This is a genomic window from Bacteroidetes bacterium SB0662_bin_6 (genome assembly GCA_009839485.1).
GTDB lineage: Bacteria > Bacteroidota > Rhodothermia > Rhodothermales > VXPQ01 > VXPQ01.
The window spans coordinates 1-57,671 of the sequence record VXPQ01000058.1; the positions used below are offsets into that span (position 1 = coordinate 1).

The following is a 57,671-nucleotide window of genomic DNA, read 5'->3' on the forward strand; positions in this document are numbered from 1 at the left end:
CACACTGCGCTCGCGGCGCCTGGCCTGGCAGAAAAACAGGCCCCGCAGAGCGCCGATGCATAGTGTCAACAGGCCCTAATTCCGGACCACAGAGGCGGCTTCCCGGAAACCCTCCATGTGCGATACGGTACACAAAAAACCCGATCGCTGCGGTTCCCGGTGGCATGCACGAAAAATCCTCTGAACTCCTGAAGCGCATTCGTGGGCGCCTGCACGCCACGGCCCGGCGCATGACGCTGGCCGATTTTCTGTTCGGGTGCGTCCTGACCACCGGCGCCATCGCAGGGTTGTGGCTTGTCGCCACCCTGATCGAAGCGGGGTGGCGGCTCGATGTGGCCCCCCGAACAGTACTTTTCCGGATTGTCGGGCTGGCGTCGCTCGGGCTATTGGCCTGGTTCCTGATACGCCCCCTGTTGAAAATAGCGGGACTTCTGCGTGACCGGGGCCCGGAGGCGATTGCCCGCGAGATTGGCCGCCGGATGCCGCGCATCGGAGACCGCCTCGTGAACCTGCTGGACCTTTCGGAAGGCCGCCACAGCGATACGCCCCAGCCCCTGCTTGATCAGGCCGTGCATATGCTGGGAACGGACGTCGAGTCGATCCCTTTCGAAACCGTCGCGGATTTTTCCAGAGCGAAGCGCACCATACGATTTGCCGCCGTTCCTGTCCTCTTGCTACTGTCCCTTCTTGCCGCGGCTCCCGGAACATTCATGGGCGCCTCCGCCCGCCTGCTTGCACCAGGAATGCACTTTGACCGGCCGGCTCCGTTCCAGTTCTACGTAACACCGGGTTCCGTCGAAATAGCGCGGGGTTCCACATTGGCTATAGAGATTCGTACCGAAGGTGAAGAACAACCCGCTGCACTCGAAATATCCATCAACCGCGAAAGCGAAGACCACATCGAGCGTATCCGCCTGAGCGAGGATTCGAGCGGCGTCTTCCGACATGAACTCGCGAACATCCGGCGGTCCCTTCGCTATCGTGTCGCTGCGGCGCCCGTCACAAGCGCCTGGTACAGGGTATCCGTTACCGATTATCCACTGGTCCGCAGCCTCCAGGTCACATTGCGTCCCCCGGCTTATTCTGGCCTCCCCGTCCGGCGGCTCGATCCCAATGTGGGCGATGTAGCGGGATTGCCCGGCACACTGGTGGAACTCGATATCACCCTCGGCGGCTCCGGGATCACCAACGCCGGCATTGCATTCGACGACGGCGTCTACATGCCTCTCGAGTCGGACGGCCAACGCGCGGTGGGAAAATTCACGGTATCCCGGAAGGGTTCATACCGGATTCTGCTTGAAAACACCCGAGGCGCCCGCAACAGAGCCCCCATCGAGTACGCCATCGATGCAGAGGAAGATGCCGCGCCGTCTATCCTGCTCGTGCGCCCGGAGGCTGATGACTTGCTTGACGAAACGCTCCAGCGGACGCTTGAAGGCAGCATCAGCGACGACTTCGGATTCCATGATCTGACGCTCTTCTACCGCCTTGCAGAAAGTCGTTTTGCCGAGCCGTCCGAGACGTTCGAACAAATAACGTTGCCCGCCCCGGATCCGCGAATGCCGGACCAGCAAATCGTGTACGACTGGCATATCGGCGCCACGACGTCCCTCGATCCCGTGCCGGGAGACGTCATCGAATACTTTGTACGCGTGCGGGACAACGATGCCTGGGCAGGATACAAGGCCGCCCAAACCCCTGCACGTCTGCTCCGGATGCCCTCGCTCGCCGAACGGTACGAATCCTTGCGTGAGGATCAGGAAGACGTTGAATCCCGGCTTCAGGACATACTGGACCAGGCTACGCAGCTGGACGAACGGTTTGACGAGTTACGCGACGAGGTGCGCCGTAAACAAAATGCGGACTGGGAAGACCAGCGTCAGATCGAACAGATTGAGCAACAGCAGCAGCACATGGAGGAACAGGTAAACGACCTGGCCGAGCAGGTCGAATCCATGAACCGCACCGCCGAGCAAAACAATCTGCTAAGTGAAGAAACACTCTCCCTGTATCGGGAAATGCAGCAGGTAATTGAAGAGATCGATTCGCCTGAATTGCGGCAAGCGCTTCAGCAACTTCAGGAATCCATCGCCAATATGGACCTCGCACAGGTACAGGAAGCGATAGAGCGCTTTGAATTCAGCGAAACGCAGTACCGGCAGCGGCTCGAACGAACCCTGGATTTATTCAAAAATCTGCGCGCCCAGCAAAGTCTGGAAGAGGCGGCGCGAAGGGCTGAGGAACTGGCCCGCCAGCAAGCGCGCATGCAGGAAGAAACAACCGAATTACTGCAACAGCAGGAAACGGAAAACCGAACTGAAAATCCGGATATTTCCCCGGACTTCCCCCCTGAAACTCCGACCGGAACGTCCGAAGACGACCAAACGCCGGAAGAGATTTCCGATCAGGAACGACTCGCGCAACGTCAGGAAAGCTCCTGGGAAGAAATGGAACAGCTTGAGGAACTGATGGAAGAAGCGCAGGAGCGGATCAAAGAAATGCAACGCGGCCCGGCTCGTGACATGCAACAACTGAACCGGTCGGTCAGGGAGCAGGATATGCAACAGCAACTGATGGAGAATGCCGACCAACTGCGTTCCGACCAGTTGAACAAGGCGCAATCCGGCCAGCAACGCATGCAGCAATGGTTCCGGCAACTCCGGAACGATCTTGTCAACATGCAACAAAGCATGCAGGGCGCGCAGCGACAAATAAACACAACCGGGCTGCGCCGGGCGCTCGGGGATGTCCTCACGCTCTCGCACGAACAGGAATCGCTCCGGAAAAACCTGCTTGAGCGCGCCTCGGATCAGTCGTCACTTCGTGAGGATGCCCGCCTTCAGGATGCGCTGTCGGCAGGGCTTGCGACCGTCATCGACTCCCTGCGCAGCCTTGAAAAAAACATTCCCCAACTCAGCCGGGAAGTACAACGGCTTTCCGGGCAGGCGCTCCTTGACATGGAACGGGCCACGAGCGCCATGACGGAGCGGGCTGGCAGAGAAGCCGGTAGCTACCAGACAGCCTCCATGATGCATCTGAACGAACTGGCCCTGCTACTCGCCGGCGTACTCGACCAACTCATGAACCAGCAGGGGTCCGGTGGGGGCAGCAGTATGCAGCAGGTCATCCGGCAGATGCAGCAAATGGCGCAGCAGCAGCAGCAACTGAACCAGCAAATCCAGCAGTTTCTGAACGACCTGCAGGGAAATCGCCTCGGAGCCAATATGGAGCAGCGGCTCCGGCAAATGCGTGCGCAGCAGCAAGCCATAAGGGAGCAACTCAGCCAGGTGCGCCGCAACCCGGAAGCCCGCGGCAGGTTACTGGGGGATCTGGACAAAATCGCCGAGGATATGGAAGAAACGCTTCGGGAATTGCAGGCGCGGCAGGTAGCCCCGCAAATGATCGAGCGGCAACAACGGATTCTGCAACGTCTGCTCGATGCCCAGCGCTCCATGCAGGAACGGGGCCGCGAACGACGGCGCGAATCGCGGGAGGGAAGAAACATTCTGCGTGAGGGGCCGACCGATGCACCCCGCGACGAAATCGGGGAAAAGCTTCATCGCGATCTCATCCGCGCACTCGAAAGCGGCTACGCACCCGATTTCGAGGAACGGATCAGGCGTTACTTCGAAGTCCTTCAACGCCAACAACAGGAACAGGAATAGGCAACGCGGCGCCGGAAGAAATCGCTCGTATCCTTACTTGGAGAATTCATTCGTTTTTAGTATATTTGTTGGCTACGTCTAACTTCATTTGATCGTTACAAATCCGGGCATGACCAATCCAATGAGGATTCTCTTCGTATCCGATGAAGTAAATCCTTTCTCGCAATCTTCAAGCACAGCGACCATCGTCCGACACCTCCCCGAGCAACTCCACAACGAGGGAGGATACGAAATGCGCATCATGATGCCCCGATACGGCATCGTCAGCGAACGCAGGAACCGTCTTCACGAAGTAATCCGGCTTTCGGGAACGCGCATCCAAATGGGCAACCGCACGGAAACACTCAAAGTGAAAGTGGCTTCCATCCCGGGGATACGCCTGCAGGTCTACTTCATGGACAATGATTATTATTTCAAACGGAAAGGCATCTATCAAACCGTCCAGAACGATCAGCTTTTTGAAGACAATCTGGAGCGGGCATTGTTTTTTGGACGGGCATCGCTCGAAACGATCCGGAAACTGGGATGGGCCCCGGATATTATCCATGCTTTCGGATGGATGAGCGGTTTTGTCCCTATGTTGTTGCAAACCGAATATGCCGGCGACGATATTTTCGGGGACACGCAAAGCGTGTTCACCCCGCATCCGGTTTCTTTCGATGCCGCAATCTGCGAAGCATTTGCCGAGGCCGAGGGCCTGACCGATACATTGCCTCTTTCCGGTAAGGACCTAAACCACGTCGGCAACATGTTCGCCGACGCCACCATCTCCCTCCCGCAGATTGAAGAAAAGGCGGCGAGCGCATTATCCTTCGCCGACACGCCGGGAGAACAGTTCGAAATGGCCCGATCGGTCTATGAACAATTGCTGAGCAAGGTAGCAGCCTGAATACCTGAAAGGCTCGCTTGCATTGTGTACACACGGGGAACCCGTGGTGATTTTACGCATACGCGTTTTTTGTCCCCTCACAATAAAATCCGGTCGATGACGTTCCTCATGCCACCGGATACCTTCTCCCAAAATCGAGCCTGCGTGAAGACGGCCCTGCCTACTCTGCTCGTATTCGTATGTATGGGCTTCCTGCTGGCAGCCTGCGACGATCCCGCAAACGTCGGCGGCAACCTGCTCGGCGCGGCCGGGGGAGACCCTGTCAACACGGTCGAGCCTCTTTCATCCCTGCGGGCTGTGGAGTTGAAACAATCCCCCGATAGTCCTCCACGTGTGCTTGCAGGCATGGTGGACGATCCTGTACTCGGGCAATACGAAGTACAGGGATATTTCGACATTACGGCCGTCACATCGGATGATTTTCGGGCCGGTAACGTCGAGGCAGTCGAATTGCGTCTGCGGCGCACCTATGTATACGGTGATTCAACCAGCGAACTGCGAGCCGTGCTGAGGGAAATCAATGAAGATTGGGGCACGGACGATATATCGATCGGCACCTCCTTTGCTACCGGGCCGATCCTCACGGAATTCACCTTTTCGGCCACGGATACGCTGGTTGTCGTTCCGCTGCCTGATTCCTGGGTTGCGGAGCGAGACCCTGTGCTCCGGGACCCCGATGTCGGTACTCTTTTCCATGGCTTCCGCATCGACCCGGTCGAAGGAAACGCGGTGGTCGGATTCGGCCCGATGGGTACAACACTGTTTGCAACCACCGGTTCGGACTCTCTTTTTTATCCGATTGGGAAAACCTACCCTTACGCTGAACGTTCGGCGTCCGTGGATATTCCCGAAAACCGGTTCCTCATGCAGGCAGGCATTGGACCTGTCCCCGAATTTTCGCTATCCGCATCGAGCGACATCTATACGTCCGGCGAACCGTTTTCCGTGAACCGGGCTACGCTCACGCTGTGGGCCGATACCCTGAGCTTCCGGCAAAACACGCCGACGCATTTCGAGCGTCCTCTTCTCCGAACGCTGGACCTCTACGCGCGAGTATCCGGCGACAGCGCCTATACCCTGATAGGTCGAAGTACGATGGACGACCAGGGCCGGTTTGTATTCGAGGGTACTGCGCTCGTGCGTAACATCGAGGAGTATATCACGGAAGACATAGAGTTCGAAATCCGGATGCCTGACCCGGAAACGCTGCCCACCGCATTATCCTCGGACCAGGCAAGCTATTACTATTATCACAGCTCCCTGAATCCCATGCTCTTTTATGATGCCGGCGACGGCGATAAGGCGCCTGCCGGGTTCATCACGCTCACCCCGATCTATTGACCGTACTCCGTCGAGCCAGGATGCCATCTCTTCGTTTTCCCCGCATCGGATCCGGATCTGCCCGTTTTGGCAGACCCCTCGAGGTATGCGCTGTCCTGTACCTCGTCACGGCGATGCTTGCCGTATCGCCCGGGTTGGCGCAGGATGCCCGCGACGGATCTCTGTATTCCCGTTTCGGCATCGGCACATTACAACTTCATGCAGGGGGACAGGGCACGGGAATCGGCCACGCCGGATTTGGCCTTCATTCGCTGCAATATGTGAATCCGAACAACCCGGGAGCCTGGGCCGATCAGGTGCTTACCCGAATTTCAGCAGGATTCGCCTACCAGAGCCTTGTGACTTCTAATGAAAACAAGGAGACCAGTCGACTTGCATCAGGCCACTTGGGCGGCATACAGTTAGGTTTTCCCCTCATCGAACGGAAACTGGGGATAGCATTGGGGTTCGCTCCCTTTTCGCGGGTGAGCTACAATGTAGCGAATGAAGGTACGCTTCTCTCCGGAGACCCGGTCCGGCCCGACACGGTGGGGTATCGCGTGAATTTTTTCGGATCGGGAGGAATACAGCAGGTTACAGGGGGGCTCGGATACAGGTTCAGCCCGAATTTCAGTGCCGGCGCCTCACTCAACGCCCTGTTTGGCCTCATCGATGACGGGCGAGAGACCATTTTCCTGGAAGGATCTTCCGGGCCCTTGTTTCTGGATACAAATCTTGAGACCTCAACAAGGTTAAACGGTTTGTCGGCTACGTTCGGAGCATTGTTCAGCGTACAAAACGTGTTTGCCGAAGAAGATTATATCAGTGTCGGCGGAGCCTTTACGCTCCCGACCACATTGTCGGCCAAACGGGTTACCGCCCTGGGGCAAAACCTCGACCGGGACACGTTGGGAACCACGATTTCCGGAAAAATCGACATGCCCTGGCAATTGGGCCTGGGCGTTGCGTATTATCCTGACAACCGGTGGACGGTATCGGCCGGCGGGAAATTCGCACCATGGACCAACCTGCGGAGCACGATCCCCTTGCCCGGATATGACTCGGGAACGGCACAGGGGTTATCAGACGTAGTGCAGTTCGGGACCGGCGTTGAATTCCTGCCTGCAGGTAGCGATCTTCTTGCAGCGTGGCCGGCGCGCATTGCCTATCGCTTCGGAATTTCCTGGGACCGGGCTTATATTTCCCCTGACCGGAATATGAACATCGAAACCACTTCGATTTCAGCAGGATTTGGTTTACCGACCCTGATACCGGGTGCGCGCCTGGATATAAATATGCAGGTGGGCATACGCGGCGCTGCGAATGCTGATCTCGTGCGCGATGTGTTCTACCGGCTCTCCATGTCGGTAAATATAGGCGAACGATGGTTCCAGACCCCGAGACTACGTTAAAGATACTCTGATCAAAACCACTTCGCTCAGCCCCTGAACTTTGCGGACTTAATCAGAGTATCCTTTAACATCAAAAGGTGTAACTTTATTGGCAGGCGATCCCCCTTCACAAGACAAGCTTTAATCATGCGGCGCATCGTAAAGCATATCTCCCTGTGTAGCCAAGGGCTCATTGCATCCGTAATCCTTGCGGTTGCATGCACCACCGGACCAGTGCAGCCTGTCCTCGCGCAATCCGACGAGGCAAACGCAGTAAGCGACCAGGACAAAGGCGTGCACTACAGCCTCTACTACGAGGATTTCAAAAACAGGAATTATCTGAGCGCCCTGCCGAACCTGCAATGGATCCTCCGGAACGCACCCGATTACCCACGGAATGACGACCGGAATTTCGAGCGAACCGTGGAACTCTACACAGCGCTGGCCACGGACTCGCCGAGTGAAGAGGGCAAACAAGCGCATCTCGACTCGGCGTACGTATGGTTCGATCGATCCATCGCAAACATGCGAGAAGGAGACATTGAATTCGACGAAGCCCAATGGCTGCTCCGAAAAGGGCGCTTCCTGCAAGAACACAGTCAATCGCTGAGCAGCGAGGCGCCTACATTCGCCTCGGTCTACAACGAAGTCTACACCATGATAGGGTGTAATATCGATGCATACTATGTACGTATTATCATCGACGACGCCGCCCGGAATGGCGACAAGCAGCGCGCCGTGAACCTGACGGACGAAGCCGAAACATGCTATCCCGACAATACGGATGTCGCTGCGTACCTCACGGAGATACGCAACGCCCTGTTCAGCACCCCGGAAGAACGCCTTGAGTTTCTCCAGACACGACTGGAAAACACCCCGGATAACATAGAGGTGGCCGCAGAACTCTTCGACATCTATCTCGAACTGGGCTACCGTGACGAGGCTGCAGAACTCGGCGACCGTCTGCTCGAAATGGATCCATCGCCCCTGACGTACCGCCGCCTTGGTCAACTTCATCTCCAGGATGGAAATGCAACCCGGGCGCTGTCCTATTATGAGCAGGCCCTCGAACTCCTCGGCGACGACGCCGACGTCACGGTCCGGCGGGATATTTTGTACAATCTGGGAATCGCCCGGCAACAGGACGGCGCCGTTTCCCAGGCACGATCCTTTTTCCGGCAGGCCATCCAGGTGGATGCAAATTTCGGGCAGGCATACATCGCCATCGGCGACCTGTACGCCGCCGCCGTATCGAATTGCGGCACATTCGAGCGGGAAGACCGGGCCGTTTACTGGCTGGCGGTGGATTATTATCAGCAGGCCCGGGCAAGGGACTCGAGTGTATCAGCGCAGGCGAATCAGAAAATCGCCACCTACCGGCGCAGTTTTCCGGATCAGGAAGCACTCTTTTTCCAAAACTGGGAGCCAGGGCAACCCTATCGCGTGGATTACGGCTGTTACTCGTGGATCAACGAAACGACCACCGTGCGCGCCCCGTAGCGCCTCGCGTTCGGCCCCCCTTCCCCCTTTCCTGTCACACACTTAACGGCCCGCGCCCGCGGCCCGTTCGTAGTATTCTGTAATTCTTGTCAACATTATGCAGATAGAACACATCACTGCCCGGCAGATTCTCGACAGCCGTGGTAATCCAACCGTCGAAGTCGATGTCATCACATCGGATGGGTTTCGTGGACGCGCCGCCGTCCCGAGCGGAGCATCCACGGGAGAACACGAAGCCGTGGAACTACGGGATGGGGACAACGGCGTCTATATGGGCAAAGGCGTACTGGACGCTGTCCGGAACGTGAACGAAATAATCGCCCCGGAATTGACCGGGCAGGATGTGCTGGACCAGGTTTCTGTGGACAATACGCTGATCGACCTTGACGGCACCGAAAACAAGGGGCGGCTTGGAGCCAATGCCCTGCTCGGCGTATCGCTTGCGGTCGCCAAGGCCGCCGCGGAGAATCTTGGTCTTCCCCTCTACCGATATATCGGCGGGACCAATGCCTCTACGCTTCCTGTACCGATGATGAACATCATCAACGGAGGGCATCATGCGGATAACAGCGTGGATATGCAGGAATTCATGATCATGCCGATCGGGGCAAGTTCCTTCAGCGAAGCACTCCGCGTCGGCGCCGAGATTTTCCATACGCTGCGAAGGGTGCTTAAGGAAAAGGGATACAATACAGCGGTGGGGGACGAAGGCGGCTTTGCCCCTGACCTGCGTTCCAACGACGAAGCCGTGGAGGTCATCCTCGAAGCCATTTCGCAGGCCGGATACGAAGCGGGGCGGGATGTCTATCTGGCCCTGGATCCGGCCACCTCCGAAATGTACCGGGACGGGTATTATCTTTTCTGGAAGAGCGATCCGAATACAAAGCGATCCGCCTCGGACATGATCGACTTCTGGGAAAACTGGGTTAATCAGTATCCTATCCTCTCCATCGAGGACGGTCTGGCCGAAGATGACTGGGACGGCTGGAAAGAACTTACGGACCGTCTCGGGAGCCGGATCCAACTCGTCGGGGACGATCTATTTGTGACGAATACTGATCGGTTGCAACAAGGCATCAGCGACGGAGCAGCCAACTCCATACTGATCAAACTGAATCAGATCGGCACACTGACGGAAACGCTTCAGGCCATCGAGCTCGCGCACACCCATGGATATACGGCGGTGATCAGCCATCGCTCCGGCGAAACCGAAGATGCGACCATTGCGGATCTTGCCGTAGCCACGAATGCCGGTCAGATCAAGACCGGTTCCGCAAGCCGCAGCGACCGCATCGCAAAATACAATCAATTACTGCGCATTGAGGAGTTGCTCGAGTCCGCAGCTTCTTTTCCCGGCATCGGCGCGCTCCGTCTCGGCGCCATAGAACAATAGCTGTATGAAGAAGAAATCCTTCAACCGGTCGCCAAACCGAAGCGGAGCGGACATGCCGTCCTCCCGGTTATCTCTGTCTACGGACACGAAACGGCGCCTGGGTAAAATAATCCTGTGGGCTATTGTAGCAGCCGCCCTCGGCTCGTTCGTATTCCTTGACAGCCACAGCCTCCTCAAACGTATGACGTGGCGCAACGAATACACGGAAGTGCGCCAGGAAAACGAAAGGCTGCGTGCCGACATCGAACAACTCGAAAAAGAAGTTAGCGAAGGTCTCTCCGACGAAGCAGTGGAAAAAATCGCGCGTGAGGAATATGGCATGCACCGTCCCGGCGAAACGGTGTACCCTGTCGAAGAGCGCACCCACGCCAAAACGGATGCGCCGGAAAGTCGGCAACATGAAACCATGAACGAATCTCCGGACCACGCATCCGAACGCCAGCGCACTGCAAACGATTGACCCTTCCGGCACGCATTTTTCATAGATCTCCCGGAATGACCCGGCGCCTGCATCAAAAGACCTCGGCATGAATCAGCTCGCAATAGGGATCGATCTTGGAGGAACCATGATCAAGGCGGCCCTTGTCCGGCGTGATGAGGGATTCGTCGTCGAGAAAGCGCGCGACACCGAGGCAGTCCACGGCCCCGATCATGTACTGGACCGTATTGCGGACCTTATCCGTTCTGTCGCGGCCGAGGCCCCGGATGCGGCAATCAGCGGCATCGGCATCGGAGCGCCGGGGGCAATCAACTGGGAGCGTACGTCGGTCGTACAACCGCCCAACCTGCCTGGATGGGGGGTCGTCAATCTCCGGGAAGCGCTGCAGGCGCGTCTGGGCGACGATTTCCCCGTATTCGTAGAAAACGACGCCAATCTGGCCGGGCTTGGTTCCGCACACTACGGTAGAGGACGCCCCTACCCTTCTTTCATCATGGTCACGCTGGGTACAGGGGTGGGCGGCGCCATCATTTACGACCGGAAGATATTCCGTGGAACCACCGGGGCCGCTGCGGAAATCGGGCATATGACGATCAATTTCGCAGGGGACATCGACCGATACGGCATCGCAGGTTCGATCGAGGCATACCTGGGGCAGAAGTACCTGTCCCGTTACGGACGCCACAAGTTGCTCACCCGGCACGAAAGCATCATTCACCAGATGGCGGGGCAGGATCTGCAGAACCTAACCCCCCTCATGCTCTACGAAGCAGCGTGCAGTGGGGACGAACCCGCCCGGGAAATCCTGAGATGGGCGGGCCACAAACTGGGCGTCGTGCTCGGGGCATCCATCAACCTTCTGGACATTCGTAAGGTAGTGGTAGGCGGCGGGCTTTCGGCCGCAGGGGATTTCATCATTGACGCAGCCCGGAAAAGCATTCGGGAATACGTCATCCCGGATCACCGGGACGAGATCGAAATCGTGCGAGAAACCCTCGGCAACGAAGCGGGTATGCTCGGAGCCGCCCATCTGGTCTTTCAGTCTCTCGACGAAGAAGCGGTCAGGTCGCCCGCATAATCCCGGACATCCGGTAGCCGCCTGAACCCGGAAGGGCTTGCATGTCCACCATCCGCCCTGTTTCATGATCGGGGTTCGCCGACCATTTCTTGCTGCGCTGCTTTTCCTCGCGGGCAATGCCCTGCCCATCCCCTGCCTGGCCCAGAATGCAGACGCCCCTATCCGGTTTTCCGCGAAAGATTCGCTGGTGATATCCTTCAGCGAGGAGAACGATATAGGGAGATTGTACAATTATGCAGAAATTGCATACAAAGAGGCCGAACTATACGCATTTCGCATAGATATTCTTTTTGACCAGGATGAATTGCATGCATCCGGCTTCGAAAGCGATACCGGCGCGGTTGGCACTCCATCATTTACACAAGGATCGGAAGCCTTCGAGGGAGATCATATCTCCTTTAATGCGGCCACGGAGCGAGGAAGGGTAACTGGCGCCCGCACTACTCTCGATGAGGGATTCATACGGGCCAGTGTAGTAAAAGTCGGGGAAGACAGTACCCTGTATGTGGCGGAAGGGGCCTATACGACGTGCGAATGCCTGGACGATCCTTCGTACTCGCTGCGGTCGAGCAAAATGAAAATCGTTGATCAGGAGTGGATCTACACGGGGCCTATTCGCCTCTATCTGTTCAATATTCCCACCCCGCTGTGGCTGCCGTTTGGTTTTGTGCCTGCCCGCGAAGGCCGGCGCAGCGGTCCCCTGCCCCCCCGCTACGGGGAGGACGAACGAGGATTTTATCTGCGCAACTGGGGATGGTACCAGGCGATCAACGAATATATGGACGCCCGGGTTGAATTCGGCCTATGGACCCGAGGCAGTTTCCAGGTCACGCCGCAATTCCGTTACGCAAAGCGATACCGCTATTCCGGGCAGATTCTCGTGGACTACCTGAAAAACCGGAACGGGGAGCGAGGCGATCCCGATTTTTCGGAATTCGGCACCGGGCGGCTGCGCTGGACCCATAATCAGGAACTGAACCCGACCACCAGGCTTCGCGCGAATGTCGATTTGTCTTCCTCAAGCTACCTGCGCACCTCTTCGGAACGGTACGACGATCGTGTCCGGCAAACGGTCCAGTCGAGCGCAGGGTTCAGTAAAACCTGGCGTAGAGCAGGACGCAATCTGGCCCTGAACCTTAGCCACCACCAAAATCTCGAAAACGGTAATGTCCGTGTAGTGTTGCCCAGCCTCACATTCCGCCAGAGTGCCCGCAAGCCGTTTGAGCGGGAGAACAGACCGGGGGGAGGGCGCTGGTATGAACGTATCACGTACGATTACAGCCTGAATACGGACAACCGGTACAACTTTGTCCCGAACGACACGACAGACATCGCATGGTACGAAGCACTGATCTCTCCCTCAAAATACCGGGAGGCGACCGGCGGGTCGGAACCCTTCGCCTTTAAAGCAGCACACCGGGTCAACATTGGAGCCGGACTTCCGGCGCTTTCCCGGACCTTTCCCGTGCACCTCGTCCCGAATATCAATTACACGGAGGACTGGTTTATCCAGACGGAACGCCGGCAGGTGGACGAAACAGGCCGGGTCACGGTCGAAAAGGCCCCGGATTTCCTTGCCCTGCGGCAATTTTCGACCGGGGTTTCCATGAATACGACATTCTACGGGATTTTTCCTTTGCGGATTGGCCCCCTCGATGGGCTGCGCCATACCGTCCGCCCCAGCATGAGCTTCAATTACCGTCCCGATTTTTATGCGGATGCCTGGGGCTATACAGCCTCGTATACCGATGCGAACGGAGAACGTCAACGATATGCGCTCGTCCCCGGCGTACAGCGCTTCGGACAACAAAGCATGAGTTTTTCGGTCGATAATGTATTCGAGACACGCCATGTCTCCACCGACTCCACCGGAACAGAACACAGGAATGTGGTCCGGCTGTTAAACGCGGGGTTAGCAACCGGCTACAACTTTGCCGCCGACTCGATGAAACTGGGGGATCTGCGCATGAACGCACGTACCCGGATCGCCGGCAATCTCAGCCTGAACATGGGCGCCACATTCTCTCCGTATGCCCTGAATACCGAAGGTACCCGGGTAGTCAATCGGTTCCTCTTCTCCGACCGGCCCTGGCTCCCCGTACGACCCACCTTGTTCAGGGTAAGCCTGAACACTTCGTTTCAAAGCGAACGAACCGGTCCGGAACGCCCCTTCAACAGGTTGCGCTCCCGTGATCTGCCCGCCGGTGCAGGTATGCCGGGAGGAGCGCTATTCACCGGAAACGACACGTTCCGGTCTCCATATTCGGGTACGTTAGACAGTTATGCCGACTTTGCCATCCCGTGGTCACTGCGCCTCGACTTGAGTTATAATTATTCCAAACTGTTCAGCGACTCGAGAAGAACCGCAGCGCTGAACGCCCAGTTCGATTTCAACCTGACACCGGACTGGAAAATACAGGGGCGCTCCGGATACGATTTCGAAGCGAAAAAACTCATCTATACCAGCGTGTCCGTTTTTCGCGATTTCGACTGCTGGGAAATGGCGATCAATTGGGTGCCCTTCGGGCCGTACCAGTCTTACAGCTTCGACCTGCACGTAAAAAGCGGGCAATTACGCGATCTTCTTCGCCTCCGGCAACCACGCTCCGACATAAGAGGGCGATTCGGAAGGCTGCGGAACTGAGGTGCTCCGGGATACTCCGATGAAGTCCGCTTCGATCAGAGTATCCCTGCTATTCCTGGCCCGGCCGGCCGGTTTCCTCCCGGTCGTCGAGGACCCACCGCGCCGACGAGGGCCGCAGGGTTACGACTTCCGAAAAGGTCTCCTGCGGATCCAGCCACGCCCGCAAGAGATGTCCGTCCATCTCCACCCACCACTCGGTCAGGGTGCCCAGGAACTGCCGGCTTACAAGCCGCGCCTCGATACCCTCCGGAGACACCTCGAAATGCTCCGGCCGGATAGACAAAACGCATCCCGGCGGCGGCTTCTCCTGCGGCGCCAGCCGCGCCGAAAGGCGGCGATCCCTCACGATATTGCTCCCCCCAAGAAACTCGGCCACATACGCCGTCTGCGGCTCCCGGTACAAGCGCTCGGGATCGCCCGATTGCACCAGGCGCCCCGCTCTCATGACCCCGATTCGATCCGACAACGCCAGGGCCTCCTGCTGGTCATGGGTGACATAGATACTGGTAATGCCCAAGCGATGCTGAAGCACCTTCAATTCCCGTCGAGTTTGCTCGCGGAGCGCAATGTCGAGGTTGGAAAGAGGCTCGTCGAACAGCAGTACATCCGGCTCCACGGCTACGGCGCGCGCCAGAGCCACCCGTTGCTGTTGCCCGCCGGAAAGCTCCGTAACAGGCCGGTCTGTCAACGCGTCCATCTCCACTCGCCGGAGTGCTTCGCGCACGCGCTCCCGGCGGCGAGCCAGTGGCACTTTGCGTACACGCAACCCGTACGCCACATTCTCTCCAACGGTCATATTGGGGAAAAGCGCGTAGTTCTGGAACACCATAGCGGTGGGCCGGCGACGCGGGGGCATGCTGGTCATATCGCGGCCGGCAATGCGCACCGTGCCCGCATCAGGCCGCTCGAAACCGCCTATTACACGCAATAAGGTGGTCTTGCCGCACCCGGAAGGACCAAGCAACGAGAAGAATTCGCCCGCCCTTACTTCCAGCGATACGTTATCCACCGCCACCGTAGTGCCGTACCGCTTCGTAACGCCTTCAAGCGTCACGGCCGATTCAACCATCCGATCTGTCTGATTCACCGCACCGATGCGTACTGATTAGGGTCTGTTAACACTATGCAGCAAAACCGGAAAACGGCGCAATTCACGCCGTCCCGTGGAGTGCGTGCGTAACCCTTGCAGCAGCCTCCTTCAGCAACACCGCCGTCTCCAGTTCGAGACCGCTCTCCTGTAGAATTTTCTGCCCTTCTTCCGCATTCGTACCCTGAAGGCGCACGATAAGCGGCACCGTAATGTTCACATTCGCCGCGGCCTCCACAATGCCTGCCGCCACCCGGTCACACCGTACGATGCCGCCGAAAATATTCACGAGCACTGCTTTGACATTGGGGTCTTTCAGGATGATCCGAAAGCCCTGCTCCACGGTTTCCACGCCGGCGGCGCCGCCCACATCAAGAAAGTTGGCCGGTTCTCCCCCGGCCAATTTGATCATGTCCATGGTAGCCATGGCAAGGCCGGCGCCATTGACCATACACCCTACATCGCCGTCGAGGCGAATATAGTTGAGGCGATGCTCGGCCGCCTCTACCTCGAGCGGATCCTCTTCGTGCAAATCGCGCAGTGCAGCAAGATCCGCATGGCGATACAGTGCATTGTCGTCGAGATTTATTTTGGCGTCGATGGCCAGCAGGTCTCCACTCCCTGTCCGCACAAGGGGGTTGATCTCCGCCAGCGAGGCGTCTATGCCGGTATACGCTTCATACAGGGCGGCAATAAACCGGACGCCCTGCTTGAAAGCCGCTCCTTCAAGCCCCAATGCGAACGCTGCGGCCCGCGCCTGAAACGGTTGCAGGCCGGTCATGGGATCCACCCACACCTTGCTTATCTTGTCGGGGGTTTCTTCCGCAACCTTCTCGATTTCAACGCCCCCCTCGGTAGAAACCATAATCACGTTCATGCTCCGCTGTCTGTCAAGCGTCACACCTGCATAATATTCCTTCGCGATATCGGCAGCTGCGGTGATCAATACCGCCCGCACCCGCTGTCCCTCAGGCCCGGTTTGCGGGGTAACCAGTTGCATCCCAAGAATAGCTTCCGCCTGCTCACGCACCTCTTCAATCCCTTTGGCCAGTTTGACTCCTCCTCCCTTTCCCCGTCCGCCTGCATGTATCTGGGCCTTTACGACAAACAGGGATACGCCCTCTTTTTGCAGCGCCTCCGCAGCAGCCACTGCTTCCTCGACAGTGTACGCTACGCTCCCCGGCGATACGGCAACGCCGTATCCTTCGAGGATATCCTTGGCCTGATATTCGTGCAGTTTCATGGTGTGTATACCCTAAATTGAAATACGCAGCACAGCACGGCAGTTAGCAAGGTACGGCACACGTTCGAAGAATCCATCCCGCCTCTGCAAAGTACCTGTGGATGCTCTGATCAATTCCCGTGAACCGATTCGACCGTCATATTGTTTTCCGGCTTCTGAGCGGTTTTGCGGCGCTCATCGCGGCGCTCATCGTGTTCTTCATTGTCCTGCATTACGTTGAATTCATTGACGATTTCCTGGATCGCGGCGCTACGATGCGTGAGGTTTTTCTTGTTTATTATCCCAATTACATCCCGGAAATCGCCCGACTTACGGCGCCGCTGGCGCTTTTTCTGTCCTGCGTGTACCTGACCGGGCGCCTGTCCCAAAGCCTGCAACTCTCCACACTTCAGACCAGCGGCGTTTCGCTCTACCGGTTGCTGGTTCCATATCTCGCCACGGGCATCGCCGTGACCGCGTGCATGTTCTGGTTCAACGGTTGGGTAGTGCCCGAAACCAACCGCACCGTGCTCGAATTCGAGTTGCGCTTCCTGAAAGATGCTCCCCGGGTCATAGAAACGAACAACATCCATCGGCAACACAGCCCGGGGTCATACATCTCCGTGGGATATTACGATCGACGCAACGAGACCGCCCATCGAATCTCCCTGCAGCATTTCAATGAAGCGAACCGTCTTGTACAGCGCATTGACGGGGTACGTATGAGCTGGATCGATTCCCTGTCGATCTGGCAGATTCACCAACCCGTCGTACGCACGTTTTCGAAGGACGTCGAGACGCGGCAGGTGCTGACCCGAATCGACACAACTCTGACGATTCTCCCGCGCGACCTCGCCCGCACCGAGCGTGATGTGGAATCCATGACGATTCCCGACGCGGCAAGATACATTCGTGACATCGAGCGTTCCGGCGCCGGTGGGCTCGGACGTACGCAAGTCGGATATTACGCCAAATTCGCCTGGCCTTTCGCGAACCTTATTCTCGTCCTGATCGGCATGCCGCTCGCAGCAACTCGGCGGCAAGGCGGGCAAGCCATGCAGATTGGCATCGGACTCTTTGTCGCCTTCCTGTACCTTACCGTGCAGAAGATCACAGAGCCGCTGGGGTATACCGGGGTGCTACCTCCTTCCGTAGCGGTATGGCTGCCGCACGCATTGTTCCTTGCCGCGGCTATTTTCCTGCTGGTGCGGGTGCGGAAATAAGCCGCCTTCGTTACGCCTGTCCGGCCATACCGCCAAACCGGATGGACTGCCCGGGCTGCTCCCGCTCCTCGATCTCGCCGTGCATCGCCTCGTACTTTTCGATGTTGTCGTGCAACGCCCGCAACAACCTGCGCGCATGATGCGGGGTTACGATGACCCGGTTCTTTACGCGCGCCGTCGGAACGCCTGGCATCACCCGGATGAAATCCAGAATGAATTCTTCGGGAGAATGAGAAATCATCACCAGATTCGCATAGACACCCTCCGCCGTCTTTTCATCCAGTTCTATGTTGAGTTGATTGTCCGCCTTCTGGTTATCTGTGTCGTTCATTGCAAACCTCCGATGAATATCGATGCTTTTCGTCGTATGCCGCCCTACCCTGTCAGACAGCACGCCTGGAAATCCACGCGTGCTTCGGGTCATCTCTGAAAACCCATACGCGCTGGGGACCGGCCATTACATTAAGGTAATAGAGATCGTACCCATGAGGGGCGCCCACAGGATGGTAACCACGGGGCACCATCACGCAGTCGCCGTCGTGTACCGAGACAGTTTCGTCCAGCGATCGATCGTCGGTATAAACACGCTGAAATGCGAACCCCTGTTTCGGGCGGAGCCGGTGGTAATACGTCTCCTCAAGCAAGGACTCCTCCGGCAGCGCGTCTACATCGTGTTTATGCGGCGGGTAGCTGGACCAGTGTCCAGCGGGAGTAATCACTTCCACCACCAGCAGGCTATGCGCCGGCGCTGACTCCGGGAGAATGTCCTGTACGTGCCGCGTATTCGTTCCCGACCCGCGAATCTCGACCGGGTGTTCACCCGGCGCAATCAGCCGGGGTTCGTAATCGCCGCCGCCGGGCGCCGTGCATAACGCCACCTCCAGATCGGTCTCCGGCGTGATCGAGAATGCGGTCTTATGAGGAACATACACGGCGGTGGGCGGACCATCGAATACGTCACTGCGCCCCCCAAGCTCCGTGAACGATTTTTCTCCCGCAACGACCGTCGCCTTTCCGGACAAGAGGACGATACAGGTTTCCTGCTCGTTTGCCTCTATATCCAGGGTTTGCCCGGGCAGCAAATTATACACCGCAAATCCCACGTATTCCCAACCAGCGGATTGGGGGGTGACGCTTAGCACCTGTCCGTCCGCGTTTCGTTCACCCGTTGATACTACTAACTTGCTCATTGTCGTTTGCTCCGTGTTACTGAGATACCGCTCGGACGGATGCGCGCAGGGCCGCCAATCCGGCTTCGGCATACTGTCTTGGGTCTGCTTTCCCGGGATCTTGTTCGGCCTCCACCACCACCCAGCCCCGATACCCGATTTCGTTCAACGCACTGGTCACAGGGTCGAACGAAATCACGCCGTCCCCGGGAACCGTGAACATCCCCTCGATCACGCCGGTCAGGAAGCTGGCATTCTTCGCACGGATATCCGCCAGAACCGCCGGACGGACGTCCTTGTAATGCACATGCGCAACCCGTTGCGGGAATGCAAAGACTATTTCCACCGGATCGATAGCGCCCACGTATGCGTGACCGGTATCCAGCACGATACCGACTGAATTCGAAGTCTCGGCGAAAAAGCGCCGAAGTTCCGATGCCGTCTCAACCACAGTGCCTGTGTGATGATGATAGGCGAAGCGCAATCCTTGCTTCCGGATATAGTCCGCCACTTCGCTTAAACGTTGTCCGAAAAGCGGCCAGGTTTCGTCATTCAGGACCGGCTTATCCTGCATGCCCTTATCGATGTCAGAATGAATCGTGTTGCTGCATTCCGCATAGATGAACACCTCGCAATGCAGCGCTTTCAACAACGCAAGGTGATCCTGGAGGCTGGCAATTTCCGACTCGGCATCGTCCTGCAGAATGTTGCCCGAATACCAGCCGCCAATCAGGGCAAGTCCGTATTGGTCGAGAATCGGCCGAAGTTCCGTCGCATTACGTGGAAATTTATTGCCCAACTCAATACCATCGAAGCCGAGTTCCGCCGTATCGGTAAGGCAGGTCTCAAGTGGCGTTTCGCCGCCCAACCACAGCAAGTCATCATTCGACCATGCAATGGGATTGACGCCAAACCGTATTTCCATACCGCTACCCATCCACGCGCTGTTTCCTTGTGGCGGTGTCATAAGCTGCGCGGGCAGTGATGACCGTCTTCAGATCGGATACCGCGGGGACCGCCACATCCCACCAGGCGCCGCCAATATCGCCGCTTCCGTCACGTCCGACAGCAACGGAAATTACCGTCGAGCGTTCGGACGCCCGTGCGTCCTGCAACGATGAGCCAAGCGCGTCGATGGAATCCACGTGCACCGCATCGGCGCCCATACTTTCCGCATGAGCCACGAAATCGATGGCCGGCAGCACTTCGTGCACCGTGTCTTCGAACATATTATTGAAGCTGGGCGAGCCGGCGCTGCGCTGCAGATTGTCGATGCAGCCATAGCCCTGGTTGTCAAACAGGACGACGATGATCTTATGGCCCATCATTACTGCTGTGGCCAGTTCGGAATTCATCATCATGTAGCTGCCATCCCCGACGACGACAAGTACTTCGCGGTCAGGCAGGGCCATTTTTACGCCGAGGCCGCCCGCGATCTCATACCCCATGCAGGAATACGCATACTCGACGTGGTATCCACCAGGCTTCGGCGTACGCCATAATTTGTGAAGTTCACCGGGCAGCGAGCCTGCTGCACAAACCACCACCGAGTCCTCGTCTGCGACCCTGTCGATGGCCCCCAGTACCTGCGCATAGGAGAAGGGCGGACCGCCGGGGGCGGTAAGCGCACCGTGAACAACGGCCCGCCATTCATCGGCCCTTTGCATGGACAGCGACCGCCAGGTGTCATCGACTGCGTACCCGTGCAGAGCAGATTGAAGGCTTGACAGCAAACGCTTCGCATCGGAAAAAATCGGTATCGCGCCGTGCTTGCTGGCGTCCAGCGGATTCACATTGACCTGCACCAGTTCCCGATCCGGATTGCTGAACAGGGATCTCGACGCAGTGGTGAAGTCCTGCAGCCTTGTGCCGATGCCGATGATCAGGTCGGCTTCCGCCGCCGCTGCATTGGCCGCGGACGATCCGGTCACGCCAATCGCACCCAGATTGAGCGGGTTTTCCCAATGCAATGCGCCTTTGCCGGCCTGCGTTTCGGTGCATGGGATACCGACCGCGTCAATGAAAGAGGCTAATGCATCGCTTGCCTTGCTGTAGAGCACGCCGCCGCCGGAAATGATCAATGGGCGCTTCGACGATCTCACGCGCTGTGCGAGGTCGTGGACTTCTGACATCGCTGCGTCAGGCACCTGCACTTTCCATATCCGTTTTTCAAAAAACGCTTCCGGATAATCATAGGCCTCCGCCTGCACGTCCTGGCATAACGCAAGCGTGACCGGGCCGCAGCGGGATGCATTCATAAATGTGGTCATCGCCCGGGGCAGCGCGGTGATAATCTGTTCGGGTCGCGTGATCCGGTCAAAGTATCTGGATACGGGACGAAAACAGTCATTCGCACTCACCGTGCCGTCGCTAAAACTTTCGATTTGCTGCAGTACAGGGTCCGGCCGCCGATTGGCAAAAACATCCCCGGGCAAAAAAAGCACCGGCAGGCGGTTGGCATGCGCAAGCGCTGCAGCCGTGACCAGATTCGTGGCGCCGGGTCCAATGGATGTCGTGCAGGCCATTGCTCCCCGACGCATCAACGCCTTTGCGTACGCGATGGCGGCCAGCGCCATGCCCTGCTCGTTGTGGGCGCGGTAGGTCGGCAGGGTATTCTTGCTTGCGAAAAGGGCTTCGCCTATCGCCGCCACATTGCCATGGCCGAAAATGGCCCAGACTCCGGCAAAATACGGGCGGATATCCCCATCGTCATCGATGTATTGATTGGCGAGATACCGCACCAGTGCTTGTGACATTGTCAACCGCATAGATGTGTCTCCCGATGGTTCAAGATGCTCGATTTCAGGCGCTTGTCGGCGCGTGAATCAATGTACGAAAATTCTCATGGAGCCGTGGGCTACCGAACGTACCGCACTTGAATAGTTCTTTTTTCTTTCAGCGCCTGCGCCGCAGCATCGGCGAGCTCCAGCGCCCGCAAGCCATCCAGGACGGTGGTCCGCGGCGTCTCATTACCCATTATTACGGAGACAAAGTGCCTCATCTCCATGCGATATGCCTCCGCATAACGATCATGAAAGAAGTGCTTGTTCCTGGAGCCGGTGCTTCCCTCATCCCCGGAAATGAGCAACTGTGTTTCCGGTTGATTTTCAACGCGCGCGGTCCGCAAGGAACCGTGTACCTCGACACGCTGGTCATATCCATACGAGGTGCGTCGACTGTTACTGATACTGCATAGTCGGCCGCCGGGCGTCCGAAGGGTGATCAAGGCGGTATCGATGTCACCGGCTTCGCCAATCGCAGGATCCACGATGCTGCTGCCACTGGCGCTGACTTCGTCGGGCTCTTCTCCCAACAGCCAGCGGGCCACATCGAAATCATGAATCGCCATGTCACGAAACAGACCCCCGCTGGCCCGAATGTAGTCCAGCGATGGAGGCGAAGGATCCCGACTGATGATCTGGATAGACTCGACATTGCCTAACACCCCATCTCTTACCAATGCGTGCAGTCGTACAAAGTCAGGGTCATAGCGCCGGTTGAAGCCGATGACGAAAGGAATATCATTCTTTGTCACCGCGTCGACGCAAGCCTGGGCGCGGGTTGTCGAAAGATCCAGAGGCTTCTCACAAAAAATCGGGATGCCAAGACCGGCAATGCGTTCGATGAGGTCCGCATGGGTATGCGTGGCGCTGGCAATCACGACGCCGGCAAGCTCCTTGTCGTCCAGCGCCTCATTCAGAGATACGGCTTTGGCTCCGGTCACGCCGGACAATTCTGCGGCTGCCTCCCCGTCCGGATCCACGATATACCGCAACGCTATGCGATGGTCCGCACGGACATTTGCCCCGTGAATCCGTCCAATGCGACCGGCCCCAATCAACGCAATCGGTAACCTCATCCTGTATTCACACGATGTGAGAGATGGTTCGAAAGAACCGGCAGTCCTTTAGGGCCCCGATCAGGTTGTTTTTTTATGACGGCGCCAGGGCCCCGAGCGGGTCGTTTTTCATGACGGCGCTAAAGCGCCGAGCGGGTTGTTTCCTTATGACGGCGCCAAGGCGCCGATCAGGTCGCTTTTGGTGATGATCTGATACGTTTCTCCCGGTTCCGCCTTCACGAGCACGGCTCCGCCGCCCCGCTCAAGGTACATGGAAAGATGCTCAAGGCCAAGTGAACGCGGAACCACAGGGAAAGGAGCATCCATGATGCCTTCTACAGGCTGGTCTCGCGTTTCCGGATCCTTGATGAGGCGATCGATAATCACGCTTTCGGTAAGGCTTCCAATAAGCTCATCGTTTTGCATCACGGGCATCTGTGAGATGCCGCGCTCGGCCATGACCCCGATTACCGAACCAAGGGTGTCTTCAGGCAGGGCAAACGCCAACTCGTCGTTACCATTCCGGGCGTCCAGAACCCGATCGACGGTAACCTCCGGCATACTTGACAGAAAACCGTGGTTGCGCATCCAATTGTCATTGAATGTCTTCGAAAGATACCGGAAGCCCGAATCGGGCAAAAGCAACACGAACACATCGTCGCTGGAAAGCTGCCCGGCGTGCGCTTCGATCCACGACAGGGCGCCTGCAAGCGCCATACCGGAAGACTGTCCGCAAAACAGGCCTTCTTCCGCGGCAAGCCGCCGCGCCATCTGCATCGCTTCTCTATCCGTTACCTGCACAAAATCGTCCAGCACGTCGAAATCCATGTTTGCCGCCAGCAGGTCCTCTCCGACCCCTTCGGTCAGATAGGGATAAATGTCGCCCGGATCAACCTTCCCGGTATGAAAATACCCATGATAGATCGAGCCATACGGATCCACGCCTATAACCTGCACGTTCGGATTCCGCTCTTTCAGATAGCGCGATACGCCGGAAAGCGTTCCGCCCGTGCCTGCCCCGCCTACATAATGGGTGATCCGCCCATCCGTGCCTTCCCATATCTCGGGCCCGGTCGTTTCGTAATGGGCGGCTCGATTTGCGGGGTTGTCATACTGGTTCAGGTATACCGCACCAGGAATTTCTTCGGCAAGACGCTGCGCGACGGAATAGTAGGACCTTGGATCCTCCGGGGCTACGTTGGTAGGACATACAATCACCTCGGCGCCCAACGCCCGCAAAACATCCAGTTTTTCCTGACTCTGTTTGTCGGTGGTCGTAAAAATGCACCGGTACCCGCGCGTCACGGCAGTCATGGCCAACGCAGCGCCCGTATTGCCGCTCGTGCCTTCGACGATGGTGCCCCCCGGCCCTAACAGACCGTTCTGCTCGGCCTCTTCGATCATGGCCACGCCGATACGATCCTTAACGGATCCGCCCGGATTGAAATATTCCAGCTTGGCCAGCACCGTACAAGGACAGTCCGCCGTAATGCTGCGAAGCTGTACGAGAGGTGTCTTGCCTATTGTGCCGGTGATATTTTCGTGCCACATAATGCTGCTTTCCGATGGTACTGTCTTGCGCGTGTGGTACGCATAAGATCCCGTTTTGCTCGCTTCTTGCATGCCCCCTATTGTAAAATTCTTGCAACGAAAAGGGCTGACGAAAAAAACAAACGGGGTGGAGCAGAATAGGAACAGGCTTGCAAAGGATACTCTGAATAGCGCTAACAGACCCTAAGTCCGCAAAGCTCAGAGGCTGAGAGAGGTGGGTTTGATCAGAGTATCCTTAAAAATACCCGCATATTGGCAGACAACACAGTTGGCCCGGTTTTTGATGATACTCCATTTTCCCCACTCGCTTTTCGCCTTCAGGGGTATGATTGCACACATAGACCTGGCGCGTCGTATTTTCTACTTGTACTGACCGAGGCGCCTGCTGCCTGCTGCCTCGCACACCGGAACGCCTTTATGCCCGCACGGGAAACATATCCGTATACAAGCAACCACAGCGCCCGCGACGTCGATGACGCCGAGCAATTCATTCCATTCCCGACGCCCGCCGAAGAAAAGCAAATGGGCATGTCGGACATACCGGAAGAGTTGCCCGTGCTGGCGCTCCGCAATACCGTGCTGTATCCGGGAGTGGTACTGCCTATCACGCTCGGCCGGGATGCGTCCATGCAGCTTGTAAAGGATGCTTTTGACGGAAAACGTATCATCGGGGCTGTTGCACAGAAACGGAGCGAGGTGGAAACGCCCGGTACGGAAGACCTGTACCGTCTCGGCACCGTGGCCGATATTCTAAAGTTGATCAAGATTCCGGGTGGCCCCAACTCAATGATCATCCAGGGGAAACGCCGCTTTGAAATAAATGAGTACATACAAACCGAGCCGTATTTCAGGGCCAGTGTGTCCCCGATCGCAGAGGATTGGGCCACGGATGAGGTAGAACTCAAAGCTCGTATCCGATCCGTCAAGGAACTGGCCATCCAGTTCATCAATCTTTCGCCCCATTTGCCGGGGGAAGCCGCCCTTGCCATTCAGCAGATCGATTCGCCGCCCCTGCTCATCCATTTTATCGCCTCGAATCTTCAGATCAGCGTAGAGGAAAAACAGGCGCTCCTCGAACTCAACGAACTGACCCTGCGAGCCGATAAACTAATGGAGTACCTGAATCGCGAGATCCAGGTACTGCAAGTTTCTGAAGACATCCGCAGCCGCGTGCGGACGGACGTGGACAAGCAGCAGCGCGAATATCTGCTGCGCCAGCAGATGAAAATCATCCAGGACGAACTGGGCGAAAGCGAAAGCGCCGGCGACGACGTGCAGGAACTTCGCAGCCGGGCCGAAAAGAAAGAACTTCCGGACTATGTGCGAGAAACGCTGGACAAGGAAATAACGCGTCTGGCGCGCTCCAACCCTGCCTCCCCGGATTATGCCGTCACGCGCAACTACCTGGACTGGTTGCTGGAACTGCCGTGGCTCGAATATTCGAAAGATGACCTGGATATTACACGGGCCGCCGAGGTACTCGACGAAGATCACTACGGACTGGATCAGGTCAAAAAGCGTATTCTGGAATATCTCGCGGTCCTGCACCTGAAAGGCGACATGAAAGCGCCCATTCTTTGCCTGCACGGCCCCCCCGGGGTCGGCAAAACGAGTCTGGGCAAAAGCATTGCCCGCGCCATCGGGCGCGAATTCGTGCGGATGAGCCTCGGCGGGATCCGGGACGAGGCGGAAATTCGCGGTCACCGGCGCACCTACGTGGCAGCGCTTCCCGGACGGATCATCCAGGGAATCAAAAAGGCGGGAGTCAACAACCCCGTCTTCATGCTGGACGAAGTAGACAAGATAGGGGCGGATTTTCGGGGCGATCCGTCAAGCGCCCTTCTTGAAGTGTTGGATCCGGAGCAAAACGACAATTTCAACGACCACTACATAGAACTGGACTACGACCTGTCAAAGGTCTTCTTCATCGCGACGGCGAATTTTCCGGAAATGATTCCCGGCCCCCTTCGGGACCGCATGGAGAGTATCGAAATCACCGGATACACCCAGGAAGAGAAGCTCCGGATCGCGAAGCAATACCTCGTGCCCCGTCAATTGGAGCATAACGGCCTCACGGCGGAACAAATGACCTTCGAAGATGAGGCCATCGGCACCATCATCGATGGATACACCCGCGAATCGGGCGTGCGCAAGCTGGAACGCACGATAGGCGCCGTAGCCCGGGGAGTCGCCAAGCAGATAGCCACGGGTGAAGCAGCCTCCGCAACGATCCGGGCGAAGGATCTTGAAAATTACCTGGGTGGGCGCAAGCATTTTCCGGAGGTTGCCCAACGCACGGAAGTCCCCGGCGTGGCAACGGGTTTGGCCTGGACTCCGGTAGGCGGAGATATTCTTTTTATAGAAGCATCCGTATCCCGGGGAAACGGGAAACAGGTCCTGACCGGCAAACTGGGCGAAGTAATGAAAGAATCCGCCCAGGCCGCTCTTTCGTATGTCAAATCACGCGCAGATACGCTCGGCATTCCGGAAGATGCGTTCCGGCACTGGGACGTACACGTCCATGTGCCTGCAGGGGCGGTGCCGAAAGACGGGCCGTCTGCCGGCGCCGCCATGCTGAGCGCACTGGTATCTATCTATACACAGCGACGTGTCCGGCATGATGTGGCCATGACCGGTGAAATCACCCTGCGCGGACTGGTTCTGCCGGTTGGAGGCATCAAGGAGAAAGTACTGGCTGCAAGACGTGCAGGTATCCGAACCGTGGTGCTTCCGGACAAGAACGAAAAGGACATCAAGGAAATTGCCGACGGCGCGCTGGAAGGCCTGGAAATCCTTTTTGCCCATCGGGTAGAGGATGTTCTCGATCAGGTGCTGGAGGAAAAACCGGTCACTGATGTGCAGGAGATGTTCTGCATCTCTCCTGAGGAGAAGCATGCCGAAAAACCGACTGCACAGGATGCCAATGGCTCGACAGTGGTGGATGTGGACGTAGAGATTGCCTGACGGGACATCTCACCCGTTCGGCAAACGGATGCCCTGAAAATATCGTGTCATTCCTCGTCAAGGACCCGGGCATCCTCGATATTCGGATCCCGTCCCTCTTTGAAGGCTTTTTCAGCATCCGTGTAGATGTCGGCAGCCCGCCGGGCCGCAGCGCTGATCGCGCCGGTAGTAAGTCGGGCGGCAAGACCGCCAAGACATACGAGTCTGCCGAGCATATTGAGCTGCTCGAACTCGACCAGACGCTCTTCCGGACGTTCTTCCGCCTCGCTCATGACGACGCGGGGTCGGCATCAACGGCCTGTTCCTCGTCTCCCTCTGAATCCTCTTCCCCGGAAGCAGCGTCTCCGCTCGAACGCTTTCTGAACATATCCTCGACTTCGTGCGAGAGCGCCTGCCCTAACTGCTGAAGACTGCACACTACCGCAGCCGCCGCATCCGACGCCGACATATCCTCCTCACGCCCTTCCGAACGCTTGCTGAGAATATCTTCGATTTCCTGTGAGAGCGCCTGCCCGAATTGCTGAAAACCCCGCACTACCGTAGACGATGCAGCCTCCGCAAGAAAAACAACCTTTTCCTGAGGGGAAAGCGCATCGAAATCGGAGCGGATGCGTTGATACTCTTCGTTCCTGTTCTCTTTGCCGTTGTCGCTCATGACCTTTTTCAGAAGATAGATGTTACAGCGCCTTTACACGATGAGTCTACCTGCCTTTTGTAGACAGAAGATATACGCACAGGTTCCACAACCGCCTCCCTATGCCCGGCGCCCATGAATGCTTCGCCTGACACGGATAGCGCCCGGAATACGTCCCCTGTCGACCTTGTAGCGGGGACGGTTATTCGATCGACAGGCAGCTGGTGCGACGTACGCACCGGCGAGGAAACGATTCCTGCAAGAGTGCGGGGACGGTTTCAACTCGGAGAACAGGGCGCTACCAGCCCGGTCGCTGTCGGAGACCGGGTCATGGTGAAGCGAAATGCGGACGCCACCGGGGTCATCACACAGATTCATGAGCGCAAGAATCAGCTCGGGCGGCGCGCCGCCGGACGCCGCGTGGGACGCGAGCATATTCTGGTCGCGAATATCGATTGCGTATGGATCGTACAATCAATCCGGTTACCCCGCCCGAATCCGGGTTTTGTCGACCGGGTGCTGGTTACGGCGGAAGCGAACGAAATTCCGGCGGGTATTGTACTCAACAAGTCGGATCTGATCCAGGAGGAACACGCCGGGATCATTGCGGAACTGCGCAATAACTACGCCCGCATCGGGTATCCCATCCTGACGGTCAGCGCCAAAACCGGGGAAGGCATGGAAGCGCTCAGAGAGCATCTTGCCGGAAAAACAAGCGTATTCACCGGACCGTCCGGGGTTGGAAAATCTTCGCTGATCAATGTGCTCGAACCCGGTCTCGATATCAAAACGTCGCATGTCAGCACAAAAACGCAAAAAGGGCGTCATACGACCGCCTACGCCACGCTCTTCTCCCTGAAAAGCGGCGGCTACATTGTCGACACCCCGGGCATCCGTGAGTTCGGTGTCCTGTATATAGATCCCTGGGAGTTGTCGCACTATTTTATCGAGTTCAAGCCCTACCTCGAGGCTTGCCGATTTCCCACCTGTACCCATGATCACGAACCGGACTGCACGGTCAAGCAAGGCGTAACGGAAGGCGGCATTTCCGAGCAACGCTACCGGAGCTACCTGAATATCCTCGACACCATCCGTCTCGGGGACAAGGATGTAGGGCGCTAAACGGCAAGGGCCGCATCCGGATTTTCCGATCCCGGTTACTTAGGGTCTGTTACCACTATGCAGCAGCGCTCTGCGGGGCCTACTTCTTTGCCGGCCGCTTTTTGCGTGATCCACCCCGTGCGCCTTTTTTGGCGCCCGCCTTTGCGGCCAGCAGTTCGAGCGCCTTTTCCAGAGTGATTTCCTCAGGAGATACGCCTTTCGGGAGCGAGGCATTGGTCTTGCCGTGCTTCACATAGGGACCGTACCGCCCTTCCCGCACATCGACCGGATCGCCGCTTTCCGGATGATTTCCCAACACCCGAAGCGGACCCGCCGCCTTCCCGGATTGCGCCAGAAGGGCAAGGGCGCGATCCAGTCCTACAACAAGGACGTCGTCCGCTTCCGTAAGCGAAACGAAGGCTCGTTCGTGCTGCACATAGGGGCCATACCGACCGATATTTGCGAGAACCGGTTTGCCCGTCCCGGGATGCTTGCCCAGCGCCCGCGGCAACTCCAGGAGCGCAAGCGCCATCTCCGGATCCACGGCATCCATAGGCGTTCCCTTGGGCAACGAAACACGCCTGGGCTTGCCTTTCACCTCCTCTGTCCGGCCCAGTTGCACGTAGGGACCATAGGGACCGCTGCGAACCAGTACATCCAGCCCTTCATCCGGATGCTTGCAGATCGTACGCTCTTCGTTTCCCTCGGAGGACGTCTCAAGCAAGGCGCGCAGATCTTCTGCAGCGATATCGCCAGGCGGTAACTCCCTGGGCACAGAGGCGCGAACGGAGGCACCGTCCACCTCCCCTTCCACGTACGGACCGTATCTTCCTACCCGTACGACCATTCCATCCCATTTCGGCGAACGGACCGTCGATATCTTTCGGGGGTCAATACCCTCCTGCCCGGCCTGCACCTGCTCGACAAGTCCCCCATCACCGAGATAAAAATGCTCAAGCCACCCCGCCGATGTACGATCTCCCGTCGCAATGTCATCCAGAATCTGTTCCATGCCTGCAGTAAATCCCACATCGACCAGTTGTTCAAACTGGTCTTCGAGTAGCTGGACGGCTGCAAACGCCGTAAACGTGGGCGCCAGCTGCGACCCGTTGCGGCGCACATAGTCGCGGCGGACAATCGTTTCGATAATCGAAGCATAGGTGCTGGGCCGTCCGATACCCTCCTTTTCAAGCATCCGGACCAGCGTGGCCTCCGTGTAGCGGGCAGGAGGCTTCGTCTCGTGCGCTACGGTTTCCACCTTGCGGCAATCCGGCTGGTCGCCTTCGGCCATCTGCGGCAATGGATTGTCGCGGTCCTCGAGCGCAGCCTCCGGATCGTCGGACCCTTCCACATAGGCCCGGTAGAACCCGGGAAATTCGATCCGCTTTCCTGATGCCCGGAACCGGGCCGCTTCTTCTCCTTCACCGGCTTCGATACGAACCGTCACCCTGCGCACCCGCGCATCGGCCATCTGGCCGGCTACCGTACGTTTCCAGATAAGATCGTACAGGGCGCCCTCGGCGCCGCTCAAACCCAGTTCGTCCCTGGTTTTCATGGCGCTGCCGGCAGGTCGAATCGCCTCATGCGCTTCCTGGGCATTCGCGACCTTGCTCCGATAGCGTCTGGGTTTCGGACTCAGATATTCCTTGCCGTACCGCCTTTCGACCGCCTTCCGGCTTCCACGTATGGCCTCGTCCGAAAGCTGGGTCGAGTCGGTCCGCATATAGGTGATCAGTCCCTGCTCGTAGAGGCGCTGCGCGATTTGCATGGTCCGGCGCGCAGAAAGGCCCAGTTTGCGGCTTCCTTCCTGTTGCAGCGTGGACGTGATAAAAGGGGGATAAGGAGATTGGGAAGATACCCGATCCTCTACCCGGACCACGCGCCATGTCCGGTTCGGCAGCGAGGCAACCAGCGCCCCGGCCTGCTCTTCCCCCAGCAGAAGCAGATCCTTACCGGGAACGAGGCCCTCCCTGAGTTGTCCGGTATGATCGTCGAAGTCCTTGCCCACGGCGAGCCGGACCCCTCCGTAATGCGTCATCTCCGCGGTGAATGTCTCCCCCCGTACCGCGAGAAGAGCCTTCAGGTCAAGCCAGAGCGCCGGTACAAAAGCCATCCGCTCTTTCTCCCGATTCACAAGCAACCGGGTCGCCACGCTCTGTACGCGCCCGGCCGACAGGCCCTTGGCGATTTTGCGCCAGAGAAGCGGGGATATGCTGTATCCGACCAGACGATCGAGTATACGGCGCGTCTCTTGCGCATCCACAAGGCTTCGATCGATGCCTCTCGTTTCCTCCAGTGCGCGCTGGATGGCAGACCGCGTGATTTCGTGAAACACCATGCGCCGCACGGGAATCGTGGGCGCCAGCACCTCGACGATATGCCACCCTATCGATTCGCCTTCACGGTCTTCGTCCGTAGCGATATACAACTCATCAGCCGACTTGATCGCCTTGCGCAACCGCTCCACGACCTTTTTTTTCTCGGGCGAAACCACATAAACGGGAGCAAACCCTTTGGTCACGTCCACACCGTAGTGCTCCCACAGTTGCTCCCGGCGGGCCTTCGGTATTTCGGAGGCGGACTGGGGCAGATCCCGTATGTGCCCCATGCTTGCCTCCACCTGGCAATCCGCCGGCAGAAAATTCCGGATTGTCCGGGCTTTGGTGGGAGATTCGACGACAACCAGTCGCTTCATTCGGAAAAAACGTTATGCGTGTGAACTTCTATGGGATGCGCGCCCTCTCACGCCATCCCCCCTGCATCGTTCCCGGATACAGCAAACGGACAAATCCACGAAGACATGGCTGCTCGACTGTTTACAAGATATTTCGTAATTTACCGGGATAGGCCTTTTTTTCGGCCTGGCAGCAGGGACACTTCTGCGGCAACCCGTACAAAAACCCTGGGCGGGGCCTGGATATCCGCCTGAAACGCTTGATTTGCAACCAGCCTTCTGCACATGAAAACGAACGCACAAACCGATACCGCGCAAGCAATCAAATATGTATACAGTTTCGGGGGAGGCCGTGCGGAAGGCGACCGAAGCATGAAATCCCTGTTGGGGGGCAAGGGAGCCAACCTGGCTGAGATGAGCGCCATCGGCCTGCCGGTGCCCCCGGGATGCACCATCTCCACCGAGGCCTGCCAGTATTATTCCTCGGAGGGACACACCTGGCCCGAGGGATTGGAAGAACAAATCGAAGAAGCTATTGCCCGTCTCGAGGACGACATGCAGGCCGGGCTGGGCGATCCGGATAATCCGCTGCTTGTTTCCGTCCGCAGCGGCGCCGCGATCTCCATGCCGGGCATGATGGATACCGTGCTGAATCTGGGCATGAACGACGAGGTCGCGGAAGGACTGGCCCGCCGCACCGGCAACGTGCGTTTCGCCTATGACGCCTATCGCCGGTTCATCGATATGTTTGGCGATGTCGTGGTCGGCGTCCCGCACGAACATTTCGAGGAAGCGATCGAAGCGCTCAAGAAAGAGCGGGGCGTCGAAAACGATGTGGACCTCTCGGGCGACGACCTTAAGGTGCTGGTGGAGCGCTACAAGGCGATCTACCGGCAGAACACAAGCCACATGTTTCCCGAGGACCCCCGGGAGCAACTCCGATTCGCCGTCAACGCCGTCTTTTCTTCCTGGGATGCGGAACGGGCTGTCAAATACCGGCGCATCAACAAGATCTCGGGATTGCTGGGCACCGCGGTAAACGTGCAGGCCATGGTCTACGGCAATATGGGGCCGAACAGCGGAACGGGTGTTTGCTTTACGCGCGACCCCTCCACCGGAGAGCACGTCCTGTACGGCGAATTCCTGGTGAATGCGCAGGGGGAGGATGTCGTAGCCGGTATCCGTACGCCCGAAGACATCAGCCGGATGGCGGATCATTTTCCCGACGCCTACAAGGAACTGCTCGAAGTCACCGACGGGCTCGAAAAACATTATCAGGACATGCAGGATATCGAGTTCACGGTGCAGGATAACCGGCTCTTCATCCTGCAAACGCGCAGCGGGAAACGGACCGGTACGGCTGCGGTGACCATTGCGGTGGATATGGTGCGGGAAGGACTGGTAGACAAGAAAACGGCGGTGCGGGACCTTGTGGAACCGAATCATCTGAATCAGGTGCTGCATCCGCAATTCAAGGACATGGATGCCTACAAGAGCGACGTGATCGGACAGGGGCTGCCGGCATCGCCGGGCGCCGCCGTCGGCCAGGTCGTTTTTTCCGCCGACGAGGCCGAAGCCTGGAAAGCGGACGGCAAACAGGTCATCCTGGTGCGCATCGAGACCAGCCCGGAAGATGTGGGGGGCATGGACGCCGCCGAGGGTATCCTGACATCGCGGGGCGGTATGACCTCGCACGCCGCCGTCGTAGCCCGGGGCTGGGGCAAACCCTGTGTGGCGGGCTGTAACGAGATTGTGATCAACTACCGGGAGAAATCCTTCACGAACGGCAAGGCCACTTTTGAGGAAGGCGACTGGCTCTCCATCAACGGAACCACCGGCGAAGTGATTTCCGGGAAGCAGCCGCTGGTCGAACCGGAGATGGGCGGCGCCTTCGGGCAGTTCATGGAATGGGCCGACGAATTCCGCACCATGAAGGTGCGTACGAACGCCGACGCGCCGGCGGACGCCGCCAAGGCGATCGAGTTTGGCGCCGAGGGGATCGGCCTGTGCCGTACCGAGCACATGTTCTTCGAAGGAGGACGCATTCAGGCGGTCCGGGAAATGATCCTGGCGGAATCCGAAAAGGACCGGCGCAAGGCGCTGGCCAAGCTCCTTCCCTACCAGAAAGAAGATTTTCTGGGGATTTTCCGGGCCATGGCCGGCAAGCCGGTGACGGTACGTCTGCTGGACCCGCCCCTGCACGAATTCCTGCCGCACGACGAAGCCGGGGAGAAAGAGATGGCGGACAGTCTCGGCATCAGTCTTGAGGACGTAAAGGCGAAAGTGGCGTTTCTGCACGAATTCAATCCCATGTTGGGACACCGGGGTTGCCGCCTGGGCATCACCTACCCGGAAATCACGGAGATGCAAACCCGCGCCATTCTGGAAGCAGCAGTCGAGCTCGCGGAAGAAGGTATCGAAGTGCTTCCCGAAATCATGGTGCCTCTCACCGGTACGCTGGAGGAGTTTGCGAATCAGAAGGCGGTGATCAACCGGACCGCGGCGGATATCTTCGCTGCAAAGGGCGCCTCCGTCGATTACCTGGTGGGCACCATGATCGAGGTGCCACGCGCCGCGCTGGTCGCCGACGAAATCGCCCGGGAAGCGGATTTCTTCTCCTTCGGGACAAACGACCTGACCCAGATGGGCTTCGGGTACAGCCGGGACGACGCCGGGAAATTCCTGCCCTACTATGTGGAATCCAAAATTCTCCCGGACGATCCGTTCCAGTCGCTGGACCAGAAGGGAATCGGGCAGCTCGTGCAAATGGGCACCGAACGCGGGCGGGCAACACGCAGCGATCTCAAGGTCGGCATCTGCGGCGAACACGGCGGCGAGCCTTCCTCGATCGGATTCTGCTACCGGATCGGACTCGACTATGTCTCCTGCTCGCCTTTCCGCGTGCCCATAGCCCGGCTTGCGGCGGCGCAGGAAGCGCTGAACGAGGCATAAACAGGTAAGGAAAGGTACGCGCAGCGGCGGAATTCAACCGCTATCCCTCGTTGCCCCGGGGCACGAAGGCCTGGATGCCGGTCAGTTCGCGGCCCAGAATGAGGCCGTGGATGTCGTACGTGCCTTCGTAGGTATTGACGCTCTCGAGGTTCACCATGTGGTGAATCACGCGGTATTCCCCGGAAATCCCATTGCCTCCCAGCATGTCGCGCGCCATCCGGGCGATCTCGAGGGCCTTGTTGCAATTGTTGCGCTTGGCCAGCGAAATCATGGCGGGCGCCAGCCGCCCCTCGTCCTTGAGCGCTCCCAAACGCCAGGCCAGCAACTGCATCTGGGTAATTTCCGTCAGCATGTGCGCCAGCTTCGTCTGGACGAGCTGCATGGAAGCAAGCGAATGGCCGAATTGCCGCCGCTCGCTCACGTAGCGGCGAGCGCGCCGGAAACAATCTTCCGCAGCGCCCAGCGCTCCGAACACGATGCCGAACCGGGCGCTGTTCAAGCATTCGAACGGCCCGCGCAACCCCTCGATATCCGGAAACGCATTCTCGTCGGGGACAAACACATCTTCCATCACAATCTCTCCCGTGATGGAGGCGCGCAACGACATCTTGTGGTGCGTTTTCGGCGTGGAAAACCCCTCCATGCCGCGTTCGAGCAGAAATCCCCGGATACGTCCCTGCTCTCCCTTGTTTTCGCGGGCTTTCGCCCATACCACCGCAATATCCGCAACGGATGCATTCGTGATCCATGCCTTGGCGCCATTCAGCACCCAGCCCCCGCTCGTCCTGAGCGCCGACGCCTCCATGGAGCCGGGGTCCGAACCATGATCCGGTTCGGTCAACCCGAAACAGCCAACGTACTCGCCGGACGCCAGCAGCGGCAGAAGTCGCTGCCGCTGTTCCTCCGTGCCGAAAAGCCAGATGGGGTGCATGACGAGCGAACTCTGTACCGACGCAAACGAGCGATAGGCCGAATCCACCCGTTCGAGTTCGCGCGCAATGAGGCCGTACGCCGTATGGCTCGCGCCCGCGCCGCCGTATTCCTCCGGGATGGCGGCGCCGAGAAGGCCAAGCTCTCCCATCTCGCGGGCAATTTCCTCATGAAACACCTCGTCCTGATTGCCTTCGAGGGCGCGCGGTTCCAGTTGCGACTGCGCATACTCCCGGGCCGATTCCATGATCAGACGGTCTTCCTCCGCCAGCAGGGACTCGAGGAGATACGCGTCGTCGGGGTTCAGAGGTGGAGAGGGCATGTAAATACCTTCGCTCAGAGTTCAGAAAAAACGATGTCTGGCCAAAGGCATAAGCACCATGTCCCGCCGGGTTTCCGCAAAATGTACAAAAAAGTGGATGGGTGACCTCTTTTGCGCCTTGACCTGTACCGGACGGGGCGCGCTGTGGCATATCCCCGGGTGATATCCCGCCGCGTTCCGTGAGGGTTATCGACGCCCCCGCCCTCGTGAGGAACCCTTGTTCGACGTGCGTTTCGACCGTGTCCGGTTCGCCTTGCCTCCGGAACGCCCGCTGCTCCGACGGGACTTCCCGGAGACTTTTTTCTTACTCCCCGACAACGATTCTATTAATATGCCTCCGCCCCAATCAATCAGATCAAAAATAACCGGAATCATGTAATCAAGGAAGCCGCTTCTCTCGATCCACGTCGGGCCTGCAGGATAATCCGTCATGAGTTCTCGCGGCTGCTCAGGCGTTGGCAAAGGCGTCACCGGGCCTTCCGGTTCGATCGAGAGCAGGCTGATAGCCTGATAGTTCTCGTCAAGGAAAGCCTCGTCCGGAATATCCGCAGAGGGGGAATCCTGTGCGGCAACCCGGGTGACCAATGCCTTTTTCGGATACTCGGACAGCCTGGCCTGCAGATCGTCGTTGTCCACAGCCGTAGACGTTATGTGTCTACCGTCTGCTTCAGGCGCCACCCGATGAATGTATGCCGGCATTTCCTCTGTTCCGGATGTAGCCAGCGTCCCGCAACCGGTGCAGAGAATCAATAACACAGGAAAAAGCGCGTATTTCATGGGGCGTGCGTTCAGGGTTGCCTGCAAATGCAATGACCGGAGCAAGCGCGGAGCCTGCAAGACATGGAGCCGCAGGCCGACCGGCGCTAAAAAACTTCCGCTTCTTCTTGCATTTGCCAACAAATACCGTGCCGGGGACCGGTCCCTACATTTCGACAACCGCTTGCGGCAAAACCACGCCGCAAGCCGTCTGCGTATCCGTTCCGCACGCCGACAACAGCGCAGCGAACTCTTCGCACATTTCCTGCAGTGCCTCTTCAGACATTGCTGCAGACGGGGCATACACACAGGCAGCGATGCGACGCGTGTCCGGGGTCGTCTTCGTAGCCATGCTGTCCCGAACGGGATTGACGATGGGTTCTCCGTCGGATGAGGCAGCATCAGAATCGTTTCCCGCAACGCGGCATCCGCAAAGCAGGTCCTTCACATCGATCCGCTGCCCGGCATGATTGAACGCGAACCCCTCCCCTTCCCGGCCCAGCCGGAAAACGTACTGGTCCGAAGCTGCCCGGTCGAGGTCCCATAAGGATATAGGCAGGACGCACCGGAGGCTGAGGTAGTTGCATATATCCACCGGAGCATTGATGCGCGGAAACACATATTCCGGTTGCGAGGCAGCACGCAAAAGATATTCGGAAGCCGGTTTGCCCCGACCCGTGGGTTTGTAGGACCCGTTCCGAAGGATATTGCGGGCTGCGGCGCGCCTTGCTTCTTCGATCTCGCCAAGAGGAGCCGCCCGCTCGGCAACCACTTGCTGCAAACGGGCATCGAAATCTTCCGGGTACCGGGCTGTTTCGATCCCTTCGGCGCGGACCATGCCGAGGAATACATCGTCGCGGGAGATAGCGTGCCGGATAATCAACATGGGTAATACTTTGGTCAAGGTCTTCTCTGTATCCGCCGAAATCAGGCAGAAAGGATTGCATGCAATGCTTTCGGCGGATAAAAACGCGCCCGGAAAAATAAGCATTTCGTCCCGGCGTGTTTCCAAAGTACAGGCAATGCCCGAAGCCTGCTCCATATTCCCGCACATTCCAATCAGTACAGACCGCATCTTTCACACGGCATGCCTTGCGCTTGTGTGCGGAAGCGTTTTTATTGTTTGCGCCTTTCGATGCACATCCATCTTATCTATCCGGTAAAACGAACGGGAGAACACTATGAAAAACCTTGCTTTGGGAGCCCTTCTCGCCGCTGTCGTTCTGTTCGCATGGGGATTCGTTTTCTGGGGCCTGATCCCCACTCCCGGGATGCACATCCACCCCGATCAGGCGGCACTGCAGCAATACCTCTCCGAAAGCATCCCCGAAACGGGCGCGTATTACGTACCCTATCCCGCAGGCGCCGACGACGCCGAAGCCGTAGCGCGACATGAAGCCGGGCCGCTCGCTTTCCTGTTCATTCGCATGCAGGGCGAATCCATGATGCCCCCTTCCATGATGATCGGCGGCTTCATACACATGCTCATTACGGCGCTGCTCATCGGCATGTTGCTGCGCATGCTCTTGCCGAGCCTGCCGACCTGGCGGAATCGGGTGCTGTTTGTGGTATTGGCGGGAGTTGCCGTTGCATTCTGGTCCGATCTGGCATGGCCGATATGGTGGCGCACCCCGTGGACCTTCTTCGTCTGGATGGCAGCGTACGACATCATCGCCTGGACGCTTGCCGGAGCGATCCTTGCGCGTTTTGTGCGGCCGGCGAGAGCGTAGATGCCAAAAATGAAGGGGTTCAGGTAACCTGCTCCACCGTTATGGCTCAGGAGTAATACTCCCAGGACCGGAAGCCACGCATTGCCGGTATGGATCTCCTCACCCCACCAACCCCTCCACCACCGAATCGCACACCAGTTTCCCTGCATCCGTGAGGCAGAGATAGCCGTTCCCGGACCACTCGATATAGCCTTCAGCCTCAAGCGCGGTCAGCAGGTCAGGCTTTCCGGATAAAAGATCCATACCGTATATCCGTTTCAGCCGGTGTACGTCCAGCCCGTCCGAGGTACGCAGCCGCAGAAAGATATACTCGTTCGCCAGCATTTCCAGCGACAGGGCATCCTCGCCCCCTACAGGAGGTACGCGCTGCTGCACAAGCGCTTCGTACTTTCGCAGGTTGGCCTCGTTGTACCACCGGCGGGCGCCCGTAACAGGTTGGCGGGCCGATCCGTTCTCCGTACCCGTTTGGACCGCTCCATTACCCGCTTCCTCTCCATCCGTCCCGGTCTGTTCCGCAGACCCTGATCCCCCGCCTGCTTCACTCCGTCCATCCCACCAGAACGAATGGGCGGACGGACCGAATCCGAGATAATTGGCGTGCCGCCAGTATATCTCGTTGTGACGGGATCGCATGCCCGGCAGGGCAAAGCTCGATATTTCGTAGTGCTCATAGCCGCGCTCCCGCATAAAATCCATCGTGAACCGGTATCGCGCCGCGAATTCCTCCTCCGGAGCAGGCATCACGCGCCCCTGCGTCACCATCTTGTAAAGCGGCGTGCGTTCCTCTATGGTGAGCCCGTACGTGGAGAGATGCGGTACGCCCAGCCGGCTCAGTTTCTGTACATTGGCGTACCAGTATTCCTCCGGCTGGTCGGGGATACCGAAAATCAGATCGACGGACAGATTGTCGAAACCCGCCTCCTGCGCCTGTTCTATAGCCTGTACGGCCTGTTCCGGGGTATGACTCCGGTTCAGGAACGTCAGATCCGTCTCGTAAAAAGATTGTACGCCGATGCTCAGCCGGTCGAACCCGAGGGAACGGAGCGCCCGCAGATAGTCGGGCTCCGCATCGTCGGGATTCATCTCCAGCGTCGTTTCGCACACATCACTGGTTTGGAAAGAACGGCGAATCGTATCCAGCAAATCGGCCAGATCGCGGGCGGGCAGAAGCGACGGGGTGCCGCCTCCGAAATAAATGGTTTCGATGGGTTCGCGCCAGGCATATTCCGCCGCATAATGCGCCAGTTCGGTATGCATGGCCTTCAGAAAAGGCGTCCGGGACGATCGCGTCGTCGTAAAATAGAAATCGCAGTAGATGCAGCGTTGCGTGCAGAAAGGGATATGGAGGTATAAAGACGCCACTCAAAAGATGATGCCTAACCGTACAGGCAACAGAAAACCCAGTTTCTCGCTGCCGATGATAAGCGCCGGATTGATTTCGTAAAACACGGCGGATTCTCCAAATCCATGCGCACGCCCGAGCCCGATATGAATGGTAGGACCGCTCGTGTCCCTGTTGCCGGCAAGCGGCAGATAGCCGCCCATCCCAAGGAAAATATACCCTGCGCGCAGCCGGGTCGGCGGCGGAGTGATAATAAGGGATATCTGCGGTTCGAAAAGATAATCGGCGCCGCGCCATCCTTCGAGTACGAACCCCGTGAAACCGAGATCCAGCCCAGTGGAAATGTTCGCGTTGATCGGCATGGAAGCCCGCCCCCGGATACCCAGGCCCACGCCCTGCGGGGTACTGTACAGGGCATTGATACTCATTCCGTAACGGGGGGACTTTGCCGGAGCCGGATCCGCATCCTGCGCACAAGCGCGCGGAGCGGCGATCAGTACGGAAACCGCACAAACGGCAAGGACAAACAGGAAACGAACTATCTTCATGGTCGGGTTGTGTCAGGGGCTGCATGAACAGGCATGGTACGAACACGGGGCCATTCGTGTCGTTCATGGTTTTATTGGTCAAAAGATAGCGGATATGAAGTTTATTGTTTGCGTCAAACAGGTGCCCGATGTGACGTCCCCACTGCGCCTGCAGGAAGGGCGCATCGATACGAGCGCCGGACGCATGGTGCTGAATGCGTATGACGCCTCGGCGGCGGAAGGCGCCATCGCCTTTACCGAAAAATACGGCGGCGAAGTACACGCCGTGTTGATAGGTCCGCCCGAGGCGCAGGAAGCGTTGCGCAAGGTGCTTGCGATGGGAGCCGCATCCGCAGTGCATATCCAGGTCAAGGACCGTGCGACGCCCCCCGAGGCTGTGCCGGACACCCTTCCTGACGCACAGGCCTGTGCACGGCTTCTTGCGGACCACTTCAGTAAGGAGACGTTCGACGTCATCGCGTGCGGCAAGCAGGCGCAGGACACCGATGCAGGGTTGACCCCCGCCATGCTCGCCGAATTACTGGGGCTTCCCTTCATCGGAAATGTCATTGCGCTGGAGAGGGACGGAGATGAACGCGGCGGAAAAGGTCTCCTTGTAACCAGGCAAGGAGACGCAAACCAGGAAATTACGCGTATAGAGACGCCCTGCATAGTGTCCTGCTCCAACAATATGTGTGATCCGCGCATTCCGAATATAAAGGGAATCATGGGAGCGCGGAAGAAGCCGATCGATGTAAAAATTGTCTCGCTGCCTGCCGGAATCCCCCGAGTGCAGGTGCAGCGCTACGACGCGATGCCCGGTCGCCCGGAGGTCCGCATGCTGGAAGAAGGGTGGGATGAAGCAATCGAGGTCCTTGTACCTTTCGTAAAAAGCGGCCCGCCCGCAGCATAAGATGGCGCGCCTGCTCACCTTTGCTGAAATCCGCGCCGGCCGCATCACGCGCCTGTCGCTGGAAGCGCTCTCGCGCTGCCGGGAAATCGCCGGGAAACGTCATGGAAGTACGGTAGCTGCTGCCGTCATGTCCGATAATCCCGGTGCGTATTTCGAGGAATTGGCCCGTTACGGAGTAGAGGAGGTGTTCGCCGTAACCGATACGGCATTTGCATCTCCACCCGGAATGCCCCTGAGTGCGCCTCTGACCGCGGCGCTCGCCGGCATTATCGGACAGGCTGCCCCTGATGTGGTCGTGCTTCCTTCCGAGGAAAGCGTGAAGGAAATCCTGGGGGCGCTGGCTGTACGGATTTCTGCACCGGCGCTTCCTGATGTATCCGGCTTCGACGTACTTGATGGTGCGGTTACGGCGCAACGCCCCGTATTCACCGCCGGTTTCATAGCTCATGTTCGGGCAGAAGGCAGCCCCGTGCTGGTATCGCTGCGGGCCGGTTCGTACGCCGCCTCCGAGAAGTCTGAGCCCTCCTCCCAGCACGTCCGGAATGTCCCGTTCGCATTCGATGAGAAGGTTTCCGGGAAAACATTACGCGAGGTAGTAAAAGCAGCTTCCGGGGGGATTGACTTGTCGGAAGCATCCGTGGTGGTGGCCGCGGGGCGCGGGGTGCGCGACAAGGAAGGCAAACGGCTGGTCGAAGAACTTGCGGCGCTTTTGGGAGCAGCAATCGGCGCGTCGCGAGGCGCCATCGAGGCCGGACTTTTTCCACCCTCGTCCCTGATCGGACAAACCGGAAAAACCGTTTCTCCGGACGTGTACATTGCGGTTGGCATCTCAGGAGCCCTGCAACATGTGGCAGGGATGTCCGGCAGCCGAGCCGTGATCGCCATTAACAAGGACGCCGACGCACCCGTTTTTCGTCATGCGACCTATGGAATTACAGGTGATCTGTATGAGGTACTGCCCGCCTTTATCGAGGCACTGAAGAAAAAATCCTCAACGGCCAACTAGGGCCTTTTAATACTATGCAGGATAATCGTCATTCATACGCACTCCATCAGGAAGCGTCATGGAGTCGAGCGGTCGACACAGAAAGGATCCGCAAAAACCAATCCCGCACTATCAGGAAGCAAGAAAGATAAATCCCGTAAAGGTGCCCTCTTTACCGGTTGATGCAGTCTTGAGCACATATTTGTCTTCAAATTTTTTCCGGAGATATGTACGCAACGGCTGCACCTCTTTCTTCTCCAGTTTGACCTTGAGCACCGTGTCCCCCGTCAGGCGTTCCGCAGCACGCCCGATGGAATCATACTTGGAAGAACGGCCCTTCCTCGTGGCGCGGGACATTTCTGCCTTTGCCTGTTCGGAAGATAGAACCTCGACGGAAAATTGGCCGGCTTTTTTCTTTGCCATTGTGCAGTATGCAGGTTGGTTGGGGGTTGGCGATACAGTGCGGACAGGATACTCTGATTAAGTCCTACAAAAAAACGGGGCGACGCTAAGAAGCTACCTGCATACGCAGAATCCATCTTAATTGGTAACATCCCTCCGTGGTTTATGAGTATAGGTAACGAAATACAAATACACAAGGCAAGAAATCATCGACTACAACAAATAATTTGGATTATTTCGGAATGCACGAATGCTCTTCGTTCTTGCACTGCGTACTTTACATACCTATATTATCGGAAAAGAAGCGGTGGTTTGACGCATTTTCGATGCGCGATAAGGCAGCGGAATTGTTCTGTCAAGACTATTTACGCTCATTTAGCCGCTTCCTGGATTCGCATGTTCCTTATGATTACACCGGCCATCTCCTATGACATTCTATACAACAACCATGTACAAGGACGAAGCCGACGCGCTTCTGAGCAAACTCCGTTCCAGGGCCGATTCAGGCCGGGGGCGCAGTTCCAAATTCGATCCGCTCGTAAAGCATATTGAAGGGTTATCAGGAAACGATGTGCTGCGCATAGAGGCCCTATCCGTAACGGACGTAACGAATCTGCGGGGCTATGTAGCGCGCAACGTCAAAGGAGGTAAGCACCTGAAGATCCAATCCCGCCGGCTGCGCGGTTCAGACGCGAAGAAATTCCGCGTGTACGTTTCCCGCGTAAAATAGAAATAACATTTCGCAGATTGTGTCGATGACACGATATATTTGCTTCTTTCTGCTGGCCGTAACGATCGCGGCCTGCGGCAATGAGTCGTCTTCCCGCGCCACAGAATACGCGGAAGAAAACTTCCCTTCCATCCCGTTCCGGGATGACGGCGACCTGACGTTTTTTCGAGGCGGGGAAGAGGTGGTCACCATCGACATAGAAATCGCCGAATCGGACTCCGCACGTATACGAGGGCTTATGCAACGGCCTTCCCTGCCCGAAAAGAGCGGCATGCTCTTTCTTTTCGAACGGGAAACCATGCAGATTTTTCACATGTCGAACACGCCGCTCGCACTGGACTTGCTGTTCACAGGAAGCGACTCGACGGTGGTCGATATCGATAAATACAATCGCCCCTTTACATCCGACCTCATTCGCTCGGACGTTCCGGCACAATATGTAATCGAGGTGCCGGCAGGGTTTGCGGATCGCTACGGCCTCGTGGAAGGGGAACGCGTGCATTGGATTCGACACGATGCGGAAACCGGCTTGTAGCGAGATTATTCGCCGGCGCCTTTCACCCTATTGGCGGACTTGATCAGAGTATTTTATAATCCAAAACTTTCACCGCATGCACAGGTCCGGGCCGCTTGCGGATTGGTAAAATAAAATCCTTTTCCTTCGAGGCCGTCCGTAAAATCAAGCTCGGTGCCATCCAGACAAGCCGCGCTGCGCCGATCAAGGACGACGGATAAGCCGTCCACCTCGATTACCTGGTCGCCTTGCTGCCGAACCGTATCCCAACCCAGATCGTACGTAAGTCCCGAGCACCCGCCCGGAACTACGGCAACCCGCAGCATCGTTGCGGACAAGTCCACTCCCTCTCCTTCGGCTACGGTGAGGAGTTGTGTCAGGGCGCGCTCGGTAATGCGTACAGATTCCATGGAAACGACGAATGCGATAAGCAGCAAGTCACGTTAAGACGCTCTGATCAATTCCACTTTGATCAAAGCATCCGTTAACACTCGGTGAAGACAGGAACGAAACGAACCCTGTTCGGTTGCAAACGTACTTGTTTTTTCCCTGTTCTTGCGCGGTTCGCGCCCAACGATTTTTCTCTGCTGATCCATGCCCACCACGCAAACAGAGTTTCTGCACGAAGTCGCTGCCGGTGAGTACAAATACGGCTGGGAAACGAACGTCGAGGCCGATACGATACCGAAAGGCCTTGACGAAGAGGTTATTCGTCTGATTTCCGCCAAGAAAGACGAGCCGGAGTGGCTGCTTGAATGGCGTTTGCGGGCATGGCGGCATTGGGAAAAACTGGCCTCCAATCCGGCGGAAAAATACCCGCGCTGGCCGCATTTGAAGTATACGGCACCGGATTTCCGGAATATCACGTATTACTCGTCGCCGAGCAAGAAGCCGCGGTATGAAAGCCTCGACGAGGTCGATCCGGATTTGCTGGAAACGTTCGAGCGGCTGGGTATCCCGTTGGCCGAACAGGAAAAACTGGCCGGCGTAGCGGTGGATGCCGTCCTCGATAGCGTGTCTGTCCACACGACCTTCAAAGAGGAACTGGCCGAGCAGGGCATTATCTTCTGCTCGTTTGGAGAAGCCGTACAGGAGCATCCCGAACTGGTGCAGAAATACATGGGGTCCGTGGTCCCGTACACGGATAACTTCTATGCCTCGCTGAACGCGGCAGTGTTCTCCGACGGTTCCTTTTGCTACATCCCGAAAGGCGTCCGCTGCCCCATGGAGCTTTCGACGTATTTCCGGATCAATCAGGCAGGTACGGGGCAATTCGAGCGTACGCTCATCGTGGCCGAAGAAGGCAGCTACGTAAGCTATCTCGAAGGTTGCACGGCCCCGATGCGCGACGAAAACCAGTTGCATGCCGCAGTCGTGGAAATCGTTGCCGAGGCCCACGCAGAAGTGAAATACTCGACCATTCAGAATTGGTATCCCGGCGACAATGAGGGGCGCGGGGGAGTGTTCAACTTTGTCACCAAGCGGGGTATCTGCAAGGGTGACCACGCAAAGATATCCTGGACGCAGCTTGAAACCGGATCGGCCATCACATGGAAATATCCCAGCGTGATTCTGAAAGGAGACCGGTCTGTGGGAGAATTCTACTCGGTGGCTTTCACCAAAGGACGGCAGCAGGCCGATACGGGCACCAAGATGGTGCATCTGGGAAAAAATACGAAAAGCACCATTATCTCGAAGGGGATATCCGGGGGGCGCAGCAATAACTCCTACCGGGGGCTGGTAAAAATCAACAAGGGCGCCGAAAATGCGCGGAATTTCTCCCAATGCGACTCGATGCTGCTTGGAGATCGGTGCGGAGCGCATACCTTCCCCTATATAGAAATCAAAAATCCCTCGGCACAGGTGGAACATGAAGCCACCACCTCGAAAATAGGGGAAGACCAGATGTTCTACTGCTTCCAGCGGGGCATCGGAGAAGAAGCCGCCATCAAACTCATCGTCAATGGATTTTGCAAGGAAATTCTTGCAAAACTTCCCATGGAGTTTGCCGTAGAGGCGCAAAAACTGCTGGACATCGAGCTTGAAGGATCGGTAGGATAAGCAATGCCTGCGCGGTGATTCTTCCTGCATGACGCCCGCCCCCTTTCATACATAAGATGCGCGAAACGCGGAAATCATTCAAACATGGCAATTCTTCAAATCAATAATCTGCATGCCCGAATCGAGGAGCAGAACATCCTCAAGGGGGTCGATCTGACGGTCGCCGCAGGCGAAGTGCATGCAATCATGGGGCCGAACGGGTCGGGAAAAAGTACGCTCGCGTCTGTGCTTGCCGGACGAGAAGAATTCGAGGTGACGGACGGGAACGTCCTGTACCAGGGGCAAGACCTGCTGGAGATGGAGCCTGACGAACGCGCCCTCGAGGGGGTTTTTCTGGCCTTTCAATATCCGGTCGAATTGCCGGGGGTCAGCATGAATAACTTCCTGCGGCAGGCGCTCAACCAGCAGCGGGAATACCGTGGGGAAGAACCGCTTTCGGCAGGCGCGTTCCTGAAGCAAATGAAAGAATGCGCCGCCCTCGTAGACCTGGACCCGCAACTCATGAGCCGTTCAGTAAACGACGGTTTTTCGGGTGGGGAGAAAAAACGAAACGAGATTTTCCAACTCGCCATGCTCGCACCGCGTCTCGCGATCATGGATGAAACGGATTCGGGACTGGATATCGATGCATTGCGGACCGTTGCGGACGGCGTCAATGCGCTCCGGCGCAGCGACCGGTCCTTTGTCGTCATTACCCATTACCAGCGGCTTCTCAATTACATCATTCCCGATGCGGTTCATGTGATGGTGGATGGCCGAATCGTCCGGTCCGGAGGCAAGGAGCTCGCCCTTGATCTGGAGGAAAAAGGGTACGACTGGATTCGGGAAGAAACCGTGGCGGTATAGCTCCGGCAACCGATCGTACACATTTTGACAGGTTGCTACTATGTCGAATTCCCGTAAAATCACATCCCTTGAAGCATCGTTCGTGGATGCATTCGAAGCATATGCAGGTCCTGCGCCGCCGGGAAATGCATCGGTGGCTGTAAACGGCCTGGCGCCCCTCAATGCCATGCAGGGGTTCCAGCGACGGGCTATTGAGCGCTTTCAGGAATTGGGCATTCCCTCCCGGAAGAACGAAGCCTGGAAGTATACGCACATTCCGGAGGTGCTTGCTCGCGGCTTTGCCGTATCTGCCGGAGATTCAACGCCCGATCCCGAGGCCGCTGAAACCGTGCAGTGCGCGCTCGCCGGGCTCGATGCACATATCGTCGTACTCGTCAATGGGCGTTTTGCTGGCGAACATGCCCTTATCGGCAACCTCCCGGAGGGTGTTGCGATCAGCGGACTGGGAACGGCTGCATCCACGCACCCGGATATCCTGCGCAGGCATTTCGGGCACTACGCGGCCTGGGAAGAGGAAAGCTTTACCGCGCTCAACACAGCGTTCGCGAGCGATGGACTTTTCATATATGTCCCCAAAGGAAAGATCATCGAAAAACCAATCCACGTAATCAATCTGCAGAAGACGAACGAGCGCCTGTTCCTGCAGCCCCGCCACCTGCTCGTATTCGAGGAAAACGCGCAAGCGAAGATTATCGACACCTCCTGCACCCTCACCAGCGAAGCAACCTTCACGAATGTCGTCACCGAGGCATTCGTCGGCGAGCGGGCCATGGTGGAAATGTATCTCGTGCAGGATCCGGGCAATGACAATGCCGTCGTTTCGACCACGCATGTCTACCAGGAAACGGCAAGTACCTTCACGGCAACGACCGTAACGCTTACCGGCGCCGTGGTCCGGAACAATCTGAATGTGCTGCCCAATGCCCCGCATTGCGAAACGCACCTGTATGGCCTGTTCCTGCCCGGCGGCAACACGCAAGTGGACAACCGTACCCTCGTGGATCATGCCCAGCCGGACTGCGTCAGCAACGAACTATACAAGGGTATCCTGAATGACCGCGCTTCCGGCGTATTCAATGGCAAGGTCTTCGTGCGGCAGGACGCACAGCGCATCAATGCCTTTCAGGAAAACAAAACCATCGTGCTCACAAACGAGGCCACGATGAACGCCAAACCGGAACTGGAGATTTACGCGGATGACGTAAAATGCAGCCACGGCGCCACCACGGGCCAACTTGATCCCGAAGCCTTGTTTTACCTGCGTTCCCGGGGAATGACCAAACAACAGGCGCAGGGCCTCCTGCTGCATGCGTTTGCGGGAGATATTCTTGACCGCATATCCATCGAGCCGCTTCGCAGAATGCTCGACCAACGCGTTACCCGCCTTTTTGGCGAATAATGCGGGGAAATCCGGACGTATACCGGGTTGCCAGACACCGTGTATTCGTCGCCATTTTGTAAACCGGCCTTGTCCATAAGACGAAAGCGGCATCCATGAATGCCACCGGCGCAATACAAGACCATATCCCGGAAAAGTTCGACCCGGCGGAGGTGCGCAACCTGTTCCCGGCGCTCGCACGCGAAGTGTACGGGAAACCCCTTGTGTATCTGGATAACGCGGCCAGTTCACAGAAGCCCCAGGCTGTCATTGACCGGCTGGTCCGATACTATTCCTCGGAGCACAGTAACGTGCATCGCGGAGTACATCTCCTGAGCCGGGAAGCTACGGATGCATACGAAGCTGCTCGCAAGCGCGTCGTAGCGTTCATCAACGCCCCTTCCGAACCCGAAGTACTGTACACCCGGGGAACCACGGAAGGCATCAATCTCGTGGCATCCTCCTTCGGTCCCCTGCATGTCGGAAAAGGCGATGTGGTGCTGGTTTCGCACATGGAACATCATTCCAACATCGTTCCGTGGCAAATGCTCTGCGAGGCGCAGGGCGCCCGGGTACGGGCCATCCCCGTATCGGACACCGGCGAAATTATCTATGAGGAATTCGAGCGGCTGCTTTCCGAGCGGGTCCGTCTTCTGGCCATTGCCCATGTGTCAAATACTCTCGGAACCATCAATCCGCTGAAGCGCATGATCCGGCATGCGCACGACATGGGCGTGCCCGTAGTCGTTGACGGAGCGCAGGCGGCGCCGCACATGAAAATAGATGTGCAGGAACTCGACTGCGATTTCTATGCGTTTTCCTCACACAAGATGTTCGGTCCCACCGGTATCGGCATCCTTTATGCAAAAGCGGAACATCTGGAAACCATGCCCCCCTGGCAGGGCGGCGGCGATATGATCGAAACGGTCGCGTTCGAGAAAACGACGTACAACGACCCGCCGCACAAATTCGAGGCCGGCACACCGAACATCGCCGATGTGCTGGGATTCGCCTCGGCCATAGACTTTCTGGAAGGCGTGGGGCAAAACCGCGTGGCGGCATACGAACAGGACCTCCTCGCTTATGCGACCGAGCGGTTGTCGGAGATCGAAGGCGTTCGCCTGATCGGAACCGCAACGGACAAGGCGAGTGTGCTTTCTTTCCTGATCGGCGACATACACCCCTACGATGCAGGAACCATCCTGGACAGGTTGGGCATTGCCGTGCGAACGGGGCATCATTGCACGCAACCGCTGATGAGGCGGTTCGACATACCGGGTACGGTACGGGCTTCCTTTGCGTTGTACAATACTTTCGACGAAGTGGACGCGCTGGCCGCCGGCGTACGGCGCGTCAAGGAAATGCTTGGCTGAGCGCCGGAACATGGCTGGCGAACATGGTGGTAAACGGAACGATTCGGGAACGCGCCCACGACATCGTGGAAGAGTTCGGGCTGTTCGACGACTGGATGGGGAAGTATGAATATCTCATCGAGATCGGCCAGGCACTGCCGCCGCTCGATAACCGGTATAAAACGGAAGCCCACCGGATTCATGGCTGTCAGGCCCAGGTATGGGTCCGTCCGGAGATGAAAAACGGCCTGGTCTTCTACGAAGGCGACAGCGATGCGCTCATTACGAAGGGCCTGGTGGCGTTATTGATCCGCGTACTGTCCGGCCAACCCCCACAGGAGATCGTCCAGGCCGACCTGGAGTTTCTCGACGAGATCGGGATGAAGGATCATCTTTCGTCCACGCGCAGAAACGGGCTCGCTTCCATGGTCAAACAACTCAAACTCTTTGCGCTGGCGCACACGGGAAGCGCATAAAACGCAACCGGGTGCGATACTACCGGGTAAACAGGGCAGGAATACAGAGTAGACCGGCAAACCACGGCAATTACCCACAGGCGGACCCATGGAAGAAACCACATCCATAGCGCAGGAAGACCTGGAAGCGAAGGTCATCGAGGTGCTGAAGAGCATCTACGACCCGGAGATTCCGGTGAACATTTACGATCTCGGACTCATCTACGAGATCCGGGTGAAGGAGCGGTCTGTCTTCGTCAGGATGACCCTGACTGCACCAAATTGCCCGGTCGCCGACATTCTCCCGCAACAGGTCGAGGCCGCCGTCGGCATGCTCCCGGAAGTGGACGAATCGACGGTATTTTTGACCTTCGATCCGCCTTTCACCCCGGACATGATGTCCGAGGAGGCGCGGCTCGAATTGGGCTTCATGTAAATAAAGGATACCCTGATTAAGTCCACAAAGATCAGAGTATCCTAAAGTGAACCCGCATCTTTTGACAGGCGCCATGCTCACGCTGGCCGAATGGGAAGCGGTCGGACTTTCGTTGCGCGTTGCTGCGGTTGCCGTCCTGATTACGGCGCCGATCGGGGTGGCGCTGGCGTATCTGCTTGCACGGAATCGGTTGCCTCTATCATTTGTGGTGGAGAATCTCGTCCAGCTGCCGCTTGTGCTTCCACCGGTGGTCACGGGATGGGTACTGCTTATTCTTCTGAGTCCGGAATCGGTCTTCGGGGGCTGGCTGGAAGCAACCTTCGGGCTTCGCATCGCCTTCGGATGGTTCGGCGCCGCAGTGGCGGCAGGCATTATCGCCTTTCCCCTGATGGTGCAGACCATGCGCGTTGGCTTCGAGCAGATAGACCCTTCCTGGGAAGAAGCCGGATACGTATACGGCGGTACGCGCGCGGCGGTCTTTCGCCATGTAACGGCCCCTCTTGCGGGCAGGGCCATTGCTGCGGGCATCGTGCTCGCTTTTGCCCGTGCACTGGGCGAATTCGGCGCCACCATTGTACTTGCGGGCAACATTCCGTCCGAAACACGTACGCTTCCATTGGCTATCTTTACCGAAATACACCGTATGGGCGGCGAACTTGCGGTACTGCGTCTGGTCCTGGTGGCAATCCTGTTGTCTGCCGCCAGCCTCACGGTGCATGCCTTGCTGCGTCGCCGTTTGCCGAGCCGGACCGATCGTCCAGGCACTTGACAGACGATCCGGGATTTTTTCGTTCCCCTGCGTCCATCAACTAAAACAATTTATCTGAACACCCCCACACAGGCGGGCAGGTTGTCATGAAAGAATGGCTATCGAACGAGGACCTTGAGCGCATCCGGCAGGCAGTAGCCGAGGCCGAGCGCCTTACTTCGGGCGAAATCGTCCCGTATGTCGTACCGCGCAGCGATACGTATGACGGGATTGCATGGAAAGGCGCAGGTATTGCGGCTGCACTGGCGCTGGCTTTCACTGCCGTCGTATTCCAATTCTATGAGGGCTGGGGACTGGGGTGGCTTCACACGGGATGGGGCACGGCCACGCTGGCGCTTGCCGCCGGCATAGCCGGAGGGGTATTAAGTGCTTTCGTACCGCCGATTGGACGGGTGCTTGCAGGTCGCGAGTGCATCATCCGGACGGTGCATCGCCGTGCGATGAAGGCATTCGTTGAAGAAGAGGTGTTCGCTACGCGGGAGCGCACCGGCGTCCTGATCTTCGTATCCCTATGGGAACATCGTATCGAAGTGCTTGGCGATGCGGGCATCAATGCAAGGGTGTCCGCGGATGACTGGACAGATATGGTGGCGCGCATCCGGGACGGGGTACGAAGCGGTCACTTTGCGGACGGCCTGATCGATGCGATCGGCATGTGCGGGACGTTACTCGAAGGCAGCGGCGTCGAGCGGCGCGACGACGATTCCAATGAATTGTCCGATGCGCTGCGGGTGGAATCGTAGCCGAAACCAAACCGCTGCCAGAGTTGCGCCGCCGCCGGATTATGCATCAGCGCCAGGAAGCGCAGGGCGTCTTCCTGAAGCGCACTACCCGACACAACCGCCGCCGTGTACCGTATCTGTGGATCGCACCGTTCCGAAACCACATCCTCCACCTGTAATTTCGGCGCCATGGCGGCGTCGGAAGCATACACGATAGCCGAGCCCGCCGCCCCTGCCTCTACGGCGGCAACCGCCGCGCGAACATCAAGCGTCGGCACGAGACGAGGCGCGAGTATGGCCCACCGGCCTTCGCACAGCAACGCCTCCCGTGCATACATCCCCGCGGGCACATGTTCCGGGTCGGCCAGCGCAATGCGTTCGTTTTCGGAAGGATTTCCATTCTGACGCCGGACCTGTACAAGCCGATTGGCGACAGGTAGTTCGACGGGCGGCGAAATGCGGCGTTTTGCATACAGGTATTCCGTCCAGTCGGGGTGTGCGGATACGAACAGGTCGGCGCCTGCCCCACGCTCGATCTGACGGGCAAGCAGCGAACTGCCGGCCACATTCACCGTGACCCGCACGCCCCCCGGCATGACGCGAAACGTATCGGCCAGGGCTTCCATGACATCCGTCAGCGAAGCCGCGGCATATACGTCGAGGGCGCGGGCTTGCGGCGGGGGTCGGCATCCCGTCAGGAGCACCCCGACACACCACAGCAAAGCAAACCCGGAAATCAGGCGAGGCGCAGAACCTTTCGGAAACCGGCTATCAGGATGCTTCCGCATTCTCGCGAATAGTGCGTATCCAGGCTTCGGCTTGCCGCTCATATACAGAACCGTCTTCAGCCAGGGCCACGACTCGACCGAATTGCTCCAGGGCTTCGTTGATCCGGTTGATGCGCAGCAGAAAAACGGCCCGGTTGTAATTGGCGGCGAGATGATCCGGGTCCTGTTCGAGGGCCAGGTTCGTTTGCCGGATCGCTTCCATGGGATTTTGCGGATCGTACTGATAGGCCCAGCCAAGATCGGCCCGTATATCCACATCGTCCGGGTTCTGTTCGAGCACCTTGCCGAATGCCTCGATGGCAAGTAGCGCCACGTCGGTCTTGCGCTCATTATAGACCGCTTCCATCCATGCATACAAAAGCGTGCCGGCATGCCGCCAGTCGGCCGTCATCCCGGTACGGCGGGCCAGGCGCTGTTGCTCGATGGCAGCCCGGTCGATGCGTCCGATCTCGGCCATGAAACGGACGAGTTCCCGCTGCGCCTCCAGGGTTATGGTTCCGTTTCCAGAGCGTACCAGCGCCTGAAGCGAATCCACCACGGGAGCATACTGACCGGCGACAGGAATAGACTCGAACTCATCGATTACGGCGGCGCTCCGCATTTCGGCAGGCATGGCGGCCGTGGGAGCCACTTCAGGCTGGACCTGCTGCCTGGACATCTCGGTGATCATGAAAAGGGCAATCACGATCAGCACAGGAATGCCCACCAGCATAGCCACCCGCACTCCGAGAGAGCCCAACCTCGCTTCTTCGGAAGTACCGGAAGCACCGGAATTTCCGGATTGCGGGGCGGCAACGGTGTCGGAACGCAACGATCCGCACAATTCGCACCGGTCAGTATCCGCCGCGATCCGGGCGCCGCAATCCATACAAACCAGGTTACCCATGGGATCGGCCCATCTCGCTTCCCTGGCTGAGCCTTACCGCCGTATCCACCCTGCTGCGCAGGCTTCTGGAAGGACGGAACATCGGCATATACCGCGCCGCGACCGGAACTTCCTCGTTCGTGCGCGGATTACGCGCCTTGCGAGGCTGCCGGTACTTGACATGGAAGGTCCCGAACCCCCGAAGTTCAATACCTTCCCCTGATTCCAGAGCCTCCGAAACACAGGAAATAAAGCCGTTGATGACCGCTTCCGTTTCAATTCTGGTCATTCCCGTACCTGTGGCAATGCGTTCGATGATATCAGATTTCGTCACCGTCGTGGAAGGTTGTTTCAGAAAAATGCGATACGTCGTATACCCGCTTCCTTAACGCCGTGCCGGGCACGTCGTTTCCGGTGGTTCGGACTGCAACGCACGCCTGGTTCAGGAACAAGCATCCTGGGGAGGCATACGCCCTTCGTGGTGTTTCGGCGTCTTGCGCCGCACCGCCGCCACCCATTTCGCATGACGTACCGCCTATCGATTTACCCGATGATCCGTATTTCACCCGCCGTTTCGCTGTTTCTCATCGGTTTGTTGTCGGCGTCAAGCGGGCAGGCCCACCAACCATCGGACCCGATTTCGCTGCCATCGCACTCCGACTCGAAGAGGCAAAGCCCCAATCCAACTGTCCATTACGAAATGGACATCACCGTCCATCCGGACCGGCACGCCATGGAGGGCCGTCAGCGCCTTACATATACCAACACCTCTCCGGACACGCTCTCCCGCGTATTCTATCATCTCTATTTCAATGCCTTTCAGCCTCATTCCATGATGGCCGAAAGGAACCGGGAGTTGCCGGATCCCGACCCGCGTACGGCGCCCCGCATTTTTAACCTCGGGCCGGACGAAACAGGCTATCACCGCATCGAATCGCTTACACAGGACGGGAATACCGTTTCGCATCGGATATTCGACACCGTCATGGAGGTAACGTTGGCACAGCCCCTCCCACCGGGCGGGCAGGCCGTTTTCGACATGACGTTCGCTTCGCAAATTCCCCTCCAGACCCGCCGCAGCGGGCGGGACAGCCGGGAAGGAATCGATTATTCCATGACGCAATGGTATCCGAAACTCGCACAATACGATGCGCGCGGATGGCATGCAGACCCTTATGTCGGCCGGGAGTTTTACGCTCCGTTCGGAACCTTCGACGTACGCATCACCCTGCCTTCCGAATACATCGTCGGGGCCACGGGAACCCTGCGGAACCCGGACGAGGTCGGCCACGGCTATGTAAGCGATTCGCTAAATATGGATATCCCTGCGGCGCAAACCGATTCGCTGACCTGGCATTTTTTCGCGGAAAATGTCCATGACTTCGCCTGGTCCGCCGACCCGGACTACATCCATGATGTACTCGAAACGGAGGCGGGCTACACGATTCACCTGCTCTACCAGCCGGATGTAGCCGAGGTATGGCAAACGCTCCACGAAGCCGCCCCGAAGATTATGGCGTTCTTCGAGGAACGCTACGGTCCCTATCTCTATCCGCAGATGACCATTGCGCAAGGTGGAGACGGCGGGATGGAATACCCGATGATTACCCTCGTAACGGGTAGGCGCTCTCCCCCCTCCCTCCATGGCGTAACGGCCCACGAAGTGGCGCATATGTGGTTTTACGGAATGATCGGGTCGAACGAAGCCGACCATGCGTGGATGGATGAAGGATTCACGAATTACGCAACGCGTGAAGCGCTGGCGCACCTTCGCGGACAACCGCGGCCGTCGCATGCGGGCGCGCTGGCCGGGGTCCTGAACATGAAGCGCCTGGGGCTCTTCGAGCCGTTGAACACCCCCAGTGACTGGTTCGATACGAACGTCGCCTACGGCGTGTCCTCCTATTCCGGGGGCGCAATGATGCTCGATATGCTGGGCTACGTCATCTCCGATTCGTTGCGTGACCGGTTTCTGCTCGAATACCACCGGCGGTTCGCGTTCCGGCACGCCGGTCCACACGATGTGGAGCACGTAGCCGAGCAGGTATCGGGCATTCGCCTCGACTGGTATTTCCAGCAATTCGGGGACGTAAACTGGGAATTGGACTACGCGGTGCAGAGGTTCAGACAGACCCGGGACGGGACCGCATGGCGCACCACCATGACGCTGAAAAGGCTTGGGCGCGCCGTCATGCCCATCGATCTGCAAATCACGCTCGAAGACGGGTCGGTGCAGTGGGTGCATATCCCGCTGGGCATCATGCAGGGGCACAAGCCCGTTCCGGAGGACTGGATCGTGGCGGCCCCCTGGGCCTGGACCTCGCCGGAATACGCGCTGGAAGTCATGCTGCCGGTCAGGCCGCGCAGCGCCGAAATCGACCCGTACGTACGAACTCCGGAATCGGACCGGCTCAACAACACCACGGCGCGACCGATCGAAATTTCTTTCCTGAAACCCCCTTCCCCGAACATGCGCCGGTACAATTATGGATGGCGTCCTCTCGTACAGGTTTCACAATTCTGGGGTCTCGGTGCAGGGGTGCAATACCGCGGGGCGTATCCCCTCACCGGAAAAGAAAGAAAGGGTATGGTGAAGATTTGGCCGCAGGTGCTCTTCAGCGGAGGAAACGAACCGGACGTCAGTTATTTCCTGGCGGATCACGAGCCGTCGAATCTTAGAGCGCTCAACGGCATCGATTACGACTTCTCTAACTCGGAAGAGTATCTGAAGGGCTACATGATAAAGTGGTCGGCCCGGGCACAGAAACAGTTGGGCGTTGACCAGAACGACTTATGGGTGTCCTTTTCGGATCCGGACGATCTCCTGCTCCCGAGAAGCCGCCGCCTTACGGTCGGCGTAAACGGCCGTTTCCTGACAAGCGACCGCGCCAGAACCCGGTACACGTCCAGCCTCCACCTGCAGGACATGCTTTCCGTCTACTGGCATCTGGAAGGAGCAAGCGACTGGTACCGATACGCCCTTTTCGTGGAAACAGGTGTGGAAGACGATGGGCCCTACACGGCCAACCGGATGTCGATGGATCTAGCTGTCGGCATGCCGATCGGACCGTTCACAGGATCCGTGCGTCTGTTCTTCGGGGGCGGAGAGCCGGATGTCCTCTCTCCGGACAAGCGATTCCGTTTCGGGGGCGTATCGATCGAGGACCAGTGGAACGATGCGGCGTACCGGACGGTGGAAGGGCTCTTCGAAGAACCGTTCCGCGATGCGCCTTGGGTGGCTTTCGGCGCACCCGGCCCGGTTGCTTACATGCGTCAGACGGAGCCGTATGCCCACAGCGAGCACATACACCACGATCAGGATACCGATGCGCACGCGCACCGGAACGGCGATTCGGACATTCACCCGGACGAGGAAAATATCCCTTTCAGCGTCACGGAAATGACCGCCTTCAGCGCAAGGCTGCTCACGCCCCGGTTGCAGGGGCCTGCGCTCCTGCGCCCTCTCCGGCTGGAACTGTTTATGGGCATCGGGCATGTAGGAGACCTGAACGAGGAAGAGCGTGACGAGCGCCGGAAGCGCACCCTGATGGACGCCGGAATCGGCGTGCGGTACGATCTGAATCGCCTGCGGGGATTCGACCGATGGGTCAGACAGTCCGACTTCCTGTCGGACCTCGTGCTCGTGGCGCGCTTTCCCCTGTGGGCGAACGATTACGAATATGCAGACAGCGACGCCCCCTTCGCCTTTCGCTGGCTGCTCGGCGTACAACTGGACCGCCTCCCCTGGGACTGATATTACCCTGACCCTTACATCCTATCGAAGAAATGCTTCGTTTATCAACCCGTACGATTACAACCCTGATGGGCGCTGCGCTTCTTGCCCTTGCGGCATGCGGCGGCGGACAACCCGAACAAGAACCCGCCCAAAACAAGGCTGCGGATATCATACGGCAGGCTGTCGCTGCGCACGGCGGTGAGCACGCGGACCGGGTGAAGATCAGTTACGACTTCCGGGAATACCACTACACCATCATACTGAACGGGGGAATGTTCCAGTATGAACGCGAGCGCCCGGACTCGGCCGGGTATATCCGGGACGTACTGAACAACGACGGATTCTACCGGGAAATCGACGGCGTGCGTGTGGACCTCC

The 57,671-nt window shown here is 57.9% G+C and carries 49 protein-coding genes (1 of these 49 running past the window's edge); 29 read left to right on the forward strand and 20 right to left on the reverse strand.

The features are described 5' to 3' along the window. The first annotated feature begins 164 nt into the window (after positions 1-164). The 9 genes from F4Y00_10795 to F4Y00_10835 all read left to right on the forward strand — a co-directional run bounded on the left by F4Y00_10795 (position 165) and on the right by F4Y00_10835 (position 14,319). Positions 165-3,665, forward strand: coding sequence for a chromosome partitioning protein ParA (locus F4Y00_10795; protein ID MYE05443.1), 3,501 nt, complete (start codon positions 165-167; stop codon positions 3,663-3,665). Positions 3,666-3,786: 121 nt separating this feature from the next. Further along, positions 3,787-4,554 carry a glycogen synthase gene (locus F4Y00_10800; protein ID MYE05444.1) on the forward strand — a complete coding sequence of 256 codons (768 nt, stop codon included), beginning with the start codon at positions 3,787-3,789 and terminating at the stop codon, positions 4,552-4,554. A gap of 144 nt (positions 4,555-4,698) precedes the next feature. Continuing rightward, a complete protein-coding gene (locus F4Y00_10805; GenBank protein MYE05445.1) occupies positions 4,699-5,895 on the forward strand; it encodes a hypothetical protein in 1,197 nt (398 codons plus the stop codon). A gap of 20 nt (positions 5,896-5,915) precedes the next feature. After that, entirely contained in the window at positions 5,916-7,286 is a 1,371-nt protein-coding gene (locus F4Y00_10810) for a hypothetical protein (protein ID MYE05446.1), read from the forward strand. 126 nt (positions 7,287-7,412) lie between these two features. Next, on the forward strand, positions 7,413-8,765 hold the full coding sequence (locus F4Y00_10815) for a tetratricopeptide repeat protein (protein ID MYE05447.1): 1,353 nt from the start codon (positions 7,413-7,415) through the stop codon (positions 8,763-8,765). A 94-nt stretch (positions 8,766-8,859) separates the two neighbouring features. Next, positions 8,860-10,158, forward strand: a complete 1,299-nt coding sequence (locus F4Y00_10820; protein ID MYE05448.1) for a phosphopyruvate hydratase — start codon at positions 8,860-8,862, stop codon at positions 10,156-10,158. 52 nt (positions 10,159-10,210) lie between these two features. Further along, on the forward strand, positions 10,211-10,618 hold the full coding sequence (locus F4Y00_10825; protein ID MYE05449.1) for a septum formation initiator family protein: 408 nt from the start codon (positions 10,211-10,213) through the stop codon (positions 10,616-10,618). A gap of 67 nt (positions 10,619-10,685) precedes the next feature. Then, positions 10,686-11,675, forward strand: a complete 990-nt coding sequence (locus F4Y00_10830) for an ROK family protein (GenBank protein MYE05450.1) — start codon at positions 10,686-10,688, stop codon at positions 11,673-11,675. Between the two features lie 64 nt (positions 11,676-11,739). After that, complete coding sequence (locus F4Y00_10835) at positions 11,740-14,319, forward strand: LPS-assembly protein LptD (GenBank protein ID MYE05451.1); 2,580 nt, start codon at positions 11,740-11,742, stop codon at positions 14,317-14,319. A 49-nt stretch (positions 14,320-14,368) separates the two neighbouring features. Here F4Y00_10835 and F4Y00_10840 read toward each other — a convergent pair whose 3' ends face one another. Continuing rightward, complete coding sequence (locus F4Y00_10840; GenBank protein ID MYE05452.1) at positions 14,369-15,388, reverse strand: ABC transporter ATP-binding protein; 1,020 nt, start codon at positions 15,386-15,388, stop codon at positions 14,369-14,371. A gap of 82 nt (positions 15,389-15,470) precedes the next feature. Beyond that, a complete protein-coding gene (gene sucC, locus F4Y00_10845) occupies positions 15,471-16,649 on the reverse strand; it encodes an ADP-forming succinate--CoA ligase subunit beta (GenBank protein ID MYE05453.1) in 1,179 nt (392 codons plus the stop codon). Positions 16,650-16,768: 119 nt separating this feature from the next. Here sucC and F4Y00_10850 point away from each other — a divergent pair, with 119 nt between their 5' ends. Then, positions 16,769-17,851 (forward strand): YjgP/YjgQ family permease, encoded by a 1,083-nt coding sequence (locus tag F4Y00_10850; protein ID MYE05454.1) that lies wholly within the window; start codon positions 16,769-16,771, stop codon positions 17,849-17,851. A gap of 10 nt (positions 17,852-17,861) precedes the next feature. Here the strand turns inward: F4Y00_10850 and F4Y00_10855 are convergent, their stop codons facing one another. The 6 genes from F4Y00_10855 to F4Y00_10880 all read right to left on the reverse strand — a co-directional run bounded on the left by F4Y00_10855 (position 17,862) and on the right by F4Y00_10880 (position 24,412). Next, on the reverse strand, positions 17,862-18,182 hold the full coding sequence (locus F4Y00_10855) for a DUF3467 domain-containing protein (GenBank protein ID MYE05455.1): 321 nt from the start codon (positions 18,180-18,182) through the stop codon (positions 17,862-17,864). A 52-nt stretch (positions 18,183-18,234) separates the two neighbouring features. Next, complete coding sequence (gene iolB / locus F4Y00_10860; protein MYE05456.1) at positions 18,235-19,041, reverse strand: 5-deoxy-glucuronate isomerase; 807 nt, start codon at positions 19,039-19,041, stop codon at positions 18,235-18,237. A gap of 16 nt (positions 19,042-19,057) precedes the next feature. Next, positions 19,058-19,945 carry a myo-inosose-2 dehydratase gene (gene iolE / locus F4Y00_10865; GenBank protein MYE05457.1) on the reverse strand — a complete coding sequence of 296 codons (888 nt, stop codon included), beginning with the start codon at positions 19,943-19,945 and terminating at the stop codon, positions 19,058-19,060. A gap of 4 nt (positions 19,946-19,949) precedes the next feature. Continuing rightward, positions 19,950-21,776, reverse strand: a complete 1,827-nt coding sequence (gene iolD / locus F4Y00_10870; protein MYE05458.1) for a 3D-(3,5/4)-trihydroxycyclohexane-1,2-dione acylhydrolase (decyclizing) — start codon at positions 21,774-21,776, stop codon at positions 19,950-19,952. A 101-nt stretch (positions 21,777-21,877) separates the two neighbouring features. After that, positions 21,878-22,879 carry an inositol 2-dehydrogenase gene (iolG, locus tag F4Y00_10875; protein MYE05459.1) on the reverse strand — a complete coding sequence of 334 codons (1,002 nt, stop codon included), beginning with the start codon at positions 22,877-22,879 and terminating at the stop codon, positions 21,878-21,880. 144 nt (positions 22,880-23,023) lie between these two features. Beyond that, positions 23,024-24,412, reverse strand: a complete 1,389-nt coding sequence (locus F4Y00_10880) for a pyridoxal-phosphate dependent enzyme (GenBank protein ID MYE05460.1) — start codon at positions 24,410-24,412, stop codon at positions 23,024-23,026. A 414-nt stretch (positions 24,413-24,826) separates the two neighbouring features. Here F4Y00_10880 and lon point away from each other — a divergent pair, with 414 nt between their 5' ends. After that, entirely contained in the window at positions 24,827-27,373 is a 2,547-nt protein-coding gene (gene lon, locus F4Y00_10885; protein ID MYE05461.1) for an endopeptidase La, read from the forward strand. A 47-nt stretch (positions 27,374-27,420) separates the two neighbouring features. Here lon and F4Y00_10890 read toward each other — a convergent pair whose 3' ends face one another. Further along, the gene (locus F4Y00_10890) at positions 27,421-27,645 is read right to left on the reverse strand and encodes a hypothetical protein (GenBank protein MYE05462.1); all 225 of its coding nucleotides are present in this window, start codon (positions 27,643-27,645) and stop codon (positions 27,421-27,423) included. Further along, entirely contained in the window at positions 27,642-28,028 is a 387-nt protein-coding gene (locus tag F4Y00_10895) for a hypothetical protein (protein ID MYE05463.1), read from the reverse strand. The genes F4Y00_10890 and F4Y00_10895 overlap by 4 nt, the downstream gene beginning before the upstream one ends. A gap of 114 nt (positions 28,029-28,142) precedes the next feature. Here F4Y00_10895 and rsgA point away from each other — a divergent pair, with 114 nt between their 5' ends. Further along, complete coding sequence (gene rsgA, locus F4Y00_10900) at positions 28,143-29,129, forward strand: ribosome small subunit-dependent GTPase A (protein ID MYE05464.1); 987 nt, start codon at positions 28,143-28,145, stop codon at positions 29,127-29,129. A gap of 79 nt (positions 29,130-29,208) precedes the next feature. On the opposite strand, the gene topA is transcribed toward rsgA, so the two are convergent. Continuing rightward, positions 29,209-31,803 (reverse strand): type I DNA topoisomerase, encoded by a 2,595-nt coding sequence (gene topA, locus F4Y00_10905; protein ID MYE05465.1) that lies wholly within the window; start codon positions 31,801-31,803, stop codon positions 29,209-29,211. A 264-nt stretch (positions 31,804-32,067) separates the two neighbouring features. Here topA and F4Y00_10910 point away from each other — a divergent pair, with 264 nt between their 5' ends. After that, positions 32,068-34,734: a pyruvate, phosphate dikinase gene (locus F4Y00_10910; protein ID MYE05466.1), complete on the forward strand. Its 2,667-nt coding sequence runs from the start codon at positions 32,068-32,070 to the stop codon at positions 34,732-34,734. Between the two features lie 40 nt (positions 34,735-34,774). On the opposite strand, the gene F4Y00_10915 is transcribed toward F4Y00_10910, so the two are convergent. The 3 genes from F4Y00_10915 to F4Y00_10925 form a co-directional block, all read right to left on the reverse strand. Further along, a complete protein-coding gene (locus F4Y00_10915; protein ID MYE05467.1) occupies positions 34,775-35,986 on the reverse strand; it encodes an acyl-CoA dehydrogenase in 1,212 nt (403 codons plus the stop codon). Between the two features lie 186 nt (positions 35,987-36,172). Beyond that, positions 36,173-36,763: a hypothetical protein gene (locus F4Y00_10920; GenBank protein MYE05468.1), complete on the reverse strand. Its 591-nt coding sequence runs from the start codon at positions 36,761-36,763 to the stop codon at positions 36,173-36,175. A 145-nt stretch (positions 36,764-36,908) separates the two neighbouring features. After that, positions 36,909-37,628, reverse strand: coding sequence for a hypothetical protein (locus F4Y00_10925; GenBank protein ID MYE05469.1), 720 nt, complete (start codon positions 37,626-37,628; stop codon positions 36,909-36,911). 295 nt (positions 37,629-37,923) lie between these two features. Between F4Y00_10925 and F4Y00_10930 the strand changes: the two genes are divergently transcribed. Continuing rightward, positions 37,924-38,472, forward strand: coding sequence for a hypothetical protein (locus F4Y00_10930; GenBank protein MYE05470.1), 549 nt, complete (start codon positions 37,924-37,926; stop codon positions 38,470-38,472). Between the two features lie 99 nt (positions 38,473-38,571). On the opposite strand, the gene hemW is transcribed toward F4Y00_10930, so the two are convergent. Further along, positions 38,572-39,834 carry a radical SAM family heme chaperone HemW gene (hemW, locus tag F4Y00_10935; GenBank protein MYE05471.1) on the reverse strand — a complete coding sequence of 421 codons (1,263 nt, stop codon included), beginning with the start codon at positions 39,832-39,834 and terminating at the stop codon, positions 38,572-38,574. Then, complete coding sequence (locus tag F4Y00_10940) at positions 39,835-40,362, reverse strand: hypothetical protein (GenBank protein MYE05472.1); 528 nt, start codon at positions 40,360-40,362, stop codon at positions 39,835-39,837. On the opposite strand from F4Y00_10940, the gene F4Y00_10945 reads away from it, so the two are divergent. Both F4Y00_10945 and F4Y00_10950 read left to right on the forward strand, forming a co-directional pair. Continuing rightward, the gene (locus F4Y00_10945) at positions 40,361-41,254 is read left to right on the forward strand and encodes an electron transfer flavoprotein subunit beta/FixA family protein (GenBank protein MYE05473.1); all 894 of its coding nucleotides are present in this window, start codon (positions 40,361-40,363) and stop codon (positions 41,252-41,254) included. The genes F4Y00_10940 and F4Y00_10945 overlap by 2 nt on opposite strands. Before the next feature lies 1 nt (position 41,255). Continuing rightward, positions 41,256-42,260 carry an electron transfer flavoprotein subunit alpha/FixB family protein gene (locus F4Y00_10950; GenBank protein ID MYE05474.1) on the forward strand — a complete coding sequence of 335 codons (1,005 nt, stop codon included), beginning with the start codon at positions 41,256-41,258 and terminating at the stop codon, positions 42,258-42,260. A 111-nt stretch (positions 42,261-42,371) separates the two neighbouring features. On the opposite strand, the gene F4Y00_10955 is transcribed toward F4Y00_10950, so the two are convergent. Further along, a complete protein-coding gene (locus tag F4Y00_10955) occupies positions 42,372-42,662 on the reverse strand; it encodes a hypothetical protein (GenBank protein MYE05475.1) in 291 nt (96 codons plus the stop codon). Positions 42,663-43,068: 406 nt separating this feature from the next. On the opposite strand from F4Y00_10955, the gene F4Y00_10960 reads away from it, so the two are divergent. Next, entirely contained in the window at positions 43,069-43,371 is a 303-nt protein-coding gene (locus tag F4Y00_10960) for a hypothetical protein (GenBank protein ID MYE05476.1), read from the forward strand. A 25-nt stretch (positions 43,372-43,396) separates the two neighbouring features. Beyond that, entirely contained in the window at positions 43,397-43,906 is a 510-nt protein-coding gene (locus F4Y00_10965) for a DUF192 domain-containing protein (protein ID MYE05477.1), read from the forward strand. A 53-nt stretch (positions 43,907-43,959) separates the two neighbouring features. Here F4Y00_10965 and F4Y00_10970 read toward each other — a convergent pair whose 3' ends face one another. Continuing rightward, the gene (locus tag F4Y00_10970; protein MYE05478.1) at positions 43,960-44,295 is read right to left on the reverse strand and encodes an iron-sulfur cluster assembly accessory protein; all 336 of its coding nucleotides are present in this window, start codon (positions 44,293-44,295) and stop codon (positions 43,960-43,962) included. Positions 44,296-44,479: 184 nt separating this feature from the next. On the opposite strand from F4Y00_10970, the gene sufB reads away from it, so the two are divergent. The 8 genes from sufB to F4Y00_11010 all read left to right on the forward strand — a co-directional run bounded on the left by sufB (position 44,480) and on the right by F4Y00_11010 (position 51,925). Next, positions 44,480-45,946, forward strand: coding sequence for a Fe-S cluster assembly protein SufB (sufB, locus tag F4Y00_10975; protein MYE05479.1), 1,467 nt, complete (start codon positions 44,480-44,482; stop codon positions 45,944-45,946). 84 nt (positions 45,947-46,030) lie between these two features. Next, entirely contained in the window at positions 46,031-46,792 is a 762-nt protein-coding gene (sufC, locus tag F4Y00_10980; GenBank protein MYE05480.1) for a Fe-S cluster assembly ATPase SufC, read from the forward strand. A 40-nt stretch (positions 46,793-46,832) separates the two neighbouring features. Continuing rightward, the gene (sufD, locus tag F4Y00_10985) at positions 46,833-48,191 is read left to right on the forward strand and encodes a Fe-S cluster assembly protein SufD (GenBank protein MYE05481.1); all 1,359 of its coding nucleotides are present in this window, start codon (positions 46,833-46,835) and stop codon (positions 48,189-48,191) included. A gap of 95 nt (positions 48,192-48,286) precedes the next feature. Beyond that, positions 48,287-49,543, forward strand: a complete 1,257-nt coding sequence (locus tag F4Y00_10990) for a cysteine desulfurase (GenBank protein ID MYE05482.1) — start codon at positions 48,287-48,289, stop codon at positions 49,541-49,543. Positions 49,544-49,566: 23 nt separating this feature from the next. Further along, positions 49,567-49,998, forward strand: coding sequence for a SufE family protein (locus tag F4Y00_10995; protein MYE05483.1), 432 nt, complete (start codon positions 49,567-49,569; stop codon positions 49,996-49,998). 88 nt (positions 49,999-50,086) lie between these two features. Beyond that, positions 50,087-50,413 (forward strand): DUF59 domain-containing protein, encoded by a 327-nt coding sequence (locus F4Y00_11000; protein ID MYE05484.1) that lies wholly within the window; start codon positions 50,087-50,089, stop codon positions 50,411-50,413. Between the two features lie 73 nt (positions 50,414-50,486). Beyond that, positions 50,487-51,182 (forward strand): molybdate ABC transporter permease subunit, encoded by a 696-nt coding sequence (modB, locus tag F4Y00_11005; GenBank protein ID MYE05485.1) that lies wholly within the window; start codon positions 50,487-50,489, stop codon positions 51,180-51,182. A gap of 86 nt (positions 51,183-51,268) precedes the next feature. Next, entirely contained in the window at positions 51,269-51,925 is a 657-nt protein-coding gene (locus F4Y00_11010; GenBank protein MYE05486.1) for a hypothetical protein, read from the forward strand. On the opposite strand, the gene modA is transcribed toward F4Y00_11010, so the two are convergent. Beyond that, positions 51,802-53,064: a molybdate ABC transporter substrate-binding protein gene (gene modA, locus F4Y00_11015; GenBank protein ID MYE05487.1), complete on the reverse strand. Its 1,263-nt coding sequence runs from the start codon at positions 53,062-53,064 to the stop codon at positions 51,802-51,804. The two genes, F4Y00_11010 and modA, sit on opposite strands and share 124 nt — an antisense overlap. Here modA and F4Y00_11020 point away from each other — a divergent pair. Then, a complete protein-coding gene (locus F4Y00_11020) occupies positions 53,063-53,608 on the forward strand; it encodes a hypothetical protein (GenBank protein MYE05488.1) in 546 nt (181 codons plus the stop codon). The genes modA and F4Y00_11020 overlap by 2 nt on opposite strands. Here the strand turns inward: F4Y00_11020 and F4Y00_11025 are convergent. After that, positions 53,571-53,846: an integration host factor subunit beta gene (locus tag F4Y00_11025; protein ID MYE05489.1), complete on the reverse strand. Its 276-nt coding sequence runs from the start codon at positions 53,844-53,846 to the stop codon at positions 53,571-53,573. The two genes, F4Y00_11020 and F4Y00_11025, sit on opposite strands and share 38 nt — an antisense overlap. A gap of 234 nt (positions 53,847-54,080) precedes the next feature. Here F4Y00_11025 and F4Y00_11030 point away from each other — a divergent pair, with 234 nt between their 5' ends. Beyond that, positions 54,081-57,311: a M1 family metallopeptidase gene (locus F4Y00_11030; protein ID MYE05490.1), complete on the forward strand. Its 3,231-nt coding sequence runs from the start codon at positions 54,081-54,083 to the stop codon at positions 57,309-57,311. Positions 57,312-57,343: 32 nt separating this feature from the next. After that, on the forward strand, positions 57,344-57,671 hold the 5' portion of the coding sequence (locus F4Y00_11035) for a hypothetical protein (protein MYE05491.1). It continues 464 nt past the right edge of the window; 328 of the gene's 792 nt are visible here — the first part of the coding sequence; its start codon is at positions 57,344-57,346; its stop codon lies off the right edge, out of view.

Coding starts and splice junctions, on each gene's coding strand:
- F4Y00_10795 (MYE05443.1), top strand. CDS start 165: ATGCACGAAAAATCCTCTGAACTCCTGAAGCGCATTCGTGGGCGCCTG.
- F4Y00_10800 (MYE05444.1), top strand. CDS start 3,787: ATGAGGATTCTCTTCGTATCCGATGAAGTAAATCCTTTCTCGCAATCT.
- F4Y00_10810 (MYE05446.1), top strand. CDS start 5,916: ATGCCATCTCTTCGTTTTCCCCGCATCGGATCCGGATCTGCCCGTTTT.
- F4Y00_10815 (MYE05447.1), top strand. CDS start 7,413: ATGCGGCGCATCGTAAAGCATATCTCCCTGTGTAGCCAAGGGCTCATT.
- F4Y00_10825 (MYE05449.1), top strand. CDS start 10,211: ATGCCGTCCTCCCGGTTATCTCTGTCTACGGACACGAAACGGCGCCTG.
- F4Y00_10830 (MYE05450.1), top strand. CDS start 10,686: ATGAATCAGCTCGCAATAGGGATCGATCTTGGAGGAACCATGATCAAG.
- F4Y00_10835 (MYE05451.1), top strand. CDS start 11,740: ATGATCGGGGTTCGCCGACCATTTCTTGCTGCGCTGCTTTTCCTCGCG.
- F4Y00_10840 (MYE05452.1), bottom strand. CDS start 15,388: ATGGTTGAATCGGCCGTGACGCTTGAAGGCGTTACGAAGCGGTACGGC.
- sucC (MYE05453.1), bottom strand. CDS start 16,649: ATGAAACTGCACGAATATCAGGCCAAGGATATCCTCGAAGGATACGGC.
- F4Y00_10855 (MYE05455.1), bottom strand. CDS start 18,182: ATGAACGACACAGATAACCAGAAGGCGGACAATCAACTCAACATAGAA.
- iolB (MYE05456.1), bottom strand. CDS start 19,041: ATGAGCAAGTTAGTAGTATCAACGGGTGAACGAAACGCGGACGGACAG.
- iolE (MYE05457.1), bottom strand. CDS start 19,945: ATGGAAATACGGTTTGGCGTCAATCCCATTGCATGGTCGAATGATGAC.
- iolD (MYE05458.1), bottom strand. CDS start 21,776: ATGTCACAAGCACTGGTGCGGTATCTCGCCAATCAATACATCGATGAC.
- iolG (MYE05459.1), bottom strand. CDS start 22,879: ATGAGGTTACCGATTGCGTTGATTGGGGCCGGTCGCATTGGACGGATT.
- lon (MYE05461.1), top strand. CDS start 24,827: ATGCCCGCACGGGAAACATATCCGTATACAAGCAACCACAGCGCCCGC.
- F4Y00_10890 (MYE05462.1), bottom strand. CDS start 27,645: ATGAGCGAGGCGGAAGAACGTCCGGAAGAGCGTCTGGTCGAGTTCGAG.
- F4Y00_10895 (MYE05463.1), bottom strand. CDS start 28,028: ATGAGCGACAACGGCAAAGAGAACAGGAACGAAGAGTATCAACGCATC.
- rsgA (MYE05464.1), top strand. CDS start 28,143: ATGAATGCTTCGCCTGACACGGATAGCGCCCGGAATACGTCCCCTGTC.
- topA (MYE05465.1), bottom strand. CDS start 31,803: ATGAAGCGACTGGTTGTCGTCGAATCTCCCACCAAAGCCCGGACAATC.
- F4Y00_10910 (MYE05466.1), top strand. CDS start 32,068: ATGAAAACGAACGCACAAACCGATACCGCGCAAGCAATCAAATATGTA.
- F4Y00_10915 (MYE05467.1), bottom strand. CDS start 35,986: ATGCCCTCTCCACCTCTGAACCCCGACGACGCGTATCTCCTCGAGTCC.
- F4Y00_10920 (MYE05468.1), bottom strand. CDS start 36,763: ATGAAATACGCGCTTTTTCCTGTGTTATTGATTCTCTGCACCGGTTGC.
- F4Y00_10925 (MYE05469.1), bottom strand. CDS start 37,628: ATGTTGATTATCCGGCACGCTATCTCCCGCGACGATGTATTCCTCGGC.
- F4Y00_10930 (MYE05470.1), top strand. CDS start 37,924: ATGAAAAACCTTGCTTTGGGAGCCCTTCTCGCCGCTGTCGTTCTGTTC.
- F4Y00_10945 (MYE05473.1), top strand. CDS start 40,361: ATGGTCGGGTTGTGTCAGGGGCTGCATGAACAGGCATGGTACGAACAC.
- F4Y00_10940 (MYE05472.1), bottom strand. CDS start 40,362: ATGAAGATAGTTCGTTTCCTGTTTGTCCTTGCCGTTTGTGCGGTTTCC.
- F4Y00_10950 (MYE05474.1), top strand. CDS start 41,256: ATGGCGCGCCTGCTCACCTTTGCTGAAATCCGCGCCGGCCGCATCACG.
- F4Y00_10955 (MYE05475.1), bottom strand. CDS start 42,662: ATGGCAAAGAAAAAAGCCGGCCAATTTTCCGTCGAGGTTCTATCTTCC.
- F4Y00_10960 (MYE05476.1), top strand. CDS start 43,069: ATGACATTCTATACAACAACCATGTACAAGGACGAAGCCGACGCGCTT.
- F4Y00_10965 (MYE05477.1), top strand. CDS start 43,397: ATGACACGATATATTTGCTTCTTTCTGCTGGCCGTAACGATCGCGGCC.
- F4Y00_10970 (MYE05478.1), bottom strand. CDS start 44,295: ATGGAATCTGTACGCATTACCGAGCGCGCCCTGACACAACTCCTCACC.
- sufB (MYE05479.1), top strand. CDS start 44,480: ATGCCCACCACGCAAACAGAGTTTCTGCACGAAGTCGCTGCCGGTGAG.
- sufC (MYE05480.1), top strand. CDS start 46,031: ATGGCAATTCTTCAAATCAATAATCTGCATGCCCGAATCGAGGAGCAG.
- sufD (MYE05481.1), top strand. CDS start 46,833: ATGTCGAATTCCCGTAAAATCACATCCCTTGAAGCATCGTTCGTGGAT.
- F4Y00_10990 (MYE05482.1), top strand. CDS start 48,287: ATGAATGCCACCGGCGCAATACAAGACCATATCCCGGAAAAGTTCGAC.
- F4Y00_10995 (MYE05483.1), top strand. CDS start 49,567: ATGGTGGTAAACGGAACGATTCGGGAACGCGCCCACGACATCGTGGAA.
- F4Y00_11000 (MYE05484.1), top strand. CDS start 50,087: ATGGAAGAAACCACATCCATAGCGCAGGAAGACCTGGAAGCGAAGGTC.
- modB (MYE05485.1), top strand. CDS start 50,487: ATGCTCACGCTGGCCGAATGGGAAGCGGTCGGACTTTCGTTGCGCGTT.
- F4Y00_11010 (MYE05486.1), top strand. CDS start 51,269: ATGAAAGAATGGCTATCGAACGAGGACCTTGAGCGCATCCGGCAGGCA.
- F4Y00_11020 (MYE05488.1), top strand. CDS start 53,063: ATGCCGCCAGTCGGCCGTCATCCCGGTACGGCGGGCCAGGCGCTGTTG.
- modA (MYE05487.1), bottom strand. CDS start 53,064: ATGCCGGCACGCTTTTGTATGCATGGATGGAAGCGGTCTATAATGAGC.
- F4Y00_11025 (MYE05489.1), bottom strand. CDS start 53,846: ATGACCAGAATTGAAACGGAAGCGGTCATCAACGGCTTTATTTCCTGT.
- F4Y00_11030 (MYE05490.1), top strand. CDS start 54,081: ATGACGTACCGCCTATCGATTTACCCGATGATCCGTATTTCACCCGCC.